The organism is Pseudomonas sp. NPDC089530 (assembly GCF_050280705.1).
In the GTDB taxonomy this organism is placed as follows: domain Bacteria; phylum Pseudomonadota; class Gammaproteobacteria; order Pseudomonadales; family Pseudomonadaceae; genus Aquipseudomonas.
The window spans coordinates 1-56,794 of record NZ_JBNNVU010000003.1; the positions used below are offsets into that span (position 1 = coordinate 1).

Annotated in this window: 49 protein-coding genes and 1 pseudogene (1 of these 50 cut by a window edge); 13 read left to right on the forward strand and 37 right to left on the reverse strand. The window is 63.4% G+C overall.

The window, feature by feature from the left end; genetic code table 11:
- A partial coding sequence (locus ACQKQA_RS01905) for a TonB-dependent siderophore receptor (RefSeq protein ID WP_427552917.1) occupies positions 1-1,671 on the reverse strand: 1,671 nt, incomplete at its 3' end.
- A 209-nt stretch (positions 1,672-1,880) separates the two neighbouring features.
- Between ACQKQA_RS01905 and ACQKQA_RS01910 the strand changes: the two genes are divergently transcribed.
- Positions 1,881-4,121: a DNA/RNA non-specific endonuclease gene (locus tag ACQKQA_RS01910; protein ID WP_427552919.1), complete on the forward strand. Its 2,241-nt coding sequence runs from the start codon at positions 1,881-1,883 to the stop codon at positions 4,119-4,121.
- Between the two features lie 12 nt (positions 4,122-4,133).
- Here the strand turns inward: ACQKQA_RS01910 and ACQKQA_RS01915 are convergent, their stop codons facing one another.
- Together ACQKQA_RS01915 and ACQKQA_RS01920 are read right to left on the reverse strand one after the other, a co-directional pair.
- Entirely contained in the window at positions 4,134-4,820 is a 687-nt protein-coding gene (locus tag ACQKQA_RS01915; protein WP_427552921.1) for a GNAT family N-acetyltransferase, read from the reverse strand.
- A 205-nt stretch (positions 4,821-5,025) separates the two neighbouring features.
- Complete coding sequence (locus ACQKQA_RS01920; RefSeq protein ID WP_427552923.1) at positions 5,026-5,637, reverse strand: cell wall hydrolase; 612 nt, start codon at positions 5,635-5,637, stop codon at positions 5,026-5,028.
- A gap of 194 nt (positions 5,638-5,831) precedes the next feature.
- Here ACQKQA_RS01920 and ACQKQA_RS01925 point away from each other — a divergent pair, with 194 nt between their 5' ends.
- Both ACQKQA_RS01925 and ACQKQA_RS01930 read left to right on the forward strand, forming a co-directional pair.
- Positions 5,832-6,689, forward strand: coding sequence for a CAP domain-containing protein (locus tag ACQKQA_RS01925; RefSeq protein WP_427552925.1), 858 nt, complete (start codon positions 5,832-5,834; stop codon positions 6,687-6,689).
- A gap of 347 nt (positions 6,690-7,036) precedes the next feature.
- Entirely contained in the window at positions 7,037-8,083 is a 1,047-nt protein-coding gene (locus ACQKQA_RS01930) for a class I SAM-dependent methyltransferase (RefSeq protein ID WP_427552927.1), read from the forward strand.
- 86 nt (positions 8,084-8,169) lie between these two features.
- On the opposite strand, the gene ACQKQA_RS01935 is transcribed toward ACQKQA_RS01930, so the two are convergent.
- Together ACQKQA_RS01935 and ACQKQA_RS01940 are read right to left on the reverse strand one after the other, a co-directional pair.
- Complete coding sequence (locus tag ACQKQA_RS01935; RefSeq protein ID WP_427552929.1) at positions 8,170-8,619, reverse strand: hypothetical protein; 450 nt, start codon at positions 8,617-8,619, stop codon at positions 8,170-8,172.
- A 229-nt stretch (positions 8,620-8,848) separates the two neighbouring features.
- Positions 8,849-9,769 (reverse strand): LysR family transcriptional regulator, encoded by a 921-nt coding sequence (locus tag ACQKQA_RS01940; RefSeq protein WP_427552930.1) that lies wholly within the window; start codon positions 9,767-9,769, stop codon positions 8,849-8,851.
- A 117-nt stretch (positions 9,770-9,886) separates the two neighbouring features.
- On the opposite strand from ACQKQA_RS01940, the gene ACQKQA_RS01945 reads away from it, so the two are divergent.
- A complete protein-coding gene (locus ACQKQA_RS01945) occupies positions 9,887-10,621 on the forward strand; it encodes an SDR family NAD(P)-dependent oxidoreductase (protein WP_427552933.1) in 735 nt (244 codons plus the stop codon).
- Between the two features lie 67 nt (positions 10,622-10,688).
- Entirely contained in the window at positions 10,689-10,895 is a 207-nt protein-coding gene (locus ACQKQA_RS01950) for a tautomerase family protein (RefSeq protein ID WP_427552935.1), read from the forward strand.
- 181 nt (positions 10,896-11,076) lie between these two features.
- Here ACQKQA_RS01950 and ACQKQA_RS01955 read toward each other — a convergent pair whose 3' ends face one another.
- The 12 genes from ACQKQA_RS01955 to ACQKQA_RS02010 all read right to left on the reverse strand — a co-directional run bounded on the left by ACQKQA_RS01955 (position 11,077) and on the right by ACQKQA_RS02010 (position 23,448).
- Positions 11,077-11,430, reverse strand: a complete 354-nt coding sequence (locus tag ACQKQA_RS01955) for a DUF1428 domain-containing protein (protein ID WP_427552936.1) — start codon at positions 11,428-11,430, stop codon at positions 11,077-11,079.
- A 223-nt stretch (positions 11,431-11,653) separates the two neighbouring features.
- Entirely contained in the window at positions 11,654-12,748 is a 1,095-nt protein-coding gene (locus ACQKQA_RS01960; protein WP_427552938.1) for a hypothetical protein, read from the reverse strand.
- Between the two features lie 277 nt (positions 12,749-13,025).
- A complete protein-coding gene (locus ACQKQA_RS01965; RefSeq protein WP_427552940.1) occupies positions 13,026-14,231 on the reverse strand; it encodes a benzoate/H(+) symporter BenE family transporter in 1,206 nt (401 codons plus the stop codon).
- A 95-nt stretch (positions 14,232-14,326) separates the two neighbouring features.
- On the reverse strand, positions 14,327-15,664 hold the full coding sequence (locus ACQKQA_RS01970; RefSeq protein WP_427552942.1) for an MFS transporter: 1,338 nt from the start codon (positions 15,662-15,664) through the stop codon (positions 14,327-14,329).
- Positions 15,665-15,872: 208 nt separating this feature from the next.
- Positions 15,873-16,646: a 1,6-dihydroxycyclohexa-2,4-diene-1-carboxylate dehydrogenase gene (locus ACQKQA_RS01975; RefSeq protein ID WP_427552944.1), complete on the reverse strand. Its 774-nt coding sequence runs from the start codon at positions 16,644-16,646 to the stop codon at positions 15,873-15,875.
- A 49-nt stretch (positions 16,647-16,695) separates the two neighbouring features.
- On the reverse strand, positions 16,696-17,709 hold the full coding sequence (gene benC / locus ACQKQA_RS01980) for a benzoate 1,2-dioxygenase electron transfer component BenC (protein WP_427552946.1): 1,014 nt from the start codon (positions 17,707-17,709) through the stop codon (positions 16,696-16,698).
- 10 nt (positions 17,710-17,719) lie between these two features.
- A complete protein-coding gene (gene benB, locus ACQKQA_RS01985; protein ID WP_427552948.1) occupies positions 17,720-18,208 on the reverse strand; it encodes a benzoate 1,2-dioxygenase small subunit in 489 nt (162 codons plus the stop codon).
- Positions 18,208-19,569 (reverse strand): benzoate 1,2-dioxygenase large subunit, encoded by a 1,362-nt coding sequence (benA, locus tag ACQKQA_RS01990; protein ID WP_427552950.1) that lies wholly within the window; start codon positions 19,567-19,569, stop codon positions 18,208-18,210. The genes benB and benA overlap by 1 nt, the downstream gene beginning before the upstream one ends.
- A gap of 330 nt (positions 19,570-19,899) precedes the next feature.
- Complete coding sequence (locus ACQKQA_RS01995) at positions 19,900-20,856, reverse strand: AraC family transcriptional regulator (protein WP_427552952.1); 957 nt, start codon at positions 20,854-20,856, stop codon at positions 19,900-19,902.
- A gap of 161 nt (positions 20,857-21,017) precedes the next feature.
- On the reverse strand, positions 21,018-21,947 hold the full coding sequence (catA, locus tag ACQKQA_RS02000; protein ID WP_427552954.1) for a catechol 1,2-dioxygenase: 930 nt from the start codon (positions 21,945-21,947) through the stop codon (positions 21,018-21,020).
- Between the two features lie 51 nt (positions 21,948-21,998).
- Entirely contained in the window at positions 21,999-22,289 is a 291-nt protein-coding gene (gene catC / locus ACQKQA_RS02005) for a muconolactone Delta-isomerase (RefSeq protein WP_427552956.1), read from the reverse strand.
- Between the two features lie 31 nt (positions 22,290-22,320).
- Complete coding sequence (locus ACQKQA_RS02010; RefSeq protein ID WP_427553176.1) at positions 22,321-23,448, reverse strand: muconate cycloisomerase family protein; 1,128 nt, start codon at positions 23,446-23,448, stop codon at positions 22,321-22,323.
- Positions 23,449-23,573: 125 nt separating this feature from the next.
- On the opposite strand from ACQKQA_RS02010, the gene ACQKQA_RS02015 reads away from it, so the two are divergent.
- The gene (locus ACQKQA_RS02015) at positions 23,574-24,467 is read left to right on the forward strand and encodes a LysR family transcriptional regulator (protein ID WP_427552958.1); all 894 of its coding nucleotides are present in this window, start codon (positions 23,574-23,576) and stop codon (positions 24,465-24,467) included.
- Between the two features lie 174 nt (positions 24,468-24,641).
- Complete coding sequence (locus tag ACQKQA_RS02020; protein WP_427552960.1) at positions 24,642-25,904, forward strand: OprD family porin; 1,263 nt, start codon at positions 24,642-24,644, stop codon at positions 25,902-25,904.
- Between the two features lie 71 nt (positions 25,905-25,975).
- Here the strand turns inward: ACQKQA_RS02020 and ACQKQA_RS02025 are convergent, their stop codons facing one another.
- The 3 genes from ACQKQA_RS02025 to ACQKQA_RS02035 form a co-directional block, all read right to left on the reverse strand.
- The gene (locus ACQKQA_RS02025) at positions 25,976-26,392 is read right to left on the reverse strand and encodes a hypothetical protein (RefSeq protein WP_427552962.1); all 417 of its coding nucleotides are present in this window, start codon (positions 26,390-26,392) and stop codon (positions 25,976-25,978) included.
- 101 nt (positions 26,393-26,493) lie between these two features.
- Positions 26,494-26,850 (reverse strand): DUF6572 domain-containing protein, encoded by a 357-nt coding sequence (locus ACQKQA_RS02030; protein WP_427552964.1) that lies wholly within the window; start codon positions 26,848-26,850, stop codon positions 26,494-26,496.
- 10 nt (positions 26,851-26,860) lie between these two features.
- Complete coding sequence (locus ACQKQA_RS02035) at positions 26,861-28,051, reverse strand: S-type pyocin domain-containing protein (protein ID WP_427552966.1); 1,191 nt, start codon at positions 28,049-28,051, stop codon at positions 26,861-26,863.
- Between the two features lie 512 nt (positions 28,052-28,563).
- Between ACQKQA_RS02035 and ACQKQA_RS02040 the strand changes: the two genes are divergently transcribed.
- Complete coding sequence (locus tag ACQKQA_RS02040) at positions 28,564-29,403, forward strand: DUF6602 domain-containing protein (RefSeq protein WP_427552968.1); 840 nt, start codon at positions 28,564-28,566, stop codon at positions 29,401-29,403.
- 117 nt (positions 29,404-29,520) lie between these two features.
- On the opposite strand, the gene ACQKQA_RS02045 is transcribed toward ACQKQA_RS02040, so the two are convergent.
- Together ACQKQA_RS02045 and ACQKQA_RS02050 are read right to left on the reverse strand one after the other, a co-directional pair.
- On the reverse strand, positions 29,521-29,799 hold the full coding sequence (locus ACQKQA_RS02045) for a DUF3077 domain-containing protein (protein WP_427552970.1): 279 nt from the start codon (positions 29,797-29,799) through the stop codon (positions 29,521-29,523).
- A gap of 413 nt (positions 29,800-30,212) precedes the next feature.
- Positions 30,213-30,422, reverse strand: a pseudogene (locus tag ACQKQA_RS02050) (BON domain-containing protein); the annotation flags it as partial.
- 262 nt (positions 30,423-30,684) lie between these two features.
- On the opposite strand from ACQKQA_RS02050, the gene ACQKQA_RS02055 reads away from it, so the two are divergent.
- Entirely contained in the window at positions 30,685-31,683 is a 999-nt protein-coding gene (locus tag ACQKQA_RS02055) for an acyltransferase family protein (protein ID WP_427553178.1), read from the forward strand.
- A gap of 371 nt (positions 31,684-32,054) precedes the next feature.
- Here the strand turns inward: ACQKQA_RS02055 and ACQKQA_RS02060 are convergent, their stop codons facing one another.
- From ACQKQA_RS02060 to katG, 13 genes are all read right to left on the reverse strand, one after another.
- Positions 32,055-32,858, reverse strand: a complete 804-nt coding sequence (locus tag ACQKQA_RS02060) for an alpha/beta fold hydrolase (RefSeq protein ID WP_427552972.1) — start codon at positions 32,856-32,858, stop codon at positions 32,055-32,057.
- A gap of 118 nt (positions 32,859-32,976) precedes the next feature.
- The gene (locus tag ACQKQA_RS02065) at positions 32,977-33,900 is read right to left on the reverse strand and encodes a LysR family transcriptional regulator (RefSeq protein WP_427552975.1); all 924 of its coding nucleotides are present in this window, start codon (positions 33,898-33,900) and stop codon (positions 32,977-32,979) included.
- Positions 33,901-34,274: 374 nt separating this feature from the next.
- Complete coding sequence (locus ACQKQA_RS02070) at positions 34,275-34,625, reverse strand: BON domain-containing protein (RefSeq protein ID WP_427552977.1); 351 nt, start codon at positions 34,623-34,625, stop codon at positions 34,275-34,277.
- Between the two features lie 204 nt (positions 34,626-34,829).
- On the reverse strand, positions 34,830-36,554 hold the full coding sequence (gene ggt, locus ACQKQA_RS02075; protein ID WP_427552978.1) for a gamma-glutamyltransferase: 1,725 nt from the start codon (positions 36,552-36,554) through the stop codon (positions 34,830-34,832).
- A 154-nt stretch (positions 36,555-36,708) separates the two neighbouring features.
- On the reverse strand, positions 36,709-36,969 hold the full coding sequence (locus ACQKQA_RS02080; RefSeq protein WP_427552980.1) for a PAAR domain-containing protein: 261 nt from the start codon (positions 36,967-36,969) through the stop codon (positions 36,709-36,711).
- A 140-nt stretch (positions 36,970-37,109) separates the two neighbouring features.
- Positions 37,110-37,421 (reverse strand): DUF2388 domain-containing protein, encoded by a 312-nt coding sequence (locus ACQKQA_RS02085; protein WP_427552982.1) that lies wholly within the window; start codon positions 37,419-37,421, stop codon positions 37,110-37,112.
- A gap of 116 nt (positions 37,422-37,537) precedes the next feature.
- The gene (locus tag ACQKQA_RS02090; protein ID WP_427552984.1) at positions 37,538-38,614 is read right to left on the reverse strand and encodes a T6SS immunity protein Tli4 family protein; all 1,077 of its coding nucleotides are present in this window, start codon (positions 38,612-38,614) and stop codon (positions 37,538-37,540) included.
- Positions 38,615-38,811: 197 nt separating this feature from the next.
- A complete protein-coding gene (locus ACQKQA_RS02095) occupies positions 38,812-39,135 on the reverse strand; it encodes a hypothetical protein (protein WP_427552986.1) in 324 nt (107 codons plus the stop codon).
- A gap of 59 nt (positions 39,136-39,194) precedes the next feature.
- Positions 39,195-40,337, reverse strand: a complete 1,143-nt coding sequence (locus tag ACQKQA_RS02100; RefSeq protein ID WP_427552988.1) for a T6SS immunity protein Tli4 family protein — start codon at positions 40,335-40,337, stop codon at positions 39,195-39,197.
- Positions 40,338-40,375: 38 nt separating this feature from the next.
- The gene (locus ACQKQA_RS02105) at positions 40,376-41,980 is read right to left on the reverse strand and encodes a type VI lipase adapter Tla3 domain-containing protein (RefSeq protein WP_427552990.1); all 1,605 of its coding nucleotides are present in this window, start codon (positions 41,978-41,980) and stop codon (positions 40,376-40,378) included.
- The gene (locus tag ACQKQA_RS02110) at positions 41,980-44,151 is read right to left on the reverse strand and encodes a T6SS effector phospholipase Tle3 domain-containing protein (RefSeq protein WP_427552992.1); all 2,172 of its coding nucleotides are present in this window, start codon (positions 44,149-44,151) and stop codon (positions 41,980-41,982) included. The genes ACQKQA_RS02105 and ACQKQA_RS02110 overlap by 1 nt, the downstream gene beginning before the upstream one ends.
- A gap of 102 nt (positions 44,152-44,253) precedes the next feature.
- Complete coding sequence (locus ACQKQA_RS02115) at positions 44,254-46,761, reverse strand: type VI secretion system Vgr family protein (RefSeq protein ID WP_427552994.1); 2,508 nt, start codon at positions 46,759-46,761, stop codon at positions 44,254-44,256.
- Between the two features lie 507 nt (positions 46,762-47,268).
- The gene (gene katG, locus ACQKQA_RS02120; protein ID WP_427552996.1) at positions 47,269-49,461 is read right to left on the reverse strand and encodes a catalase/peroxidase HPI; all 2,193 of its coding nucleotides are present in this window, start codon (positions 49,459-49,461) and stop codon (positions 47,269-47,271) included.
- A gap of 381 nt (positions 49,462-49,842) precedes the next feature.
- On the opposite strand from katG, the gene ACQKQA_RS02125 reads away from it, so the two are divergent.
- The 3 genes from ACQKQA_RS02125 (at position 49,843) to ACQKQA_RS02135 (ending at position 52,981) form a co-directional block, all read left to right on the forward strand.
- The gene (locus ACQKQA_RS02125) at positions 49,843-50,433 is read left to right on the forward strand and encodes a hypothetical protein (RefSeq protein WP_427552999.1); all 591 of its coding nucleotides are present in this window, start codon (positions 49,843-49,845) and stop codon (positions 50,431-50,433) included.
- 94 nt (positions 50,434-50,527) lie between these two features.
- A complete protein-coding gene (locus ACQKQA_RS02130) occupies positions 50,528-51,304 on the forward strand; it encodes a nucleotidyltransferase domain-containing protein (RefSeq protein WP_427553002.1) in 777 nt (258 codons plus the stop codon).
- A 156-nt stretch (positions 51,305-51,460) separates the two neighbouring features.
- Positions 51,461-52,981 carry a DUF2235 domain-containing protein gene (locus ACQKQA_RS02135; protein WP_427553004.1) on the forward strand — a complete coding sequence of 507 codons (1,521 nt, stop codon included), beginning with the start codon at positions 51,461-51,463 and terminating at the stop codon, positions 52,979-52,981.
- A gap of 262 nt (positions 52,982-53,243) precedes the next feature.
- Here ACQKQA_RS02135 and ACQKQA_RS02140 read toward each other — a convergent pair whose 3' ends face one another.
- Positions 53,244-54,671 (reverse strand): MFS transporter, encoded by a 1,428-nt coding sequence (locus ACQKQA_RS02140; RefSeq protein ID WP_427553006.1) that lies wholly within the window; start codon positions 54,669-54,671, stop codon positions 53,244-53,246.
- Positions 54,672-54,810: 139 nt separating this feature from the next.
- Here ACQKQA_RS02140 and ACQKQA_RS02145 point away from each other — a divergent pair, with 139 nt between their 5' ends.
- Positions 54,811-55,701 (forward strand): LysR family transcriptional regulator, encoded by an 891-nt coding sequence (locus ACQKQA_RS02145; RefSeq protein ID WP_427553008.1) that lies wholly within the window; start codon positions 54,811-54,813, stop codon positions 55,699-55,701.
- A 9-nt stretch (positions 55,702-55,710) separates the two neighbouring features.
- On the opposite strand, the gene ACQKQA_RS02150 is transcribed toward ACQKQA_RS02145, so the two are convergent.
- Positions 55,711-56,794, reverse strand: the 3' portion of a protein-coding gene (locus tag ACQKQA_RS02150) for an ATP-binding response regulator (RefSeq protein ID WP_427553010.1). It continues 569 nt past the right edge of the window; the window shows 1,084 of its 1,653 coding nt (coding positions 570-1,653); its start codon lies beyond the right edge, outside the window — the gene reads right to left on this strand; it ends in the stop codon at positions 55,711-55,713.

Here is a 56,794-nt window from a genome sequence, read left to right on the forward strand (position 1 = left end):
CTTGCCGGCGGCTTCCGAGAGGCTCACGCCGTTGACCGTGGTCGTGGTCACCACGTTCTTCTTCTCGATGTCGTACAGCGCCAGGTTGATGTTCAAGCCCGGCAGCGGGTCGTACTTGGCGCCGATCTCGTAGCTGCGGCCCTCCTCCGGATCGAAGGTCTTGCCGCTGTCGTCGACGTCGGTGTTGGGCTTGAACGAGCGGCTGTAGTTGCCGTACAGCGACAGGCTGTCGGTAGCCTTGAACACCAGGCCGAGGAACGGCACGAAGGCATCGCCGTTGCTGTCGCGGTTGAGCTTGTAGCTCTTGCCCAGGCCCTGGTCGCTGTACTGGTCGTAGTGCTGCTGGCGGCCGCCGAAGACCAGGATCCACTGGTCGTCCAAGTGCCAGTTGTCCTTGAAGTACACCGAGCTCGAGGTCAGCTGGTTGCGCAGGTTGCTCTGCGTGGCGCTGACCAGGCTCGGCTCGTCCAGCCGGCCGTAGACCGGCGCGGTGATGTTGAAGCCGCCCTGGGCGGTGTTGCGGTAGGTCTTGCCGCGGTACTGGTCGGAATGCTCGCTGTCCACGCCCAGCAGCAGGTCGTGGCGCTGGCCGAACAGTTCCTGCTGGCCGATGAAGTCCCAGCTGGCATAGCGGGTTTCATCGTCGTAGTGGGCGCCGTTGGCGGCGCGGCGCAGGATATTGCCGGTCAGGCTGTTGGGCTGGGCGATCGACAGGCTGTAGCGGTCGTTGTTCCAGCCGTAGGTGACGCGGGTCTTCCAGGCATCGCTCAACTGATACTCGAAGCGCGCGCTGGCCACTTCGCGGATGCCCGTGCTTTTCGCCCAGCGTTCGTCCAGGCGCTTGTCGTAGTCGATGTCCGCCGGATGGCCGTTGGTGAATACGGTGCCGCGGTCGAAGGGGTTGGAATAGTCGTTGTATTCGTAGTTCAGGGTCAGGCTGGCGCGCTCGCCGGTCCAGGTCAGCGACGGCGCCACCAGGGTGTGTTCGTTGACCCCATAGTTGCGCCAGTAGTCTTCATGGCCGCGCTCGGCGATCAGCCGGTAGGCCAGGCCGGTATCACCCAGCGGGCCGGTGGTGTCCAGGGCCATGCTGCCGCCGCCTTCGCTGTAGGCCGAGCCGCTGAGCGTGGTGCTCTGGGTGTATTCGGGTTGCTTGCTGATGATGTTGATCAGCCCGCCCGGCTCCAGGGCGCCGTAGAGCATCGAGGCCGGGCCCTTGAGCACCTCGACCCGCTCGGTGGTGGCGCTGAAGTTGCGCCCCAAGTTGGAACGCACGCCGTCGCGCAGGATCGAGCCGTCGTCGTTGGTGCCGAAACCGCGCTTGATCAGCGAGTCCCGGGAACCGCCCAGGGTGTTGCCCTGGGTGACGCCGCTGACGAACTTCATGGCGTCCTCCAGCGACTGCACCTGGTAATCGGCCAGGGTCTGCGGGGTCACCACATTGATCGACTGCGCCTCCTCCTTGATCGGCACAGCGCTTTTGCTCGCGGTACTGGCTTGGGAGGTGGTGTAGCCCGTGTCCTGGGTGAGGCGGTCGGCCTGGATATCGGTGGCCGGCAGTTCGACCGCGTCCTGGGCCCATAGCGGGCTGGCCACCAGGCAGCAGGACAAGGGTGGCAACAGGCGTTTGATCAGGGTTTTACGGCGGGCACGCGAACAGGATGGCTTCAAGATGAGCACTCGAGGGAGGGTTTAAATAGCAATGATTATCATTGTAATCAGCGTCTCATTCGCGGTAAATCCCCCCGGCGCTCCCGCCATGGATTTTTTCTGATCCAGGCAGCTTCCGACGAGCTGGCAGCACGCCAGCCGTCGCCCCCGACCCGGGTTGTCTACGCTCACATCACCTGCCCGAATGGATTCCCCGCCGTCGCCAGGAGGTGCCCTTGAGCAACACACCCGACGCCGTTGCCACTGCCCGCAGAAGCAACATGGCCAAAGCCCTCGAACGCTGGAACCGGCAAGCCGCCGACCGCACCGAATCGCTGTCGCGCATCCGCGAGCTGGGCCCTGGCGCCGGTGACTCGCCGCAACAGCTGGCCAAGTGGATGGCCCGCGAGAACACCCGCTCGATGCTGGCCCGGGCCGGGCTGGAACGGCGGATCGGCACCTGGGACCCGACCTTCTATGCCCCCAGCGAAGCCGCGCGCCTGGCGGCACGGCCCGTGGCCCGCCTGGTCAATGCCCCAAGCCCGGGGACGGTGGTCGAGGGTTTCGCCACCGGGTTCCTGGTCTCGCCCAACCTGCTGCTGACCAACCAGCATGTGTTTCCCCGCTACGTGGACGCGGTGGACTGTGCCGCCAACTTTCTCTACGAGCGCCAGGAACGCGGCATCAACGAAGGCACCTACTTCAACCTGCAGCCGGACCAGTTCTACCTCGTCGACGAGACGCTGGACTTCTGCCTGGTGGCCATCTCGCCACTGGGCACCCGCGGCGAGGCGCTATCGGACTATGGCTGCATCCGCCTGATTGAGGCCACCGGCAAGACCCTGCGCGGCCGCCCGATGAACATCATCCAGCACCCCGACGGCGGACCGCGGCAGTACGCCACCACCCATAACCGCCTGCTGGACATTCTCGACCAGGGCTTTTTGCACTACGAGACCGACACCGCCGAAGGCGCCTCCGGCTCCCCGGTGTTCAGCGACAACTGGGAGCTGATCGCCCTGCATCACTGCGGCATTCCCAGGACCGACGAGGCCGGGAACATCCTCAAGACCGACCACAGCATCTGGAACCCCGAAGGGGACGAGGAAAGCACCATCGACTGGGTGGCCAACGAAGGCACCCGGGTCAGCAGCATCATCAGCGCGCTCAAGGCCCGGCAACTGAGTGGCCGGCCCGCCGAACTGCTGGCCCGGCTCATGGAGCTGACCGCCGATCCGTTGGCCGCTGCCGCGCCGCTGGTGGCCGCGCTCAGCGTCAATGAAACCCTGCCCGTTGCGCCGCGACGCCAAGGAATGGCCGACATGTCCCAGAACATCTTCCATATCTGCGGCCCCACCACCATCAACCTTGCCGGCCAGGCCACGGACAGCGCCGCGCCCCTGATCTCGATCCTCGGCGCGACGCCTGGGGAGCCGCTGCCGGCCACGCCGACGCCGGAAAAGGCCGTGGAAAAGGCCCTGAGCTTCGACCTCGACTATGAAGCCCGCACAGGCTACGACCCGGATTTTCTCGGGGTGAACGTCCCGCCGCCCTACCTCGAGGGGCCGTTGCTGGCCCAGCTCTACCGGGTCGGCGACTACCGCGAACACCTGGCCTCGGCGCGCAACGTACCGCCGATGAAACTCGCCGGCCTGGATGACACTGCGCCGCTGGCCCTGCCCTACCATCACTACTCCCTGGTGATGAACAAGGACTACCGGCTGCCGATGTGGACCGCCGCCAATGCCGACTACCGGCCGGAGGTCCGTGGCGATACCCGCGCGCGCCGGGCGTTCGGCGGCGAAAGCTGGCGCCTCGACCGCCGGGTGCCGAGCCGCTACCAGCTCACCAACGGCGATATCTACGGGCCGGCCGGCAACTTCGACCGCGGCCATATCGTGCGCCGCGAAGACAGTTGCTGGGGGCAGCCGGGGCTCGACACCGAGTACGCCAACGCCGACACCTACCACTGGACCAACTGCACGCCGCAGCACGAACTGTTCAACCAGGAGTCCCCCGACGGCGCCGAATACCGCGGTCGCAAAGGGGTCTGGGGTTACTTCGAAAACCAACTGGCCGAACAGATCGAAGCCGGCGGCGGCCAGGCGATCATCTTCGCCGGCCCGGTACTGGACCAGAGCTCCTGCATGGAGCAGGACTTCGGCAAGGGGCCGGTGCGCTACCCGACCCGCTTCTGGAAAATCGTCATAGTGCCCAAGGACGAATCACGCACCCCGGAACTGTTGGCCTACGGTTTCCTGTTCGATCAGAGCGACGTCATCCAGGAGTTCGGCCTCGACGTCAAGGAAGCCGCCCTGGACCTGGCCAAGGCCTTCCAGAAGCAGAAGGTGCCGCTCACGGCCATCTGCCTGCTCACGGGGATTTCCCTGGCACCGTCGATCATGGCCGCCGACCAGTACCCGTCCGAACGCCCGGCGGCCGGGGTCTGGCGACTGAAACCCGACCGGTGACACCGCGCCGCCTCAGTGCAGCCTCAGGCGCTCGCTGACCAGGGCCTGGGCCTGACGGGTCAGCTGGTCCAGATGGCGGTCGCGCTGTTTTTCCGCGTCGAGCATCGCCCGCTTGCCATGCTTTTGCAGCAGGTAGCTGTGAATCTGCCGCACCTCCAGCGAGCGGTAGATCGGTGCCGTATCCAGTACGCCCATCAAGCCGTCGGAGGCCTGATCGTGGGTGCTCATCAGCACCTGCGGGCCGCGCACGCCCAGCACCTGGAAGCCCAGCGCCTCGAACCAGGCCACCTTGCCCACCGCGCACGCCAGTTCGACCTGGGGGTAACGCTCGCGTACCCGGGCCAGCAGCGCCCGGGCGATTCCGCGCCGCCGGTGGCTGGCGCGCACCGCCATATAGGCCACGCCGCAGGCCTGGGGGTCGTCCTTGACCGGCAGGTAGAGCGCGAAACCCAGCACCTGCTCCGGGTCGTCATCGTCGGTGGCCACCAGCAACTCCACGGCGATGCCCTTGGAGCCGTCCAGTGCCGCCAGGTACAGGTGCACTTCGTAGCCGATGGCGTATTGGTAGACGTTGTACAGCAGGTTGCTCGGCGGCAGCGCCACCGCGCTGATATCGCTCAGGTAGTCGACCACCATCTGCAGGATCTGGCTGTTGACGGCCTCCGGGCACGGGGTCTGGAAGTGACTGAAGGTGGGCATTGCGCGTGGGGCTCCGAAGGTTGAGGCACGCCGGTGACGGCTGGGCGCGCATGATACCTGTTGACGCGCCCTGGCCGTATACCGCGATCTGCTTCTGTAGGAGCCAGGCTTGCCGGCGATGCGGGCGCCGCGGTGTATCAGGCCGGACACCATCGCGGGCAAGCCGGATCAGCAGCCGCTCGCGCCGACAACGGTATGCGCCGGGCTAACGGGCGCTATCACCACGGGGTTTGTAGAACAGGAACTTCCCGGTCTCGGCGGTCTTGCGGTATTCCCGGGCCCACTCGGGGTGCACATGCCGGTCGTGGAAATACAGGGCGCCGCCGGTGCGGTCCTTGAGTTGCTGGTTGAGGGCCTTACGCGCGATTTCCTTGGCGCTCGCATAGGGTTCGTCCTCCTGCACCTGGTCCGCCCGCCCGTCGCACCACCAGGAAAACTGGCAGGCATGCTGCTCCGAGCCCTGCTTGACCACCCCGCACACCGTATCGGGAAAGCCCTCATGGCCGAGCCGGTTGAGCACTACGCTGGCCACGCCCTCCATGTCGGCGGCAGCCCCGCCCTTGGCTTCCCAGTAGATACTGCGCGCCAGGCAGGTAATGGCATCGTCCAGCGGCGCAACGCCGGCCGGGTCCACCGCCTGGACTTCGCTGGGGGTGATGGTTTCGCTGCGGGGCGCCGGTTGCTGGTCCGCGGCCTTGCGCTCCAGGACCTGGGCCTTGTCCTCCGCCGTCTCGGGGTCGGTGATTTTGCCCGCAATCAGCACCAGCCCCCCGCCAAGGAGGATCGCAAGAACGCTGGCAATCGCTTTCGGGCGCATGGTCGCACCTTGGCAACATGGGCACAGGCAAGCCGCCCCGACCGGCAGCACCGGCGGCGGGCGTAGTTGAGTGTAGTTCGCCGCCAGCCTGCCGGTCATGGCCGGACAGAGCTGCCCGCCGGCAGAAAAAAGACCTTGCGCCGGGCCGGGCGAAATCGCGCATCATGGGCGCAATTCGCCCAAGGGAGACCTCCATGCGCTGCCTATCATCCGCCCTGCCACCGACCCTGTTGGCCTTGACCTTGAACTTGGCATTCGCCAGCGCCGCCGTGGCCAGCGACGAGACGCAACTGGTGGCGTCGATCAACAGCTACCGCAGCCAGGCCCAGCGCTGCGCCGGCCAGGCGTCCCAGGAACTGCCACCCCTGGCTGCCGACCCGCGCCTGGTGCTGCCCGCCACCAGCGCCGGCAACCTGCAGCAGGCCCTGGCGAACAACGCCTACCCGATGGTCAATGTGCAGGCCATCAGCCTGTCCGGGCCGCGGAATGCGCAGGCGGCCATGAAGGCGGTGCAGGAAAGTTTCTGCCAGGTGGTGCTGGACCCGCAGTTCGTCGATATCGGCGTCAGCCGTACCGGCCAGGAATGGCGCATCGTCCTGGCGCGGCCGCTGTTGACCGCGCGCCTCGGCGACTGGCAGGCCGAGGGCCAGAAGCTGCTGGCCGCCCTCAACAGTGCCCGCGCGCAGCCGCGCCAGTGCGGCAACCAGATCTTCGCCGCCACCACCCCGCTGGCCTGGAACGCCACCCTGGCCAGCGCGGCCCAGGAGCATACCCGGGACATGGCCAACCACAACTTCTTCGACCACAAGGACCGCGACGGCCGCACCCCCGGCGACCGCGCCGAACTGGCCGGTTACGCCGGCCAGCAGATCGGCGAGAACATCGCCGCCGGCCAGGACAGCGTGCCCAAGGTGCTCGACGGCTGGCTGGCCAGCCCCGGGCATTGCGCCAACCTGATGAACCCGCGGTATCGCGAGCTGGGCGCGGCCTATGCGGTCGACCCGAAAAGCGATGCCGGCATCTACTGGACGGCCATGTTCGGCACGCCCTGAATCACCGGTCGGCGTCCCGTCCGGGCCCCCTATCGGACCACCCGGCGGCCCGGCGCCGCCGTACTAGACTCAAGCCTACCTGCCAGGGCCACACCCGCGAGCGTCCCCAGGCCAGCGTGCGGCTCCCTGCCGCCCTGCGCCGAACCGATGGCCACCCTCATCCGCCCTGCAAGGTACCCGGCACCGCGCCCGTACCGGAGGCGCCCGTGCATCGACGTCCGGCCTGCCCTGCCAGGCCCACCCGTTCGGCCCAGCCGGGACCTGGCCTCCCGGCGGGTGCCTTGTGCATTCATCCGGCCACTGCCGGGCCGTGCGCGGCAGCGACCTTCTCTGCAAAGGAGCAGGCTATGGACGAAGCCAGACTCAACGATTTCATGGGCAAGCTGGTGTCCGACATGGGCGGCGCGGCGATGCTCGCCAATATGATCGTCGGCGAAGAACTGGGACTGTACCGGGCCATGGCCGACAGCCTGTTCGTCAGCCCCGAAACCCTGGCCGCCAGGACCGGCTGCAACGCGCGCCTGTTGCGCGAATGGCTGAGCGCCCATGCGGCGTCCGGCTACATGGAGCACCAGGACGGCCAGTTCCGCCTGCCGGAAGAACAGGCCCTGGCCCTGGCCATCGAGGACTCGCCGGTGTACGTGGCCGGGGGCGCCGTGGTGGTCGCGGCGCTGTTCCACGACAAGGACAAACTGCTGACCGCGATGCGCGGCGACGGCGCCCTGGCCTGGGGCGACCATCACCCCTGCATGTTCAGCGGCACCGAGCGCTTCTTCCGTCCGGGCTATCGGGCGCACCTGGTGGCCGAGTGGCTGCCGGCCCTGGACGGCGTGGTGGACAAACTGCAGGCCGGGGCCAAGGTGGCGGACATCGGCTGCGGGCACGGCGCCTCGACGGTGATCATGGCCCAGGCCTTTCCCGCTTCGCAGTTTTACGCTTTCGATTACCACGAGCCCTCCGTAGTCACCGCCCGGCAACGGGCCGAGGACGCCGGGGTGACGGGCAACGTGCACATCGAACAGGCCAGCGCCAAGACCTTTCCCGGCAACGACTATGACCTGATCTGCTACTTCGACTGCCTGCACGACATGGGCGACCCGGTAGGCGCCGCGCAACAGGCGTTCCAGGCGCTGAAGGACGACGGCAGCGTGCTCTTGGTGGAGCCCTTCGCCAACGACCACCTGGACCAGAACCTCAACCCGGTCGGCCGGCTGTACTATGCCGCCTCGACCTTTATCTGCACGCCCAACTCGCTGTCCCAGGAAGTCGGCCTGGGGCTGGGTGCCCAAGCCGGCGAAGCGCGCCTGCGCCAGGTCTTCGGCGCAGCCGGGTTCAGCCAGTTCCGCCGGGCGGCGCAGACCCCGTTCAACCTGATACTCGAAGCCCGCAAATAGAAACGCAGTGCTGTGTGTTGTTGATCCAGGTGTCGCGTCCCCATGAAAAAGCGGCACCCGGGGAGATCCCGGGTGCCGCGCTTGCCTTAGGCCGCCGGCAGGTCCACCAGGACCACCGCCTGTTGCCCTACGCTCAGCAGCCGCCCGCCGTGGCTGGCCACGTATTCCCGGGCTTCGGTCGCTGACGAGAACCAGCAGTTGAGGTGCCCCGCCTGGCGGTAGACCAGCTCGAAGTGCTGCAACTGCTCGGGCGCCAGTTCGTCGAGGGCCTGGCGATAGGCTTCCCAACTGGCAAACCCGGCCTCGCTGGCCAGGGTGCGCAACAGGTGTTTGCGCTGCACCCGGTCCCGCTGTCGATACAGCTCGGGCAACGTCAGGCCCGGCAGGCTGTTGCTCGCCAACAGGCGCCGCAGGATCGGCAAGGCGCAGGCCAGGGCACCACAGGTGGCACCGCGGTGCAGGCGCTTGGCTTCGCGCAGGACCAGGCCGGCGGCCTGACTGGCGGGTGAACGACGAATGGATTTCTTGATAGGCATACCAACTCCAGAAGAATCGGCCTGCTCGCTATGGGCCAGGAGGGGTATGCAAGCCTTGTGCTTGCGGGATATGAAAGGTGCTTGCGCTTTCGCGAGGCGGGCGCCCAGGAAGCCCGGCCGCCATACTAACCAATCCCTGGCGGGCTGCACATCCCCGCACTTGTCCCCGCACTTGTCCCCGCACTTGTCCCCGCGCTTGTCCCCTTCTCCGGCCCCGCTCCAGCCGACTTCAGCTTGACCAGCCTTGCCGTTGTTCCAGCAAGAAGTCGATAAAGGCCCGCAAGCGCAACGGCACATGCCGACCGTGGGGATACAGCAGGCTGAAGGGCCGGGAGCGCCCGGCATAAGGCTGGAGCACTTCCACCAGGGAGCCCTCGGCCAGTTCGCGCTCGCCCATGAAGCGATAGGTCTGGAACAGGCCGGCCCCATGTTTGGCCAGGGTCACGCCGCCGAGCAGGTCCTCGGAGCAGACGTAGGCACTCTCGGCCAGCACTTCGCAGGGGCCGTCGGGGCCGTTGAACAGCCAGGGGATCCGCCGGCCGCTGCTGGGCAGCTCGAACTGGATGCACTCGTGTTGCGCCAGGTCGTCGAGATGCCGCGGGGTACCGGCCCGCGCCAGGTAATCCGGGGCGGCGAACACCACCAGCGCGGCGTCCTCCAGCAAGCGCGCGGTCAGCCCGGAATCCGGTTGCGCACGTACCCGGATCGCCAGGTCGTAGCCGCCTTCGACAAAATCGATATTGCGGTTGCTCAGGTTCACCTCCACCCGCACCTGCGGGTAGCGCCGACGAAACGCCGGCAGCAGCGGCAAGATCCGCAGATGGCCGTAGGTGGTCGGCAAGCTGATGCGCAAGGTGCCGGAAGGTTCCAGTTGCTGCCCGGTCAGTTGGCGCTCGGCCTCGAGCATCTGGTTCAGCGCGCTGCGGCATTGCTGGTGGTAATCGCGCCCGCCGTCGGTCAGGCGGATGCTGCGGGTGGTGCGCACGAACAAACGCACACCGAGCCGCTCCTCCAGGCGCGACACCGAGCGGCTGACCGCCGCCGGCGTGACCCCGGCCGCCAGCGCTGCGCCGGTAAAACTGCCGACCTCCGCCGCCAGGCAGAACAGCTCGATGCTGCCCAGCAGCACATCGTCGAATTGTCGCGACATTGATTACACCGTGTATCAAGTGAAGTGCCAGAAGCGCTATTTATCAGTATCCCACGCACAAATATAGTCCTGCCCAACAGCGCTGAAACCCCTCTTCACCCGCACAGGATTATCGTCATGAACAGCACTCGAACCGTCATCATCACCGGCGCCTCCAGCGGCATCGGCCTCGGCCTGGCCCAGGCCTTTCTGGCCCGCGGCTATAACGTGGTGGGCAATGCCCGCTCCGAGGCCAGGCTGGCCGCGGCCGCCGAAACCCTGGGCAATAGCGAGCGCTTTCTCGGCATCAAAGGCGACATCGCCGACCCGGCCACTGCCACGCGGCTGGTCGAGCATGCCGTCGCCCGCTTCGGCCAGGTGGATGTGCTGGTCAACAACGCCGGCTTCTTCCTGCCCAAGCCGTTTGTCGACTACAGCGCCGCGGAGCTGGAAAGCCTGCTGGAGACCAATCTCAAGGGCGTGGTCTACGCGTCCCAGGCCGCCGCGCGGCACATGATCGAGCGGCGCCAGGGGCACATCGTCAACATCAGCGCCAGCGTCGCGCTGCAACCGAACCTGGCGGTGCCGGCAGCGTTGCCGGTGCTGGTCAAGGGCGGGGTCAACCAGATGACCCGCGCCCTGGCCCTGGAGCTGTCGCCGTTCAATATCCAGGTCAACGCCGTGGCCCCGGGGATCATCGACACGCCGATGCACGACCCGGCGCACCGCGCCTTCCTCGACGGCCTGCAACCGGCCGGCCGGGTCGGACGCATCGAGGAAATCGCCGACGCCGTGCTCTACCTGTCCAGCGCCGACTTCACCACTGGCGTGGTGCTGCCGGTGGATGGCGGCATGAGCAGCGGCAAATGGTAAAACCGCTGGGAGGCGCGAGCTGCCTCCCGCCCCTTGCAAGCCCAACCTTGTCTTCAGGAGAACGACCATGCCTTTCGTCAACGTACGCATCACCCGCGACGGCGTGACCCGGGAACAGAAAGCCCAGGTGATCCGCGAAATCACCGAAACCCTGCAACGGGCGCTGAACAAGGCACCGGAACTGACCCATATCGTCATCGAGGAAGTCGACACCGATAACTGGGGTTACGCCGGCATGACCACCACCGAATACCGCCAGCGAACGGCGGAGTGAAAAAAGGGCGGGCCGTCGTACGGCCCGCCCTTTTGCCTGCCTGACATACCGCATCGCCGGCAAGCCTGGCTCCTACAGGTTCGGCGCCCGGCACAAAACCGCGGTAGGGTCACGCCTTTGTAGGAGCGAGCGGGCGGCGCTCCGACTTGCCCGCGATAGCGTCCAGCCTGATGCGCCTTGCTCAGGCGTTCACCAGCATCTTGAAGCCGCCGTAAATCATGCGCCGGCCGTCGAACGGCATCGGGTTGACCTCGGGCTTGAACCGCGGGTCTTCCATGGCCTTTTGCATACCCACGTCGCGGATCTCCCGAGACGGCCAGATGATCCAGCAGAACACCACGGTTTCGCCCGGTTCGAGCTTGACCGCCATGGGGAACGACGTCAGCTTGCCCTCGGGCACGTCGTCGCCCCAGCAATCGACCACGCTCAGGGCGCCGTAATGCCGGAACACCACCGCCGCGATTTCCGCATGGCGCTTGAACGCTTCCTGGTTGGCGGTGGGGACCGCCATCACACAACCATCGACATAAGACATGATCCTGCTCCTGTCTGAAAAACGTTGCTTGAAAGGAACGAAAGATTCGACCGCCGCCCTGGCCGGTCGATCTATGAACTGGTCGTTCGGGAAGCCGGGTAATCGACAGCCGGAGGAGAAAAACGACCAATGGCTGTTCGACGGCCTGCTACAGCGTTCTTCCCGATACGCCGCCATCGCGGGCAAGTCGGAGCGCCGCCCGCTCCTGCAAAACGGCGACTCATCACGGTGGCGTCCAGTACTGGCCCGGGGCTGGCTGCGGCACGCCGATGGACGGGCTCGCCGCTTCCGGCAGGGTTTGCGGGCCGATGTCGGCCGGGGCTTCCTGGGCGATGCGCTTGTCCAGCTCACCCTCGATCTGCCCGGCCAGGTAATAGGTGCCGGCCATCACGCCGTTGCCGGTGTTGTTCAGCAGCTTGAGCCAGGCCAGGTCGAACGCCTTGCCCAGGCTCTGGCGCATCTGCGCTTCGGTTTCGGCCCGGTCGCTCTCATGGGCGATCGCGCGGAACCCCGCCGCCCCCAGGGAGATCACCGCCCCAGCGATCTTGCCGGCCACGGCCGACGCCGCGCCGGCAATGCCGCGGCCGGCCATCTGCGCTTCGAGCTTTTCGCTGGCCTGCCGGGCCACCGAGACGATCCCCGCCTGGGACGACACCTCGCCGGTGCCCGCGGGGGCGCTATGGATCTGCTGGTACAGCGCCGAATAGGCCGGCAGCGTGGTCAGGGGCCGGGTGTGCAGGACCTGATACAACGAGGCATCCCGGGCCGGCGGAGGCCCCAGGCGGATCGCCTTGATGCCGTTGAGCCGTTGATTCAGCTGCGCGGCTGGCAGCCGATAGCGCTGGGCAATTTGCTGCACCTGCTGCTCCAGCAGATCGACATAGAACTGCGTGGCCTGGCCGAGGATCGCGTCCGGGTCGATCTCCGTCGCCACCGGCGCCAGCACCTGCTCCTGGTACTGCTCCTGCAGATAGGCCGCCAGATGGGTGGCCGGCGCGTCCTTTTCGTCGCCGGCGCTGAGGCTGTACCAGCTGACTTTCATCGCCATCCATTCCTGGGTCCAGTAACTGCTGAACCAGGGGATGAAGGTTTCTTCCGTGACCGCGTAGACCCGCACCCGCCAGTGCTCCATGGAGCCGCGGGCAAAGACCTTGACCTGCAGCACCGCCTGTCGCGACGCCTGGGCGATGTCCTGGTCCACCTGGCGCCAGGTGGCGGCCGGCACCACCACCGGCGCCACCGCCTCGCGCACACGCTGGGGCACGGCGCATCCGGCCAGCACCAGCAGCATCACCACCAGCAGCGCACGCAGGAACACGATGGCAACCCTCGCACAGCGTCGACCCCTGCCACCCACCCACGACCGGGCAGGCTTGAACCGGGTACCGCACGCCCATGCCTGGATTGAGTATAGGACTCGGGGTCTGCACCCCCACCTGTAGGAGCGAGGCTTGCCCGCGATGGCGTCCGACCAGACACACCGCGGCCCGTCGGAGCGCCGCCCGCTCGCGTCTACCGGATCGGGTCAGTCGCGGTCAGCCTGGGCCGCCGGGACGATGCTCAGCCGGGCAAGGATTTCGCGACAGGGCCGCCGCTCAATTCCGCGCCTGGGTCGGAACCGCGACCGGCGCTGGCGGGCGCTTCCAACTCAGCACGCCATGGGCCACCAGGCCGAACAGCAGCCCCCAGAAGGCCGCCGACAAGCCGAACAGCGACATGCCCGAGGCCGTCACCAGGAAGGTGATCAACGCCGCCTCGCGATCCCGCGGCACCGCCATGGCGCTGCTCAGGGCGCCGCCGATGGCGGCGAACAGCGCCAGCCCCGCCAGGGCCGCGATCAGCGCCCGGGGAAAGGCGCTGAACAGCGAGACCAGGGTCGCGCCGAAGATCCCCAGCAGCAGGTAGAACACCCCGCCCATGACCCCGGCCACATAACGCTTGCCCGGGTCTTCGTGGGCTTCGCGGCCGGTGCAGATGGCTGCGGTGATCGCCGCCAGGTTCAGGCCGTGGCAGCCGAACGGCGCCAGCAGCAAGCTGGCCAGGCCACTGCTGGCGATGATCGGGCTGGCCGGCGTGGGGTAGCCGTCGTTGCGCAGCACGGCGATGCCGGTCACGAACTGCCCGGTCAGGGCCACCACCACCAGCGGCAACGCCACGTTGAGCACGCCGTTCCAGCTGAACGCCGGGCTGATCCAGCGCGGCGTGGCCAGGCCGATCACCAGCGCCGAACGGTCGATGTCCCCCGCCCCCAGGGACAGGGCACAGCCCACCAGCAGCACCGCCAAGACCGCATAACGCGGCGCCAGGCGCTTGCCCAGCAGGTAGGTGACGAACATCGCCCCCACCAGCAGCGGCCGGTCCTGGATCGAGCGGAACAGCCCGGTGCCGAAATTGAACAGGATGCCCGCCAGCATCGCCGCGCAAATCGCCGAGGGCAGCCGCCCGATCAGTTTGTCGAAGATGCCGCACAGCCCCACCAGCAGGATCAGCGCGCTGGCCACCAGGTAGGCGCCCACCGCCTGGTCCAGGCCGATGCCCGGTAACAGCACCACCAGCAAGGCCGAGCCCGGCGCCGACCAGGCGATCACCAGCGGCACCCGGTAGCGCAGGCTGAGGACGATCCCCAGCACCCCGCTGCCGACGGAAATCGCCCAGACCCAGGACGACAGCACGTCCTGGGGCAAACCCGCGGCCTTGGCCGCCTGGAAGATGATCACCAGCGGCCCGGCATAGGAAATCAGCGTGGCGATGAATCCGGCCACCAGTGCCGACAACGAAAAATCCTTGATCAACTGCCGCATGCAAGCTCCGCAGCCCTTAAGGCATGGCATGACTGAACGGCCGGCGCAGGCCCTCGAACGAACCGCTCAAGCGCCTGCGCCGGCCATGGACACCGCTACAGCGACGGTGCGCTGGCCTGGCTCAGTGGCAGCGCCTTGACCGGCCGCTGGTAGACGAAACACATCGCCAGCGCCGCCACCGCCCCCGGAAGCGCAAAGGCCATGAAGTTGTAATGCAACGGTAGCTCGATACCCACCAGCGCGCCGCCCAGCAACGGCCCGACGATGGCCCCGCTGCGGCCGACACCCGAGGCCCAGCCCAGGCCGGTGGAACGGATCGCCATCGGGTAGAACTGAGCGACGCAGGCATAGGCCAGGATCTGCGTGCCGATGGTGGTCGCCCCGGCCACCGCGATCAGCCCGTACAGCAGGCTGGTGGGGCTCTTGAAGCCGAGCAGGCTGATGGACAGCGCGGCCACGGCGAAGAACACCACCAACACCTTTTGCAGCTTCAACCGATCGCCGATCCAGCCACCGCCCACCGCGCCGAAGATCGCCCCGAAGTTCAGCACCAGCAGGAACATCAGGCTCGACCCCAGGCCGTAACCGGCGCTGGCCATCAGCTTGGGCAACCAGGAGTTGAGGGCGTAGACCATCAGCAGGCAGCAGAAAAACGCCACCCACAGCATCAGCGTGCTCAGCGCCCGGCCTTCGCGGAACAGCTGCACCACCGGCGCGCCGGCGGCCTTGAGGGTACCGGTGACGAACTGGTCGCCGGGCTGCGGCACGAACCCTGGCTCGACGCGTTGCAACACCTGGCGCGCTTCCTCTTCCCGGCCCTGGCGCAGCATGAAGCCCACCGACTCGGGGAGGAACTTGAGAATCAGCGGCAGCAGCAACAGCGGAATCGCCGCCACGTAGAACACCGACTGCCAGCCGAAAGCCGGCAGCAGCACTATCCCTAAGCCGGCGGACAGCATGCCGCCCACCGAATAGCCGCTGAACATGATCGCCACCAGGGTGCTGCGGATTTTCTTCGGCGCGTATTCGTTCATCAGCGCCACCACGTTGGGCATCACCCCACCGATGCCGAGGCCGGCGATAAAGCGGCAGATGCCGAACTGCGCAGGGGTGCTGGCAAAACCGTTGAGCACGGTGAAGCCGCTGAACAGCACCACGCAGATGGCGATGACTTTCTTGCGCCCGATGCGGTCCGACAGCGAGCCGAAAAACAGCGCGCCGAACATCATGCCGAACAGCGCGTAACTGCCCAGCGCCCCGGCCTGCAGCGGGCTCAGGCCCCACTCGCGCATCAGCACCGGCAGCACCACGCCGTAGATCACCAGGTCGTAGCCGTCGAAGATGATGATCAGCGCGCACCAGAACAGCACGCGCCAGTGAAAGGCGTTGAACCGCGCCTCGTCGATCAATTGATTGCTGTCTATGTTTCGCATGGCATCTGACTCTTGTTGTTGTTTTTTTAAGATTGCGCAGCTGGTGTTGCATTTGCCTTTGCTTCTGTAGGAGCGAGCGGGCGGCGATCCGACTTGCCCGCGATGGACGCGCCGCGGTGTGTCAGACAGGACGCCATCGCGAGCAAGCTTCGCTCCTACACAGTCCGGCGATTCATCGGTCCATCGAGTCGTCGGTTCGTGGAGGGCTTCAGCCCTGGTCGCCACCGCCTACCGGCATGACCAGGCCGGTGATGTAGGAGGCTTCGTCGGAGGCCAGGAACAGGATCGCCGCCGCCTGTTCGTCGATGGTGCCGTAGCGTTTCATCAGGGTGCTGTCGACGGTTTGGTCGACGATCTGCTGGTACCAGACCTTTTCCTCGGCGCTCTGCTCGGCGCTGTTGCGCGGAATCCGCCGAGGCGGCGCCTCGGTGCCGCCAGGGGCCGTGGCGTTGACCCGCACCCCGCGCCCGGCGGTCTCGAAGGCCAGGCAGGCGGTCAGGGCATTCACCCCGCCCTTGGCCGCGCCGTAGGGCACGCGGTTGATGCTGCGGGTGGCGATGGACGACACGTTGACGATGGCGCCGCGGCCCTGCTCCAGCATGTAGGGCAGCGCCGCATGGCAGCACCACAGGGTGGGGAACAGCGAGCGGCGCACTTCGGCTTCGATCTGCTGCTCTTCGTAGTGCTCGAAGGGCTTGGCCCAGATGGTGCCGCCGACGTTGTTGACCAGCACGTCGATCCGCCCGAAGTGCTCGACGGCGGCGGCCATCACCCGGCTGCATTCGGCGTACTGCTCGAGGTCGGCGGTCAAGGCTAGCACCTCAAACCGTGGCGCCAGTTCGGCCTGCAACTCGAACACCAGCTCGGAGCGGTCCACCAGCACCAGCCGCGCGCCCTCCTCGGCCAACCGCTCGGCCACCCGCCGGCCGATACCCTGCGCCGCCCCGGTGACCAGGGCGACTTTTTCCTGGAATCTGTTCATCTGAAAACCTCTATGCCACACCGCGCTCCTACAGAAAAAGCGCAGCGGGTCAGGCCGCGCTGGCGGCGAATTTTTCGTAGTAGAAATTGGCCGGGGCGATGCCCTGCTCGCGAATGAACTGGCTGACCGCCTCGACCATCGGCGGCGGGCCGCACAGGTACACATCCACGTCGCCGTCGTTCAGGTGCCTGGGCTCGATATGCTGGGTCACGTAGCCCTTGAGCGGGTGCGCGCTCTCGGGGTTGGCCACGCAGGCGCTGAAGCTGAAGTTGGGGATGCGCGCAGCGAAGGCGTGCAGGCGATCCATCTCCACCAGATCGAAATCGTTGGTCACCCCGTAGATCAAGTGCAACGGATGTTCGCTGCCCTGCTCGGCGATCTTCTCCAGCATCGCGGTGAACGGCGCCAGTCCGGTGCCACCGGCCAGCAGCAACAGCGGCCGGCGGATGTCCCGCAGGTAGAAGCTGCCCAGGGGCCCGGCCAGGCGCATGGGGTCACCGGCCTTGGCCAGGCCGGTGAGGAAGCTGCTCATCAGGCCGCCCGGCACGTTGCGGATCAGGAAGCTGACCTCGCCGTCGCGCTGCAGCGAACTGAAGGAATAGGCGCGGGTCTGCTCGCTGCCGGGCACGCCGAGGTTGACGTACTGCCCCGGCAAAAATGCCAGCTTGCTCAGGGCCTCGCCCTTGATCGACAGGGCGATGGTGCTGTCGGACAGCTGGCGCACCGCGCTGATGGTGGCGTCGAAGGTGGCCTGGGCAGTGCGGCAGACATCGGACGAGGCTGGCACCCGCACCACGCAGTCGCTCAGGGCGCGCATCTGGCAGGTCAGGACGAAGCCCTGCTCGGCCTCGTCGGCGGTCAGCGCGTCGTCGATGTACTCCTCGCCCAGGTCGTAGCGCCCGGCTTCGGCGAAGCACTTGCAGGTGCCGCAAGCGCCGTCGCGGCAGTCCAGGGGGATGTTGATGCCCTGGCGGTAGGCCGCGTCGGCCACGGTTTCCCCGGCATTGGCGGCAACGAAGCGGGTTACCCCGTCTTCGAAATTGAGTGCGATTTGATGAGTCATGGCAGTCGCCTCAGAGGTGGTAGACATCGACGACCTGACGAACGTAATCGTTCTTCAGGATGACTTTCTTGGCCAGGATCAGCGGGTTCTCGCCACGCACATCCAGGGTGTAGAAACTGGTGCCGAAGTAGCTGTCGACGGTCTTGTAGCGAAAGCTCAGGGTGTGCCAGTTGAAGCGCACCCGGCACAGGCCGTCGGCCTGCTCCAGCACCTCGATATTGCTCAGGTTGTGGGAGGTGCGGGTGTCGGGAATGCTGGCGCTGGAGCGCTCGGTCTTGATCCGGAACACCCGGTCTTCCAGGCCGCAACGGCTGCCGTACCAGATCAGCGAGATTTCCCGCTGCGGGTCTTCGGTGAGGGTGTCGTTGTCGTCCCAGGACGGCATCCAGAAGGTGGCGTCGGGGGCGTAGAGCTCCAGCCAGCTGTCCCAGTCCTTGTCGTCCAGGTAGCGCGCTTCGCGGTACAGGAAGTCGCGCACGGCGTCGTAGGCAATGTTCATCACAGGGTCTCCACGGGAATGCTGCGCGCGGTTTCGGCGGCCACCGCCTTGAGCATGGTTTCCTGCCAGTACTTGTGCTGCATCACGAACAGGCCTTCGTCTTCGGTGCGCACGCCGCTGAGGATCGGTTGCAGGTCGATTTCCTTCGCTGCCTCGTCCGCGCCCTCGACCCAGTGCTCGGCGCCCCGGGACATGTCGTTCCAGGCGCTGCCGCTGCCCTGGTAGCCCATCTGGCAGGAACGGAATTCCTCCAGGTCGTCCGGGGTGGCCATGCCGCTGACGTTGAAGAAGTCTTCGTACTGGCGGATGCGCCGGGCCCGGGCTTCGTCGCTCTCGCCCCTGGGCGCGATGCAGTAGATGGTGATCTCGGTGCGGTCCACCGAAATCGGCCGGGCGATGCGGATCTGCGAGCTGAACTGGTCCATCAGGTAGACGTTGGGGTACAGGCACAGGTTGCGCGAGTTCTCGATCATCCAGTCGGCGCGGGCCTGGCCGAAGTCCCGGGCGAGTTCGTCGCGGCGCTCGTAGAGCGGGCGGTCCTCGGGGTTGGCCCAGCGGGTCCAGAGCAGCATGTGGCCCTTGTCGAAGGAGTAGAAACCGCCGCCCTGCTTGGCCCAGCTGCCGGCGCTCATGGTCTTGATCTCTTCGCCGGCTTCGCGCTGCTTGCGCTGGCTCTGGGTGGCGGCGTAGTTCCAGTGCACGGAGCTGACGTGGTAGCCGTCGGCGCCGTTCTCGGCGGTGAGCTTCCAGTTGCCTTCGTAGATGTAGCTCGACGAACCGCGCAGCACTTCCAGGCCGTCGGCGGACTGGTCGACGATCATGTCGATGATCTTCGCCGACTCGCCCAGGTGCTCCACCAGGGGCAGCACGTCGGGGTTGAGGCTGCCGAACAGGAAGCCGCGATAGGACTCGAAGCGCGCGACGCGGGTCAGGTCGTGGGAGCCTTCGCAGTTGAAGCTCGACGGATAACCCGCGGCGGCCGGGTCCTTGACCTTGAGCAGCTTGCCGGAGTTGTTGAAGGTCCAGCCGTGGAACGGGCAGGTGTAGGACGCCTTGTTACCGGTCTTGTGCCGGCAGAGCATGGCGCCCCGGTGGCTGCAGGCGTTGAGGAAGGCGTTGAGCTGGCCGTCCTTGTTGCGCGCGATGAAGACCGACTGCCGGCCCATGGTGGTGGTGTAGTAGTCGTTCTTGTTGGGGATCTGGCTCTCGTGGGCGAGGTACAACCAGTTGCCCTCGAAGATGTGCTGCATTTCCAGGTCGAACAGTCGTGGGTCGGTGAACATCTCCCGCTTGCAGCGGTAGACGCCCCGGTCACGGTCTTCTTCGAGCAGTGAGTGAAGGTATTCGGGTCGCAGGGACATGGCCGCCGCCTCCATTGTTTTTATCAGGCAAGGCCATGCTAGGACGGGGGGTATCGCGGCAATATCCAGTGCGTGCAGACCCCTATCCGTTTTCTGCAGGGGCCTGTGGCGCGGTGGACCTGCCGCCCTGCAACCCTGTAGCCGCTGCCGAGCCCTGGCGAGGCTGCGATCGGCTGCACAGCAGCCGTAAACCGACTAACGCGGTCGACCAGGCAAAACGAGGTGTCTGGTTTTACGGCCGCTACGCGCCCGATCGCAGCCTCGCTGGGGCTCGGCAGCGGCTACAAGAGCGGGGGCCATCCGGGCGGTGGCGCCCGCAGGCAGCGCGGGTCAGTGCCGGCGCTTGAGGGTGTCGGAGGGCAATTCGCCGAACTGTTTGCGGTAGCTTTCCGAGAAGCGCCCCAGGTGCAGGAAGCCGAAATCCATGGCCAGTTCGGTGACGTTGCGCACGTGGCTGCTGGGGTCGCTGAGGCAGGCGTTGACCCGCTCCAGTTTCTTCTGCCGGATGTAGTGCTTGGGCGTGGTGCGGGCGTTGCGCTCGAACAGCGCGTACAGCGAACGCAGGCTCATCCGCGCCTGTTGCGCCAGTTCTTCGCAGCCGATGTCCTGCTTGAGGTTGCGCTCGATGTAGTCGGCGATGGCCTCGAAGGTGGCCGACGACGACCCCAGCCCGGCGCGGCGCACGTTGGTCTTCATCAGGCTGAGCATCTTGCTCACCACGATCTGCGCGTAATGCTCCTGCACCCGCGGCATGCGCTCGGCGGCCTCGGCCTCGCGGCAGACCATGCTCAGCAGGTGGATAAAGCCTTCCAGCTCGTCCAGCTGGTAGCGGTTTTCCAGAAAGCGCACGCCCTGCCCCGGATACAGCCAGCGCTGCTCCTGGCACACCGACTCCAGCAGGCCGGTGGGCATCTTGATGATGAATTTCTCGCAGTCGTCGGAATAGGTCAGGTCCACCGGATCGTCGGGGTTGATCAGCAGCAGCTCGCCGGGGGCGAAGTAATGTTCCTGGCCATGGCCGCGCCACAGGCAATGGCCGCGCAGCAGCACTTGCAGGTGGTAAATGGTTTCCAGCGCCGGCGAGGTGACGCGCACGCTGCCGCCGTAGCTGATCGAGCACAGGTCGAGGCTGGCGAACGAGCGGTGATTGAGGCTGGCCTGGGGGTTGCCGGCCTTGGGCAGGCGGATGCAGTGGCTGCCCACGTGCTGGTTGACGTAACCGGACACAGCGTAGGGATCGGCCTGGGCGAATACCCTGCTGCGCTCACTCAACAGAAGCGTTTCCATAAGCGGGTCACTCCCAGTTCTAATTATTGGGATTGTTATTATCGGGCGGTGATCGTTCGCCACCGCTGGCACATCACGCAACGCATCCTGCAGCACAACGGCGAAAGCCACGGGACACCCGCAAGGGTATCCCGTGGCCCGGCCTGCGGGTCCGCCGGCGGTCAGACCTCCAGCGCCCGCACCCGCTCGTGGCGCTGTTGCTCCTCGGGCTGGGCGGACGGCTGCAGGGTGAAGTCGAACTCGATCTCGGCGAAGCGCCCGCTGACGCCGTACTGCGCGGCGCGCTGCTGATCCTCGCTGAAGGTGATCTTGGCGATCAGCTCGTCGCGGGTGGCGTAGGCGAAATCGTCGTGCAGGTACTGGTCGCCGTCCAGGTTGATCTGGGTGGTCAGGTGGCGGTGGTCGTCCGCCGAGATAAAGAAGTGAATGTGCGCCGGACGCTGGCCGTGGCGGCCCAACTGGTCGAGCAGCTGCTGGGTCGGACCGTCCGGCGGGCAGCCGTAGCCCGACGGCACGATGCTACGGAAACGGTAGCGGCCTTCGGCATCGGTGACGATGCGGCGGCGCAGGTTGAACTCCGATTGCGCGGTATCGAAGTAGGAATAGGTACCGCCAGTGTTGGCGTGCCAGACGTCGACAACGGCCCCGGCCAGCGGCTGGCCGGCGGTGTCGCGTACCTGGCCCTGCATGAACAGGGTCACGCCCGGATCGCGGCCGTCGTCCAGGCGCGCTTCGCCCTGGCTCAGCGGCGCACCGGCCACGTACAGCGGGCCTTCGATGGTCCGTGGGGTGCCGCCGGTCTTGCCGGCCTGTTCGTCGGCGGCGTCCATCAGCAGGTCCAGGTAGTGCTCCAGGCCCAGGCCGGCCACCAGCAACCCGGCTTCCTGGCGGGCGCCGAGCACGTTGAGGTAGTTGACCGCCTTCCAGAATTCTTCCGGGGTCACGTCGAGGTCTTCGATGATGTTCACCGAGTCACGCAGGATGCGATAGATCAGCGCCTTGGCCCGCGGGTTGCCGTGTTCGTTGAACTGGCCGCTGGCCTCCTCGAGAAACTTCTGGACACTGGCAGTGTGGGAAATTCGGACGTTCATGGTTATTCCTCATCTTGTATTTATTAGGGGGTGGCGCGGGCTGCCAGAGGCTCAGCGGTCATCCGCGCGAATGGACGAAGGATGCCTGCACAGCGCATTCACTTCGATAGCCATGTAGGGATACAGCGGCAGTTGCATCAGCAGGTCGTGCAGTTCCTGCGCGCTGTCGACGTCGAACACGCTGTAGTTGGCATACAGGCCGGCGATGCGCCACAGGTGCCGCCACTTGCCCTGCTCCTGCAGGCGCTGGGCCAGGGCTTTTTCGTCGGCCTTGAGCTGGGCGGCGCGCTCGGGGTTCATGTCGACCGGCAGGTTCACGGTCATTTTGACGTGGAACAGCATGGTGCTCTCCTCATGCGGGATGAATGGCGGTTCAGGCTTTGTCGCGGCGGAAGAACGCCAGGCGTTCCTCGTCCAGGCTCAGGCCGAGGCCCGGCGTCCGCGGTACGTGCAGCTGGAAATCGCGATAGACCGGCGGCTCGGCGAGGATGTCCTCGGTCAGCAGCAGTGGGCCGAACAGCTCGGTGTCCCAGCTCAAGGTGCCCAGGGTCAGGAAGGCATGGGCCGAGGCCAGGGTGCCGATGCCACCTTCGAGCATGGTGCCGCCGTACAGGCCGATGCCCGCCGCCTCGGCGATCGCCGCCGTGCGCAGCACCGCCCGCGGGCCGCCGTTCTTGGCGATCTTCAGGGCGAACACCGAGGCCGCGCCTTCGCGGGCCAGGTTGAAGGCGTCCTCCACGCACTCGATGGACTCGTCGGCCATGATCGGCGCCGGACTGACAGCGTTCAGGCGCACCATGCCGGCGCGGTTGTTGCGCGAGATCGGTTGCTCGATCAGGTCAATGCCGTTGCTGCCCAGCACCCGGCAGGCGCGCAGCGCCACCGCTTCGTCCCAGGCCTGGTTGACGTCGACCCGCACGCTGGCGCGGTCGCCCAGGGCCTTCTTGATCGCGATCACGTGGGCCAGGTCGCGGTCCACCTCGCCGGCGCCGATCTTCAGCTTGAAGATGCGGTGGCGGCGCAGGTCGAGCATCTTCTCGGCTTCGGCGATGTCCTTGGCGGTGTCGCCGCTGGCCAGGGTCCAGGCCACCGGCAAGGCGTCGCGCACCCGGCCGCCCAGCAGCTCGCTGACCGGCAGCCCCAGGCGTTTGCCCTGGGCGTCGAGCAAGGCGCTTTCGATCCCGGATTTGGCGAAGGTGTTGCCACGGATGCTGCGCTCCAGGCGCTGCATGGCGGCGTTGATATTGGCGCCGTCCTGGCCGAGCAGCAGCGGCGCGAAGAAGCGGTCGATATTGGTCTTGATGCTGTCCGGGCTTTCGTTGCCATAGGCCAGGCCGCCAATGGTGGTGGCTTCGCCCAGGCCTTCGATGCCGTCGGCACAGCGCAGGCGGATCAGCACCAGGGTCTGGTTCTGCATGGTGTGCATCGCCAGCTTGTGCGGGCGGATGGTCGGCAGATCGACGATGACCGTTTCGATCGATTCAATGGCACTTGAAAGCATTTCCATACCCATCAGGTTCTTGACGTTATGGACCCGATTCTCGTACGGCTTTTTCCGGGGTTCCAATATAGAATTGGTCTGGTTCGATACCTTGAAGGTATTCAACCTTTGCCTGCGGAGGCCTTATGGAACTGCGTCATCTGCGTTACTTCCAGGTGCTGGGCCAGACCCTCAACTTCACCAAGGCCGCCGAGCGCCTGCACATCGCCCAGCCGCCGTTGAGCCGGCAGATCCAGCAACTGGAAGACGAACTCGGGGTGTTGCTACTAGAGCGCGGCCGGCCGTTGCGCCTGACCGAGGCCGGGCGGTTTTTCTTCGAGCATTCCAGCGCGCTGCTGGAGCAGCTGGGCAAGGTCTGCGACAACACCCGGCGCATCGGCCACGGCGAAAAGACCTGGCTCGGCATCGGCTTCGCCCCCTCGACCCTGTACGGCCTGCTGCCGGAACTGATCCGCCGCCTGCGCAGCCACGAGACCCTGGCCCTGGAACTGGGGCTGTCGGAAATGACCACCCTGCAACAGGTGGAAGCGCTCAAGGCCGGACGCATCGACATCGGCTTCGGGCGCATTCGCATCGACGACCCGGCCATCGTGCAGAAAGTGCAGACCGAGGACCGCCTGGTGGCCGCCCTGCCCGCCGGCCATCCGCTGCTCGGCCAGCCGGTGAGCCTGGCGCAGCTGGCCGACGAACCCTTCGTGCTCTACCCCGGCAACCCGCGGCCGAGCTATGCCGACCACGTGATCGCGCTGTTCAACACCCATGGCCTGAACATCCGCGTCGTGCAGTGGACCAACGAATTGCAGACCGCCATCGGCCTGGTGGGCGCCGGCATCGGCATCACCCTGGTGCCGGCCTCGGTGCAATTGCTGCACCGCGACGACATCGGCTTCAGCCCGCTGCTGGAAGCCAACGCCACCTCGCCGATCATCGTCAGCCGCCGGGTCGGCGATGTGTCCGCGGGGCTCAGCCACTGCCTGCGGATGATCGACCAGTTGCGCGCGGAATATCCCGAGGCCTGACGTCCATCCCTCCCCCTGAGGCGCAGCCGGCCCTCGGTGCGCCGCCCCACACGTGCATAAGCGCGCCTGCAGAAAAGGGATACAGCTCTGCAGGCAACGGATAGTGCCCGCACTCCCCCCGCCCCTAGCCTGCGCGACAGTGAACTGCTTTCCATAACAATAAGAGTAAAAGCAATGAAACCTGCAAAGACCCTCGCCGTGCTGGCCAGCAGCGCGGTGTGCCTGAGTGCGCCCCTTCCCCTGTTGGCCGAAGAAGGCGGTTTTATCAAGGACGCCACCGCCACCCTCCAGGCCCGCAACTACTTCTTCAGCCGCGACTACTCGGATATCCGCGGCACCGAGCAATCCATGGCCCAGGAATGGGCCCAGGGCTTCATCCTCAACTTCAAGTCCGGCTACACCCCCGGCACCGTCGGCGTGGGCGTGGATGCCATCGGCACCCTGGGGCTCAAGCTCGACAGCGGCAAGGGCCGGGTCAACACCGGCCTGCTGCCGGTGCAGAGCGACGGCGAGGCCGCCGACGACTACAGCCGCCTGGGCGCCGCCTTGAAACTGCGCCTGGGGAAAAGCGAACTGCGCCTGGGCGAGCTGCAACCCAACCTGCCGGTGCTGAGCTTCAGTGATATCCGCCTGCTGCCGCCGTCCTATCAGGGCGCGAGCCTGGTCTCCAACGACATCGACGGCCTGACCCTGCAAGGCGGCCACCTGCGCTCCACCAGCCTGCGCAACGAGGCCGGCGAGAGCAAACTGCAAGCCATGCTCGGCCACGTGCCGAAACGCGCGGTCAGCAGCGACGCCTTCAACTACTTGGGTGCCGACTACGCCTTCAACGACAAACGCACCACGGTCAGCGCCTGGTACGGCCAGCTGGAAGACATCTACCACCAGCGCTTCCTCGGCCTGAAACACAGCCAGCCCATGGGCAACTGGGTACTGGGCGCCAACCTCGGCTACTACAACAGCGAAGAAGACGGCAAACGGCTGCTCGGTGCCATCGACAACCAGGCCTTCTTCTCCCTGCTCTCGGCCAAGCGCGGCGGCCACACCTTCTACGTCGGCTACCAGGGCATGTTCGGCGACAGCGCCTTCCCCCGGGTCTTCGCCAACATCACCCCGCTGGGCAACGAAGTCCCCACCTACGAATTCGCCTACACCGACGAACGCTCCTGGCAACTGCGCTACGACTACGACTTCGCCGCCAGCGGCCTCCCCGGCCTGACCAGCACCGTGCGCTACATCCGCGGCGACAATGTCGACACGGGCAAGGGTTATGAGGGCAAGGACTGGGAGCGCGACCTGGACCTGGGTTATGTGATCCAGTCCGGGCCGCTGGGCGGGTTGGGGATCAAGGTGCGGAATGTGATGGCGCGGTCTAACTATCGGACCGATATCAATGAGAACCGGTTGTTGCTGAGTTATAGCTGGAAGTTGTTTTAGGGAGTTGCTGCGAGCGCGATAGGGGATATCGCGCTCGCGCCTGAGAGAACCGGATTAGTAACTGTCCCCCTTCATTTGGAAATGTACTTGTCCTGCGTCTTGATGAAATCGTCGAACGCCTTGGAGTTATAGATAGCGAGACAGGCATAAAACACGACTTTCTTGTCCGTATGCTTGCTGGCGGCTTGGGTTTTCTCATACCTGGAAAACACAAAATCCGTCGTTGCGTCATAAGGGTTATGCAGCGTTTCCAGGGTGTCTTCATTCTGAAGAATGCTGTGCATACCACTGCCCATGAAGGAATAGGCGCCAATAGCCGACTCGATATCGCGCTTCACATCGGACGCATCTTTAAACTGATTGACGATGCAATAACCAAGACCGTAGTTCTTCAACGACTGCCGGGCTGCTGCGATATCGACCTCAGCATAAGCAACGCTTCCCAGATTGCCCGCCATCAAAAGCCCTACCGCTAAAATCCGTTTCATCCTTTCAGTTCCCAATGGGTCTTCACCCGTGATGCCATGGAGGCGCGTTGCCTCTGCCGTGAACAGAGCCGAGGGGCCGGACACCGATCAAGGCTGCCCGGTCACCTGTTGCGTATTACTGAGTCCGCTTTAAGCACGAACTCCAGCCCGATCCCCACTTCCTCCAGCACTTCCGTAACGCGGTCGATGAAGAACTCGGCTTGCTCTGGCAACTCGTACAGGCCGTGAATACGGATAACGGGCGATTTGCCCTTGGAGGGTGGGTAGCTTTCTAGAATCTCGCCACTTTCAATGAAGGCAACGTAAGTGTTGATTTTCTCTTGCAGCAATAACAGGTGTCCGCCCTGCTCGGCTTTGTCGCCCCATTCGAGATGATCGGTAATGACCAGAATCACGTTTTCGGGCTCCCACTCTGGTACTGCAATGATATCGACGACTTTTGTCTCAGTGATGGACATGTCTACTCTCTCAGAGGGTCGGATCAGGCCGAAGAATTTCGACTCGGGTGGGTGGAATGATGGTGCCTGCGGGAAAACTGGGTTTACCTTTGCCGACAACAGTTGCCCCGGTTTTCTCTATCTCTGGAAAGCCAAGCTTCTGATTGCGAGTCAGCGGGGCAGTCTGTGAAGACTTGCACTCGACACAAGAAATTTTGCCGTCAGCATCACGCCCCATCATATCAATACGTGTGCGAACGCCACCGTTGGTTTTAACCGTAACTTCCCGAACGCTTTCAGGCTTGGAGTTGCTGAATTCTTCATAAGACAGGTCCTCAAAATCCCTGCCCTTTTTCTTGTTCTTCTCCAACTGCGTGCTGAGTACAACGTAGATTGGCTCAAGCCCAGCCTCCGCAGGGAACCAGATAATTGCATCCTGGAATTCAGGAGGATGTTCAGGATTCTCCAGCACAGTGTCGGATTGTGCTGTGGGTGGATATACCCACACCGGTGGCAACGGACGGACGCCTTCCAGTGCGGGAATACCCATTACACCGTCGGGGTTTGCTGCCGGAGTCCAAATAAGATCAATACCGTTACCGATGCCCGCAACGTACCGCTCACCCTCCTTCGCTGCCTTGATAACTGGGACAGTTTCCCAGTCCTTTTTACCGCCGGTGTAGAACCCGTAAGCGTTAACGGAGCCGTCCGGCAAGGTCTTCACGTTGATACGGACACGTGTACGGCCCCTATCAAGCTGCGTGTACTGGTCAGCTGTGTAGAAGGCGCTATCAGGTGCAAGACGGGTGTTCGGCATCAGTAGTACAAGAGTGCCCAGGGCAGCAGCAGTGCCTACCCCCGCTGACAGACTCAGTGCCAGAGATCCGCCAAGCCGTTTGGCAATGGTTCCCCCGACTACCGAGCCGCCCACCAATTGCAGTGGGGTGCCTTCGGCTGCAATCGCGGCTCCAGTACCAAGCACCGCCCACAAACCGTAGTCGGCCAATCTCTCAACGGGGACAAAACCAGCAGGTTGTCGGTGATTGATTTCACCGTCAGGCAGGTTGCAGCTCTTGGCAAACACATAACCCCGTGGGGTGGGAGGTACGTCTGGTTTCGGCGGGAGGTCTCTGTACTCTGCCCAGCGTTGAGCGCCGATATCTACCGGTTCAACACCCTTATTGCGATAGCCTTTCGGTGGGTTGGGTACATAACCGCTCATGCAACGTCCTTGTCCGCCTATGGGGAATTCCGACTGAAATCAGCCGGAATGACGTTACCGAGATGCCCAAGCCCTGGCTTTAGGACATGTCTTGATTGCCCTGCTCCGATTTCCTATCCACATCGCATCAAGTCGCAATCGACTTCCAATACACTCGGGCCCATGCAACGAATTTTCGAGTTGCCTGATCAGTCCGCCCGGCAAGCCTTTGCCGCTGACTACCCAGCTGAAAACACCAGAAGCAACCCGCCAAAATCCTAAAAGTTTTTTAAAAATGTCCCGGTGCGGCACTCAAACGATCACCTTGGTCACTTATTGTCCATCTTCCTCGACGACTGTGAAGGGGTGAACGGCCATTTCCAAGCCATAGGAGTAGTGCTGGAGGGAATGAAGTTTCATAGTGGGTTCCTCTCGCTAAATCAGTTAGGCACTGTCGGTTCAATTGACCATCAGCGGGCTCAAGCCTCAGCATAGTACGCTCAAGATCAACTCTGAAGAAAAAGGGAACTTAGATGGCAAGTGAAGTATTTAACGCTCTCCTAAAAGAAAGGATTGATATCTTTAAATCTGCTTTCTCGAGCGTCTCGACAGAGGTATTTTATGACCAAATCACCAAACGGCTTCGCCACACTAGTGAGTACGGCACCTTTCGCGAAGCGATTGTGCGCGACTTTCTAAAATTTGTAGTACCGAGAAGTTTGGACTTATCTACTGGTTTTGTCATTACGAGCATGAATGATGTGAGCACCCAGTGTGACATCATAATCTTCGACTCGAGCATGACCCCATTATATGTAGAGGGTGACCGCCAAAGATTTTTCCCAGTTGAATCCATTTTCTGTATAGGTGAGGTTAAATCGACGCTTGGCAAGTCACAGTTTGCTGACGCACTGAATAAGCTAGCGAAAATCAAGATGCTCAGTGAGCGAATTTCTCATCCAACGATCATTCGTAAAGGTACACCGGGGCCATTCGACCCTCTCAACAACCCTAACGATCTCGTCCCCTCGATTCTTATATGTCAGAAGCTCGATTTTGACATCTCAAACCTTGAGGCTGATATTGATGAAATGTATGACTTTTCAATTGAGCATAGGCATAAACACAATCTCATATTGAGTATTGAGGACGGTGTTTTAGCGTATGCCTCCGAAGGTGGATTTCTTCCTTATCCTAGTCTGGCGGGCGTTAATCTAAAGAATCAACTCTTTCGACCAACTGAGGGCGGCGTTTGTCATATCAGAGCATTCGCAATGCTTGTATTCATGATCACGGCCAGCAAGACGCTTTTTTATCCAGAGATTTCAGACTACTTGGGCCGCCTAGGCGGAAGCTCTCTCATCCAAAGCTAGTGCAGCAAATCTGCATCTGGCCGAAAGCGGCATTCCACAGAATAAAAAACGCCACTCATCCCCTCAACGATAAGCGGCGTTCTTACATAGTTCACACCATAAAGCCTTAAATCAAAATCAACTCACCGTCCCTTCCCCCAACCCCAAACACACATCATCAATCACCGCCTTCCCCATCTCCGCCAGAAAATGCGAGGCCCAGGCATAACGCTCGCCCTGCTCTTCCATGGCTGCGTCCAGCGCGAGTTTCTTGGCGTAGTACAGCAAGGTCGAGGCCTGTTCCAGCGCTTGCTGCAAGGGTACGTCGGCGTTGACGCGGAACAGAGGTTGTTCGGGATCGGCGCAGTGACCGAAGGTGACGAAGCCCAGGGTTTTGACGGAGGCTTGGGCGCTCATAGGGCACCTCCTACAACTTTCAGGCAGCAGGCGTTTTTGAGTAGAGGTAGGCGAGACAAAAAGCAGCAAAATCCAGACGGATTATGGGCGTACATGGTTGAAGCTCCCATATTGTGCGCCTGCATCGAATCGGGTAATCAGGCCCGGTCGCTGCTTTTGCAGCGACGGATAGAGACTAGGTTTGCAGCCGCAAAGGAACAACCGCCAAACCGTCGCCGTTTATGTCCATCCCCTTCCCCGCAAACACCCTCGCTCTTCCCCTGCCAACATCGGTACGCCCTCTAAGCCCGCATCCGCTGCGCCGCGCCCTTTCACCCGGGCAAAAAACGCCTCCCCGCAGGAAGGCGTTGCAGAAACATCGAGTGGCAACTTGCTGGTTATTGGTCGTCCTTTTTCGTCGACGACTGCGCCCCGCGGGTCAGGCCGACGGCCTGCTCACATTGCTTGTGGGTGGCGAGCCGACCGCTCAAGGTGACCAGGCCGGCATGGGTTTTGACATGGATAGGCAGACCACGGGTCGACTCGGCGAAGGTCAGGGCCGACCTCACCTTGGTGGTGAGCCAGGCATCGTGAACGACCGTTTCCAGGCCATGGGAGTAATGCTGGAAGGAATGCAGTTTCATGGCGGGCCCCTCTCGCTTAATCAACTGGGCGTCCCGTCCCATTGGTTGGACGGCCCTCTGCCTGGCGGGCGAGCGCGGTGGGTAACGGACGGGCACAGCGGTGCTCGCCGGGCGCATGGGGGCACTTGTTAATTATAGTTCGGGGGGTGGGGGGGCTTAGACCGCCTCGCGTACCCAGTACGGCCGGGGCTGAAAAGCTGTTCTCTCGACGCAAAGCACCGTAATTTACGCGCCATAACTACAAGGATGCTTGGGGGTGTCAGTGGGAGCTTATCGTCTGCTGTTGGCCGTTCTGGTGGCTGTTTCTCATATGGGCAAAACGTTCATGGGGCTAAACCCCGGCGTGGTTGCCGTGATTTCTTTCCTGATCATCAGCGGTTTCGTCATGACCTCGCTGATCGAGCGCAACTACAAGGTGTCCGAAAAAGTCGGCCTGTTCTATGTGGACAGGGTCTTGCGCCTTTACCCTCAGTTCCTTTTCTACTTCATCGTTTCCTGCGTGGTGATCTATTTCCTGTTGCCCGGTACGCCTCAAGCGGCCGAGTTGACACTGCGGAATATCGCCGCAAGCCTGCCTATGGTGCCGCTCGGGTTCTACATGTTTGGGGCCGCCGGGCAGGAGATCCTGCCGCCGGCCTGGTCGCTTGGACTGGAGATGTGCTTCTACCTGGTGATCCCTTTCCTGATCATCTACCGGGCGCGTGGCGTTGCTTTTGCCTTGTCTGTTGCCGTGTTCATGACGGCATGTCTTGGCTTCATCAATACCGATCTGTACGGCTACCGCTTGCTGCCGGGCGTCCTCTTCATGTTCCTGTGCGGCAGCTACCTGTACAAACCTCGGGCGAAGGGTTTAGCGATCGCTGCGGGCACCGCCGTGGTGGCGGCATTGGTTTTTGTGGCGATCATGACGGGGTTGATCGAGCGCCGGCCGTTCAATGCCGAGGTGACTGCTGGCATTGCGTTGGGCATACCCGCCGTGTACTGGCTGACGAAACTCAAGTTTCACCGGGTCGACGAGTTCCTCGGGAACATCAGCTACGGCGTTTTCCTGAATCACTTTGTGGTGATGTACTTCCTGCGCGCTTTCTGGCCGGTTGCCTACGATGGGTACATCGTTGCAACGGTGCTGGTTCTGTCGTGCTTCCTGAGCGGCGTTTCGTACTACTGCGTCGAACGGCCGGCCTTGAAGCTTCGGCATGCGCTTCGGGCCAGTGCGAAGTTTGGAATGCGACAAGTGCAGGGAGGCGAAAGAGCGGCTTAGTGGGGGTGGTGGTTCGAGTGGCCGCCTATGTCGATGATGTTTGGGAGCATCAGACCCGATCGCTGATTTTGCAGCGACAGGGTCAGACCAGGTGTGTGGCCGCCCAGGAACAACCGCTAAACCGTCGCCGTTTATGTCCATGCCCTGCCCCTCAAACGCCTGACCACTCGCCTGCCCCTATCGGTATGCCCTCCCGGCCCGCATCCACTGCGCCATCCCCTTTCGACCCAGCAAAAAAAACGCCTCCCCACAGGAAGGCGTTTCAGTTTTATCGAAATATCGAGTGGTATTTTTGCAGCTCTTTGCCCTGTTTATTCGACGGTCGAAGGCGCGCACAACTTGCCCGCGCCAACACGTTCCACGCCCCACCGTTACAACGCCTCTCGATCACCCGCCGCAATGGAAAGACTGGCTGAGTAGAACCTGAACCGGTGCCCAGGATGACTTGCCCCGTTCAATGCCCGCTCCAGGAACTTGCGGATCTCGAGGGAGTAGGCGCCAGGATGCGAGAACCTGAACATGTGGCCGGTGCGCGGCAGGATGACTTCCTGCGAACCCTTTATGCCCTTCAGGAGGATCCCCGCGGCGTCTGCGCCGATCAGTTTGTCTTCCTGGGGCGTCAGGATCAGCGTGGGGACGTCGATCTGCTTCAGCAGGGCTGCATAGTCCGCCTGCTCGATCGAGCGCATGCGGTTGACGTAGGCTTTGTGGGGCGTTTCCTTGACGAAAAAGGCTCGGCTCTTTGCGCTTGACCAGGGGATCTCCCCCTCCTGGTCGAACGACGAAGCCAATTGCGCGGCGTGGATACGCAGGGTTGTCTGTCGGTAAAAGGGCCCGGGAAAAAAGGGGGCAAGTGCCGCCAGCGTCTTGAGCAAGGGCGAGGTGATCGGGCTTTTGGCGAAACCGCCCGAGAGCACCAGGCCCTCGAGGCCTTTGGGTTGCCGTGTCGCCACCGCGAGCGAGGCCACCGCGCCGTACGAATCGCCCACCAGCACATAGTGCGCAAGGTCCTTCACCTGATCGACGATGAAGTCGGCCAGGGTTTCCAGCTCGCTGACGTCGTCCGGCAGGCGCAGGGAGCGCATGGGGCAGTTCTGCAGGTGCGTCAATTGGTTCAACTGCCACGGGGCCCCGGCGAAGCAAGGGATCATGACCAAGGTGGGCGCTGTTTGCATGGGGTACTCCTGGCGGGCGGCACAGATGACGACCCGACTCTAGGAGGACTGCGGCAGACGATCCAATGGCCTTTACGCAGCCTGTCGATGCACGGGATCGATGATCCCGCGCCGCTCTTCAGTCGGCGATCAGCAGGTGGGTGATCCACTCGACGGCGGGCTCGTTGGCGCGCCCGCGGGCCCGGATAACGAGGACCTCCCAGGTGGGCAGTGCCAGGGGCAGTTCGAACAGGCTCAATTGCGCGGCGTCCCGCAGCTGCAATGCGACCCGCTCGGCCACCACGGCAATCGACTGCGAAGTGCCGACCATGAACGGCACCGCCAGGAAGCTCGGGCAGGTGACGCTCACGGTGCGGCTACGCCCGAGGCTTTCCAGCGCCTCGTCGACAACGCCCCGCGTATCGCCGCGCGGCGAGACCAGGATGTGCGGGACGCGGGCGAAGTCATCCAGTTCCATATGCAGTTGTTTGCCACGCTTGACCAGGGCCGGGTGGCCCTTGCGCGCGATGCCGACGAAACGTTCCTGATGCACCCGCCGGCAATCGAAGCGCTGCGGAATCTGGGCAAAGGAGCCCGAGCCGAGCACGATGTCGAGCTCGCCGGCGTCCAGCAGGCGCAGGGCGGACTCGCTATCGGCCGGCCTGAGCTTCAGCACCACGCCCGGCGCGGCGGCCTGGATCCGCTCCAGGGCCGGGGCGATAACGGTCAGCACGGCATGATCGGTAGCCGCCACCGACAGCGTCGCTTGCAGACGAGCCGGATCGAACGGCCCCCGTGGACTGGCGACGAGCCGGACCGATTCGAGCACCGCTGCCACGCGCGGCATCAGTTCCACGGTCAGCGGCGTCGGCATGATCCCGCGGGGGTTGCGGATGAACAGTTGATCGGCGAAGGCGGTACGCAGCCTCGATAAGGCATGGCTGGTCGCCGACTGGGACAGATGCAAGCGCTCGGCCGCCCGGCCAACGTGCCTTTCGACCCAAAGCGCCTCAAGTACAACCAGAAGGTTGAGATCGAAACGTGTCAGATCCAGGGGCTTCATGCGGTATTGGCCTCTTCGTTGATCATTCGGAACACGGCGCCTGCCTACAGCCCTCGGGACCGCTGACGCACACGACAAAGACCAGGGTGCCGGCGTGTGGACAGGAGCGTTTCGTGAAGCCTTGGGGTCGCAGCAAATGCTGGGGATTTTACTGCAGCGGCGTCTCTTCACCGCGCCCCGCGCGGCCTGCGCCACGATAGCGTGAGCGCCGCGCCACTCGCAATCCCAAGCCCCGCCGGATCCAGAACGACGGACAAGGAGCAGCCCCGAGCCCAGAAGCTGCAAGGCGCCGCGCCCTTTCCCCCGGACAAAAAAACGCCTCCCCGCAGGAAGGCGTTGCAGCGTTGCAGAAACATCGAGTGGCAACTTGCTGGTTATTGATCGTCCTTCTTCGTCGACGACTGCGCCCCGTATTCCGTGTCCTCTTCGGCGCTGGGCGCTTCGGGCAGGCTGCCCGGGGTGAACATATGGGTCTGCAGGTCGCTGGCATCGATGTCGACCACGCCATGCACCCCACGGGTCAGGCTGACGGCCTGTTCGCATTGTTTGTGGGTGGCGAGCCGGCCGCTCAGGGCGACCAGGCCGGCATGGGTCTTGACGTGGATAGGCAGGCCGCGGGTCGACTCGGCGAAGGTCAGGGCCGACCTCACCTTGGTGGTGATCCACGCGTCGTGCATGACCGTTTCCAGACCATGGGAGTAATGCTGGAAGGAATGAAGTTTCATGGCGGGACCCTCTCGCGTAATCAGCTGGGCATTGCGTCCCCTGGGCTGCCGCCCTCTGCCTGGCCGGCGGATGTGCTGGGTAGCTGACGGGTTCGGCGGTACTCGCCAGGCAAACAGGGACACAGGGTAATTATAGTTCGGCCACTGCCCGGCCTCGTTGCGCCCAGGCCCCGGCCGCCCGATGGCGACCGGGGCATGCCGGCCTTAATAACCCAATGCCAGCCCGGTGTTGCGCCGTGGGTCGTTGGCGCCATAGAAGCGGTTCTTGCCCACCGGCTTGCCGCCCAGCGCCGGCGCCCCGACCAGGATCGCCGCCAGGTGGTTGGGGTCCTGCGGGCCGATGAACTTGTGGCCCCAGCCTTCGAGGATTTTCCGGGTGTCCGGGCTGACGGCGAAGGCTTCGAGGTTGGTCTCCTCGGGCAGCCACTGTTGATGGAAGCGCGGCGCGTCCACCGCTTCCTGGATGTTCATGCCGTAGTCGATCACATTGAGCATGGTCAGCAGGGTCGCGGTGATGATCCGGCTGCCGCCCGGCGTGCCGAGCACCATCACGGTCTTGCCGTCCTTGGTGACGATGGTCGGGCTCATCGAGGACAGCGGCGCCTTGCCGGGAGCGATGGCGTTGGCCTCGCCCTGCACCAGGCCGTACATGTTGGGTACGCCGACCTTGGCGGTGAAGTCGTCCATTTCGTCGTTGAGGATGATCCCGGTCTTGCTGGCCATGACCCCGGCGCCGAACCAGTCGTTCAGGGTGTAGGTCACCGACACCGCGTTACCCCACTGGTCGACGATCGAGTAATGGGTGGTGTTGCTGCCCTCGTGGGGCGCCACCCCGGGCTTGAGATCCCGGGAAACCCCGGCCTTCTGCGGGTCGATGGCGGCCCGCAGTTTGGTCGCGTAAGCCTTGTCCAGCAGGTGGCTGACCGGGTTCTTGACGAAATCCGGGTCGCCCAGGTAGCTGTTGCGGTCGACATAGGCGTGGCGCATGGCCTCGATCTGGTAATGCAGGCCCTGGGCCGAGTGATAGCCCAGCTCCGGCATCGGGTAGCCTTCGAGGATGTTCATGATCTCGCAGATGATCACCCCGCCCGAGCTGGGCGGCGGCGCAGAGACCACGTGGTAGCCGCGGTAGTCGCACTCGATCGGCGCCAGTTCGCGGGTCCGGTATTTGTCCAGGTCGGCCTGGGTGATGATGCCCTTGCCGGCCTTGCTCGAATCGACGATGGCCTGGGCCACCCAGCCCTTATAGAAGCCGTCGGCGCCCTTGCCGGAGATTTCCCGCAGGGTCTTGGCCAGGTCCTTCTGCACCAGTTTCTGGCCCACCTGTAGCGGCTGGCCGTTGTGCAGGAAGATCGTGCTCGCATCATGGTCCTGCTTGAACTGCTCGGTGGCGGTCTCGAGCAGGTCGACATCGCCCTGCTCCAGGGCGAAGCCATCCTCGGCGTACTTGATGGCAGGGGCGATCAGGTCGGCGCGCTTCATGGTGCCGTATTTAGTCAGCGCCAGTTCCATCCCCGACACCGTCCCCGGGACGCCGACGGCCAGATGCCCCTTGGTGCTCAGGTCCGGCACCACATTGCCGTCCTTGTCCAGGTACATGTTCGCGGTGGCCGCCAGCGGCGCCTTCTCGCGAAAGTCGAGGAAGGTTTTGCGGCCATCGGCCAGCTGGATGGTCATGAAACCGCCACCGCCGATATTGCCGGCCGCGGGGTAGACCACCGCTAGGGCATAACCGACCGCGACCGCGGCATCGACGGCATTGCCGCCGTCCTTCAGTACATCGACGCCGATACGGGTGGCCAGATGCTGGGCGGTGACCACCATGCCGTTCTCGGCGGCGACCGGGGCTTGCGAAGCGGCTTGGGCACAGGCGTAACCAACGGCGAAGACGGTCGCGATAAGCGACGTGACCAGGGGCTTGACTGTCATGGGGCGGCTCTCTTGTGGTTAGGGAGGGAGGCGTCGTGCCGACTGGCGACACCCCAGAAACTGTAGGACAGTTTCGGCGCCCATGAGCCGCTGAGTGGTAGAAGGTGCTAGTAGCCAACCGATCCCGGGGCAGGCCTGACACCTTCCACGCAAGCTAACTCCCGGCGCTTCCCTGAGGACCGCTGGCGATCAGGCTGGCCCCGCAGGCGGTTTTCATTCCATGCAACGCCACGGGAACACCGCCGACGTCCAGCAAGGCGCTGCCCTCGGCAATCGGAAACACGCCTTTGCATAAAGGGCATGTGACCTTGTGCCCGACGCCGGCCATGGGTTTGCCGTTCAAATCGGTCTGGTTGAACGCTTCGATGACAGTACCGCCGTGACTGGTGGAATCGCCAAGTCGGATGATGTCCATATCTGCTCCTTTTCCGTTGTACTACCAAATACATCTTCCTCGGCGGGCATTGTGCCCACCGACGGATAAGTGCTCAGGCGTGAAGGGCATGGGGAGGCAAACCACCTCCTGTAATAAAAAACACTCGGAAGTACCGTCTGCTAGTTCAGTACCAGTACCCCTTCGGCGAAAGCACTCAGCTGGAGCTTAGGCTCATGATCGCTGACCAGATAACGACGCCAAGCACGCTCCAACTGGACCCCGTGAATATTTCCTTCAGAGGCAATAAACGCTGCCGCGTCCTCTTTGGCATAGCCGTACTTGCTGAATAGCGCAGGGAGGTCATCGCTGGTGAACACGCTACTGCCAATGGTCCCGAGCACCGAAAGATAGGTAGCGCAAGCCGGTATTCTTATCAGGTCTGCTGAAAACTCATCCCAGTCGGCTCGACACGTTTCGGCAAAAAACGCCATGATCAAACATCCAATGGAGTGCAAGCTCTTGTGTGCTTTCCGCCCCTTGAAGGGGAGCGTTCCAGGCGATGGCGATGTACCGACGATCATAGAGAAGTTCACATTCCTTAAGTTATTCAACTCCCAGCCTCTCCATGGATCCGATACCCCACTGGGACAGTCGGAGAAGGTCCTCCTGCATGACCACCACGCGAAGACACTGGGTGCAAGCGCACGGAGTCGATGATGGTGTCCCACAACTCCAACGCCTCTTTGTCTGATTTGAAAGGCGGTGCCGGCAGCTTGCCGCTGCTGTCGGGGCTACGTTCGAGTACGCCGAGCGCGGCAGAGATATTGGGCTCGGTGACCGAGTCGTCCTTGCCCTGGGCTTCCCAGGCGAAGGTATAGAGGCGTTGTCCCTTGTCGGTACTGGCCAACAGGTATTCGTCGGCAGGAACCGCGCCACCGCGTTCCCTTTTGCGCAGGGTCTCGATTCCTAACACCATCCTGGCGGCACCGGCGAGGAAGCCACCCATCCGATCCAACAGGCGATCCTCTTCGGCGCCGGTGCTGGAAGTGAATTCGAAATGGGCGCCGGGATACTCGGGAAAGGTCACTCCGAGATCGAACCGCTCGCTCTGGAAATAACTGCCTACGATATGGCCTCGATCGATGCAAAACCCGGGTTCGGTGGGAATTTCATTGGGTTCGCGAGAGCGAAGATCGCGGGCTAACGTAGTAGAAATTTCTATGGCGCGAAGCTCTCTATCTGCCGAAACCTTTCCCGTCCATTTATAAGCACGCCATGCTGGCTGAGACACAAGGTAGGTATCTAGAAGATATATTTCGGAAGAGACTTCCGAAGACCAAGATAACAATCCAGATGCTCCCGCGCCAAAATCCAACTGGCGAAGAAACATACTGCCCTTCGAATCATGTTGCTGGTCTTTTAGTTCCAATTCACGCTGGCTGATTCTGGTAGCCAAGGCCGTAGGCGTATCGTCGAGAGCCTCGATATTGTCACCCCATAGGTAGTAACCCGCTCTGATTTCCGCTTGGGGCGGTAAATCGATCAGGAATCTGCCAAAGCAATGAGTGACCCACCCGGTCTTGTCCATGACGGGATTCCGAGAAGAAGGAAGTAATGAGCAGCTGGTGATAGCGGTCAGGGCGACGATGCCCAAAACAGTGAAAAGCTGGTGCACGCGCATCATGAGCCTTCTAACTGCTGGAGGGCTTCGACAACCGACGGCAAGTCTGGGTGGAACCGGCCGTTGCCACTGCGGCTCTCATCGTCTCGGATGATGTCCATATCTGCTCCTTTGGATTGTTCCGCTTCTGCTGCAATGTTCAGACGTTTAGCGACTCCCAGGCGGGGAATCCGGGATGAATTGACCGCCGCATCGGAGCCCTACCAAAAACGAAGCTCTCCACCGAACATGAAGAAGATCAGTAGCAGCCCGCCCCCTCCGAACCACAGCGGCGCGATTGTAAGCACGCCCTGGATCACGACAGCGACCTTGCAGCCTTTGGACAATCCATAACGTCGCCAATACAGCGCATGCAGTACCATCGTCAGACCGTTCGCGGCCCAGACCGCACCAATAGCCATCATGTAATTTTGCTGCGCAATCCGCAGCAACATGATCAACAAGCCAAAGAAAGCGATGAGTGCTGACCACACAAGCAGCAGAGAATGATCCGGCTTTATCAGGCCAGAAGCGGGTTTGGGCATTGCAAGTCCATCCATGTAAACGTTAAAGCCTCTTGTTCAACTCAAGGCATCACGCTGCCTTACAATTTATCCATCCAGTTGCCGTTCGGCTTCATGTCAGCCAGGAATGTCTCGATGGCGTAATCGTCATCCATCGCTTTCGTAGTCCCCAGATGCCCCGTTGGTGCACTCGGAGATGGACTCCCAGCGTTACTGCCACGCGGAGCAGAAGACACTGGTCGCAAGCGGACGGAGTCAATGATGGTGTCCCATAATTCCAGCGCCTCTCTGTCTGACTTGAATGGAGGCGCTGGCAGCTTGCCGCTGTTGTCGGGACTACGTTCGAGTACGCCAAGTGCGGCGGAGATATTGGGCTCGGTGATAGAGCCGTCTTTGCCCTGGGCTTCCCAGGCGAAGGTATAGATGCGCTGCCCCTTGTCGGTGCCAGCCAACAGGTATTCGTCAGCGGGAACTGGACCGCCACGCTCTCTTTTGCGCAGGGTCTCGATACCCGTAACAGCCCTGGCAGCACCTGCCAGGAAACCACCCACCCGATCCAACAGACGATCCTCTTCGGCGCCGGTGCTGGAAGTGAATTCGAAATGAGCCCCGGGATGATCCGGGAAGGTCACTCCGATATCGAATCGCTCGCTCTGGAAGTGACTGCCTGCGATATAGCCTCGATCAATGCAAAACCCGGATTCGCTGGGAATTTCATTGGGTTCGCGGGAGCGAAGATCGCGTACCAGATTCTTCGCGACCTCAACGCCACGAGGCTCGCGGTCTGGCTCCATCTCAATCCTCCAGTAATAGGGCTGCCATACCGGTCCCGAAACAGCATAGGCGTACAGGTAATACGACTCGATGCTGGCATCGGAAGCCCAAGACAGTATCCCGGCTGAACCTCTGCCCAGATCATACCGGCGCACAAACATGCTCCCCTTCGTATCATGCTGCTGCCGTTTAAGCGCCTGCTCGTGCTGATCGATCCTGGACGCGAGTGCCGCGGGATCATCTCTTAGTGGCTCAATAACCTGTCCACGCAGGTAATAGCCTGCGCTGATTTTCGCTTGAGGCGGCAAATCGATCAGCAATCTGCCAAAGCAATGAGTGATCCATCCGGTCTTGTCCAAGGCAGGGTTCCGAGAAGAAGGCAATGATGTGCAACTGGTGATACCGGTCAGGGCGACTATGCCCAGAACAGTGCGGAGCTGGCGCATCATGAACCTCCTAACGCCATACCCGTTTCTCCGGAGGCTCTTTACAGCTCATCCATCCAGTTGTCGTTCGGCTTCATATCGGCCAGGAACTCCTCCAAGGCGTAGTCCCTTTGTACAAGTGGCGGCTTAGCATCAGATGACTCGGCAGGTTGACCCTTCGGTTGCATTTTGGGAGCCGGCTCATCGCTGCTGGCGGTCTGCGGCATCAGGGTGACCCCGAAAGGATTACTGACAGGTTTCTTGCCCGGCGTGGCCGAGGTAATCGAGATGATCGTCGCCTGGTCCTGACGGCGCATCGGCATGACCACACTGGTGTCGGCATTCAGGTAGCTGGCCATCGTGGCCAATGCGATACCCACAAAAGGTGAAGCTGCACCGGTATCACCCAAGCGCTGAGTAAGGTCGTAGCTCTCCCGCGAGTCGAGCAGGTCCAAAGAGCTGTGGGCAATGCTGAGTGCCGGAGAAAGTTCGGCCAGTGACAGGCTGTTCAAACCGCCGTCATAGAACAGTCGAGTGGGTTTGGGTGTGAGCGTATCGGTGGCCTTTTTCCAGCCACTGGCCAGTTGCGAGGTCAATGCATCGCGCTTCAGACGCTCACCGGTATCCGGGCGTTGCAGCGATACGGTGACCGGGCGATGAATCTTGGCCAATACAGGTAAGGCATCCCACTGCTCGAAAGCACGTTGGGTCCAGGGCTGAGGAATGAATTCCGAGGGCTGGAACTCCACGGCAGGTTTACGCCAGCCCCAGCCTCTGAACTCGGGATCGATTTTGTTTTCATTGACCTTGGCGAATTGGGCGTAATAGCGAAGCCATTCGACCCGTTCTGGACGGCCGATAACCATGGCGACCATAGCATCGGTAAGTGTCCCAGGTACTCTGGGACCTGACATCGCTCCCAGAGATCTGAGGGATACGTCTTTGCTAGATAGAGCACCAGCCATGCTAATGCCCTCATTTACATATACCAACAGCGCCGGTAGATCGGGATTATGCTCGAACACTTGGAATATGGACTCCAGCACACCCTCGGGAGTGTCATTGCAGACAATGCCATCCTGCAAATTACGAATGCGGTGCCAATGTAGCCCTGCAGGCGTTCGCATATTGTTGACCATGACCGACAAACTGCGTTGCGTTCTTTCAGGAGTAAAACGCAGATTCGGTGTGTTGGGACTCCAGCCACGCACCACAGTGATAGTAGGGATCGGCCACTTTTCCATAAAGTCTCGCAATCCCAGCTCTAAAGCATCGGTCTCCCGCTTTTCATAGGCCATGTCCTTGTCATCGGCAGTCACTGGATACGTTTTCGGATCCATGGGCAGGATGCTGCCAACATGCAGGGCTTCTGGTTGTTTCGTGCTCTGCTCTTGCAAAGTCTGCCAGGCCTGTCCCTGACGAAACACATCCAGGCTCATGCCGACACTGAGGACATCCAGGGTTTCCAGGCGAGGTGAGGTAGTTGGGGCGCGGTAACGAGTATCAGTGGACACAGAGGTAGCCTCCTTGGCCGAGGTATAGGCAGTCACGGCCGTGGCCGGGCTAGCAAAACAGCGGGTAGACGTCAGAGAGGACTCAGCCGCCAAAACCAGATGGCTGGTGAGCAGTAAGCCGGGAATAGATAAATACGGGAGTATGCGACGCATCAAACTGTCCCCCCGAAACGGATGGGGTTACCGAGCTTTTTCCCGCCCCAGGTCTGTGTTGCTACCAAAGAGGGCATAGTGCTCTTACTTACGTTATCGGGGAGAGCACCAGTTTTACGATACGTCACCGTGCCATTGATCAAGTTGAGATTTTCCCCCTCCTCCTCACTGTAGAACTTCTCTACATCTTCATCTGGAAGGTCAGCACCAACATCCCCCTGGCTGTAAATTCCCCCTCGGGTACTTTCCCAATCCAACCGCCAATCCGCCACACGGCAGAGATACGCATAGAACGTCATATCATCAACACTCTCTCCCGCCCCGATGGCCACGTCATAGGCCAATACCTGCCGACTGTGCTCCGGGTTATTGGGGATGCCCGAGTGAAAAGACTGAGCCTCCTGATACTCCTCACTTTGCAGGCGCAATCGGGCTTCGTAAGGTGTCTCTCCACGGGTGACCAAGACCTGGCCATTACCCAATGACCGAGAGGAAAAAATATGCGCACGTTGGGCTGGCTCATTGATGTCGTCACGAGCCTTCTGCACGCTGGCAGTATCACGGCCATGTTTAAACGCTACTGATTCATCTAGCGTCTCCTGGCGTGCGTATTTCGGATCCTTGGGACGCCAGGCAGACTTGATGAGGAGAGACTTGTCGTTACTCAGCCCGATCGCCGCGTCAATTGGGTCCAGCTTGTCCATGATCTGGTACACACCACTGTTTGAGTCCTCCCCTGGCGCGGTCATGGTACCGTCAGTCGCAAAATCCGCCTTCGCCGGGACAGGCAATAGAGGGGCAGTCAACATCACGCTGGTGCCCGGCTTGAAACTGGCACGCCCACCCCGGTCCAAGCCCCCTAAACCGGTGTCTTCCCAGGTCTTCTCCCCTTCAAGCAGCAGAGGATAGGAATAGGGAGGCACATGTTTACCAATTTCTTCCTTCTGACCGTTGCGCTTACGCAAGGTAAAAATGCGTTGATAGAAGCGCAGCGGCAACACAGTCCGTGCAGGCTGGCCATCAACAGTATCTCCGATGCCCTGCCAACCGATGCCCTGTACGTTGCCAAGGCCCACGGTCTGATCCTGCGGAGTGAAGTAAAGAAAGGTGCTGCCACGGTTATCCCGTTCATCAAACGAAACGGGTTCTCCACGGATATTGGCTTGAGATGCTGCGCTGCCGGTCCAGCCAGGCCCACCAATGGCGCCGTAACCCTGGCAATTTTTCAGAGCCACACTCGACAGCGCTGGAACAGGGTTCGGGGTACCAGAAATAAACTGAAGGATGCCGTTGAGGGTAGCAATACGCGCACCTGTCGTTTGCTGCCCTAGCCATTTCTGAGTCTTATCGTTGTTCGGTTGGAACAGGCTATAGGGTGAGTTGAGCATGATCACGCCATCGGCCGGTTTTACTGCTTCATCTTTGAGAAAAGCATGGGCCAACAGGGTGAGCAACGTGCCCTGACTGTGGCCAACCACGTTGATGGTGTCATTTGGATAACGCTTGCGGATGATCTTGATCAACATGGCCAGGCGCATGGAAGCCAGCACCATGTAACGACGGCCTGCGGCTGAAAACAGCGGGTGGGTCAGGGTGCCCCCAATCAAATTGAGGGGAATGATACCGAACGGATAACCGTTGAAACCCTCACCCCACATATCGGGTAAATTGGTGGTGGCATTGGCGAATTGTCCGCCCTCCTTGGTGCCGGTCTTATCCAGACGGTTGCCGTTGCGGTCCAACCACTCACCATGAAGCTCTGTTTTGTTGATGTGTTTTTCTTCCTCGCGAAAGCCCCAATAGAATGGGATGACCACACTGCGGATGGCCCCACCATCGCTAGACGCGCTGAACTTGCGCCGGTAGTACACGGCATCGGGATTGCTCGCCTTACCATCATCATCAGACGGCAGGCTGTACCCTGCCGACATCAGATAACCAGGGTTAGTGGCGCCGTTGGACAGGGTCTGCGGCATATCCAGACGTTCGTTAAGCCCCTGGCACAGCCCACGCTCAATACGCTCGTAACAACCGGCAAGATCGTTGACCCCATGCACGACGATGGTCACACAGGGTTTGGGAGGCGGCGCGATCAAATGTACGTCGCCACCGCCGGGCATGGTGATCGACTTGGCTGAACAGATCGTCCTCATCTGAACCGCGTCATTCATTGACTCTCTCCTTGCTGCTGCCCGGCAATCCATCGGCCAGGCAGGTGTCCTTGATCTGGATGTGCGACATACACCGGTTATCAACCATCAGGAAACGCATGCTCATGACCCGGCCTTTGAAAGCATCATGCGCACACTGGCGATGTTCATCGCATCTTTCTGCAGTAACTGAGTAGCCCCCGTTGCGTCAGTGATGCCTTCGACGACCTCACCATTTGCCATGGTGATTTTGTAGGGCACATTGGGCATCGCCGATTGGCCATCGATCTGCTTGAGCATGAAACGACGCTGGGTGTCCCCCACCTTGAATTTCGGTAACTCGGTATCGAGACTCGCACCACCCAGCAGGCTGTGTTTGGCCGCCTTGACGGTAAAGTTGCCCGGCATCCCCAACTCGATGTTGCCGCCCTTGAGGGTGAGGTAAGCGCCACCACACATCAGGGTGATGTGTTCCTTGGCAGAGACCAGTACATGGTTGTTGCTCGCGCTGACCTCCACGCTCTGATCCGCCTCCAGGCGGATGTTGTTCTTCTGCGCCTGCAGCAGCATCAACCCCTGGTGAGTGATATGGCGCATCTCCCCACTTTGCGCGAACAACCCCAGGTCGGTGCCGGCATTGACCACGAACTTCTGCCCTGAAGTCAGTTGCTGGTTCTGCTGGGCCACGCTGTCGATATGCTCGCCGGCTGCCAGAGTGACGCTGTTAGGAGATGCCACAGCGATACCGGCCTGACCGCTCAGGGCGATGGCAGGTTTACCACCGTTGGTTTTGCCCGACTCGTCGTTGGCGCCATGCCCCAGATCGCGCACCGCTTCACTGAGGGTTTTCTGAGGATCAGTGTCGTGATCGATGCCCTGATTATCGGCGGCATAGTCACCCAGGCCCTTTGCCAGTTGCAGAGCTGCCTCCAGCACTTGAATGACAGTGCCACGATCCAAGTGACCACCGCTGGCATTCAGCTGCTCTTCGGTACTCAGCAACAGCCCCTTGGCCGCGCGCAACGCGCCATGCTCGTCGGTACGCAGCTCGAAACCTTCGCCCCGCGGCGCGCCGCCGTCGGGACGCGGGTGAGTCAGGTAGCCCAGGTGCAGCGCGGTGCTGCCGTGATCGCTCATCAGCGCGGCACTGATCTCTTTGGTGGTGTCGTCGATGCGCAGTTCGTTGGCCCGACTGCCTTTGTATTCCTTGCTCTTGATGGTGCTGAGGATCTTGTGATTCGGCAGTTGGTAGGGCGGCATGTTGCTCGCCCGGTAGGTACGGCCGGTGATGATCGGCTGGTCGCAGTCGCCGTCGAGGTAGTCGACTATGACTTCCTGGCCAATGCGCGGAATCGCCATATGGCCCCAGTCGGCGCCGGCCCAGTTCTGCGAGACGCGGACCCAGCAGGAACTGAACTCGTTGTCCTTGCCTTCGCGGTCCCAGGGGAACTGGACCTTGACCCGGCCGAACTCGTCGGTGTGGATCTCTTCGCCTGCCGGGCCCACCACGCTGGCGATCTGCGGCCCGTCGATACGGGGCCTGGGCAGCGGTGCCGGGCGCCACTCCATCTGCTCGGGAATGATCTCGGCGGTGAAATCGTAGCTCACGCCGATATCAGCGTCGGCGGACTCTTCCTGCTGGCTGGCGTGCTGCACGCCTCTGTGGGTGATGCGCACCGATCGCCACCAGCGGTTGAAGTCTTCCCGGGGGTGGCCCGTCAGTTGAAAGGACAGGCCCGGGATCAGGCGCGGATCGTCGCCTTCGACCCTGGCGACCTGGGCATCTTGCCGGTGGCCGCGCAGGCGGTTTTCGGTGAAGGGTTTGCCGGCTGCGCTGGCCTTGTAGCGGCCTGGATAGTCGTAGCGTTCATAGTGCGCGGCTTGGTGCTCCAGGTCCTCGCCCAGCAGGCGCTGTTGCTGGTTGAACGCGGGACGCTTGAAGGTGTAGTCACGCTGGGTCTGTTCGGCGGTGCGGACGTTTTCCGTGTAGCTGAACGCATACAGCACCGGCTGCGTGGCATCGCCGGCCGGCTGTGGGCTGTAGAGCACCGGGGCACCCTGGATGCGTTCCTGGACGTAGAGCTTGTCGCTCTGGATCAGCGTGTGAGAGGTCGCGTCGGACTTGAAGTAATAGAACAGGCCTTCTTCAGTGGAAAGCCGATCGAACAGGTAGAGGTCGGTATCCCCCGCCTGGGTACAGTATTCCCGCGGCAGGTGCTCGGTATGGGTGTTCTGCTGATAGTCCAGGATGCCGTGCTCGGCCAATACCGACTTGAGGATTTCGGGCACGCTTTTCTGCTGGAAGATGCGCCAGTCGGAGCTCAGGCCAAGCCGGGCCAGCTGCGGCTCGACCACCACGCGGTAACGGGTGCGACGAAAGCCGGTCTTGCCCTGGGTGAAGCTTGCGACCAGGCCGTGGACATGGCGCACCGCCGTGGAGCCTTGCCAGATCGTCAGCAACGCCGGCTGATCGAGGACCTGGGCGAAATCGATGGAGGGGTTGTTGCTGGCCAGTTCGAGGGTCAGCCGATAAGGCTCGGAAATGGCCTCTTGCAGCGTGAACTCGACGACCTCGAACTCCATCCGGCCGGACAGCACGGAGAAGGTAAATCTCAAATCCCTTTGCCGCATATGACGCATCCTTGGTCAACGTATTGAAATTTCAAGTACGGAGTTGGCGTCCAATGCCAGGCGTCAACCGCACCTTGTAATACCCAGGCCGATTCCCGGGCTTGCTCTGGAGATGGCTGAGTGATCCTCCCCTGTTCGACTGTCCGGAGACCGCGTCCGAGCAAAAAGAGGTTGAAAAAAGCACAGACCGGCAAGCTCCAGCAATAGTGGCACAACAGCATCCCTGCAATTCTTGACACGCCTCAAGCAAGCGATGAGCGTCCAGGACGAGCCCAAATACGAGGTTCGCCACCATAACCAAACGGACCAAGGAACGGGTGTAGGAATTTTCCAAGATTGCAGTGAGACAACCTCACCCAAGTCGTCTCGAGCGAAGGCTCACTGTGCTCAGGCACATAAAACAACGCCTCCACAGTGGGAGGCGTTGTCAGCCGGCAGAAACACTAAATGGCCCCTGGAACTGCAACCTGAACGATCAGGCCGAGCGCTTCCGGCAAGGCCCTCCCCTCACCGCAGATCGAACCGATCCAGGTTCATCACCTTGACCCAGGCCGCGACGAAGTCCTGCACGAATTGCTCCTGCGCATCGGTGCTGGCATAGACCTCGGCCAGGGCCCGCAGCTGGGCGTTGGAGCCGAAGACCAGGTCGACCCGGGTGCCGCTCCATTTGACCTGGCCGGTCCTGCGGTCGCGGGCTTCGAACTCTTGCTGGGCGTCGGAGACGGGTTTCCATTCCACGCCCATGTCCAGCAGGTTGACGAAGAAGTCGTTGCTCAGCACTCCCGGGCGCAGGGTGAAGACGCCGTGGGGGGTGTGGCCGACGTTGATGTCGAGCACCCGCAGGCCGCCGATCAGCACGGTCATTTCCGGGGCGGTGAGGGTCAGCAGTTGCGCCTTGTCCACCAACAGTGCCTCGGCGGGTACGCGGTAGTGGCCCTTGAGGTAGTTGCGGAAGCCGTCGGCGATGGGTTCGAGGAAGCCGAAGGATTCGACGTCCGTCTGTTCCTGACTGGCGTCCGTGCGCCCTGGGGAGAACGGCACGCTGATCGTGAGCCCGGCGTTTTTCGCCGCCAGTTCGATGCCGGCGCTGCCGCCAAGCACGATCAGGTCGGCCAGGGAGATTTTCTTGCCGCCGGACTGCGCGCCGTTGAAATCGCGCTGGATGTCTTCCAGGGTTTGCAGCACCGTCGCCAGTTGCGCCGGCTGGTTGGCCAGCCAGTCCTTTTGCGGGGCCAGGCGCAGGCGCCCGCCGTTGGCGCCGCCGCGTTTGTCGGAGCCGCGGAAGCAAGAAGCCGCCGCCCAGGCGGTGGACACCAGTTGCGACACCGACAGGCCCGAGCCCAACAGCTTGGTCTTGAGGGCAGCGATATCGCCGTGGTTGACCAGCGAGTGATCGACCGCGGGGACCGGGTCTTGCCACAACAGCTCTTCACCGGGCATTTCCGGGCCCAGATAGCGCGAGAGCGGGCCCATGTCGCGGTGGATCAGCTTGTACCAGGCGCGGGCGAAGGCGTCGGCCAGTTGTTCGGGGTGGGCCAGGAAGCGCCGTGAGATCGGCTCGTAGGCCGGGTCGAAGCGCAGCGACAGGTCGGTGGTCAGCATGGTTGGGCTGTGCCGTTTGGACGGGTCGTGTGCATCGGGAATAGTGCCGGCGCCGGCGCCGTTTTTCGGTACCCACTGGTGCGCCCCGGCCGGGCTCTTGGTCAGCTCCCACTCGAAGCCGAACAGGTTCTCCAGGTAGTTGTTGCTCCAGCGGGTGGGCGTGGTGGTCCAGGTCACTTCCAGGCCGCTGGTGATGGCGTCGCCACCCTTGCCGCTGCCGAAGCTGCTCTTCCAGCCCAGGCCCTGCAGCTCCAGGCCAGCGGCTTCGGGCTCGGGGCCGACATGGCTGGCGGGCCCGGCGCCGTGGGTCTTGCCGAAGGCGTGGCCGCCGGCGATCAGGGCCACGGTTTCTTCGTCGTTCATGGCCATGCGGGCAAAGGTTTCGCGGATATCCACCCCTGCCGCCACCGGGTCCGGGTTGCCTTCGGGACCTTCCGGGTTGACGTAGATCAGGCCCATCTGCACCGCGGCCAGCGGGTTTTCCAGGCTGCGTTCCGGCGCGCCTTTCACATAGCGTGTATCGCCCCCCAGCCAGGTGCTTTCGGCCCCCCAGTAGACGTCTTCATCCGGCTCCCAGGCATCCGGGCGCCCGCCGGAAAAACCGAAGGTCTTGAAGCCCATGGACTCCAGGGCGACGTTACCGGCCAGGACGATCAGGTCGGCCCAGGAAATGCTCTGGCCGTACTTCTGCTTGATTGGCCACAACAGCCGGCGCGCCTTGTCCAGGCTGACGTTGTCCGGCCAGCTGTTGAGCGGTGCGAAGCGTTGCTGGCCGGAACCGGCGCCGCCGCGCCCGTCGCCGGTGCGGTAGGTGCCGGCGCTGTGCCAGGCCATGCGGATAAACAGCGGCCCATAGTGGCCGAAGTCGGCGGGCCACCAGTCCTGGGAGTCGGTCATCAGCGCCCGCAGGTCTTGTTTCAGGGCTTGAAAATCCAGGCGCTTGAAGGCTTCGGCGTAGTTGAAGCCCGCGCCCAGGGGATCGGACAGGGACGAGTGCTGGTGCAGTATCTTCAGGTTCAGTTGGTTCGGCCACCAGTCGCGGTTGGTGATGCCACCGCCAGCGGCGTGGTTGAACGGGCATTTCGATTCGTTTGCCATGAGGAGCTACCTTCGGTCGTGTTCATCCAGCTATCCGGCCCGGGCGAGCGCGGGATAGCGACAGGCGAAATCAATGACATAGGTTGCGGGGCTCACAGTTCGTTCAACCGATAGTGGTCGCCACAGGGTCATGCTGGAGCGTGGCAAGCGAGTTGCCAGGACCCTGGCCCACGGTAAGCCCGGTATGCGTCTGACTCGTTGTTCGTCTCTCTCGATCAGGTCTCAACCGGCCGGTTCACGCCGGCGCAGAATTAAGGCTAGCCCCTCTGTGGCGGATCGCTAATAGCCGGACTATTGGTTGTTGATAGGAACAGACTTTTACCCGCCCCCGGCCCTGAAGCGGATGATCTGAACAGCGCCCGACAGCCACGGGAGAACCCCATGAACCCGCGCCCGCGTTGCACGGCCATCCACGAAGCCGGCCACGCCCTGGCCTTCTGGTGGAACGGCCAGCCGATCGCCCGCGTCACCGTGCGGACCCGGGCCGAAGCCCGCGCCGGCCCGTTGCTCGACCTGCAGGGCAATCCACGGCCGGTGGAAGGCCTGATCGAGGCCGATTACCGGGTCCCCCGCCCCGCCTTCGAGGCACCGGGCATCGCCGAATACCTGCCGTCGCTGGTGGAGGCCATCGAGCGCGACCTACTGCATTGTTTTGCCGGGCCGGTGGCCGAAGCGATCTACCGCCACGGTCGCTCCGACGCGCTGATCAAGGGCAGCGGCCATGCCGACCTGCAGCGGGGCCATGAGTTGATCTGCCTGCTGCCGCCACGCCTGCTGCTGGAGGCCGAAGCCCGGGCCATGGCCCGCGCCAGCTGCCTGCTGCATCGTTACTGGCCGGCGGTGGAGGCCCTGGCGGATCTGCTGCAAGAGCGCGGCATGCTTGAGGGGGATGCCATCAACACGCTGCTGTGCAGGATCAGCGGCGAGACACCGCCACCGCTCGGCAACGATCTGGCGAGCCTCGACTCATGACCGCATGACGGGCTTGCACGATCCCCGAAGTCGGCCAGACTTGGGCACGCGTTCATCCGTCCCCTTTCATCCGCCTTGCCCCATCGAGATCGCCATGCCGCACTACCCAGGCGTCGACGCCGAAGGTTTTATCCAGTCCCTGCCCGAGCAACCCTTGCAACCGGCGTTCAGCCACCTGGTGGATGAGCTGCGCGCCATGCTGTCGCGGCGTTTTCCGGCGCTGCTCGACGGCCTGTACCTGTACGGCAGCGTGGCCCGCGGCGATGCGCGGCCGGGTACTTCCGACCTGGATGTGACCCTGGTGCTGGCCCGGGCGCCGAGCGCCGCAGAGCAGCAACGGCTGGAAGCTACGCGACGGGAACTGGAAGCGCGACACCCGGAGGTGTCGAAGATCGACTTCGACATCGGCGTGCTCAGCGAGGTGCTGGCGCCCGACAATCGCTACCGCTGGGGCTTCTGGCTCAAGCATCAGTGCCGCTGCCTCTGGGGCAACGACCTGGGGTTGCGTTTCGAGCCCTTCCGCCCGAGCCGGGCCCTGGCCCTGGCGCTCAATGGCGACTTCCCCCAGGTGCTGGAAAGTTACGCGCAGCAGCTGGAACAGGCCCGCGAACCGCACCTGCAACAACGCCTGCAACGGGTCGCGGCACGCAAGGCGCTGCGCTCGGCCAACCTGCTGCGCGGCGAGCAGGAACAGGGCTGGCCGACGACCCTGGAGGAGCATGCGCAACTGCTGTCGGCGGCCGAACCGGGGATGAGCGAGTACGCCGTGTTTTTCCTGCGCCAGGCCTATGCGCCTCACGGCTCGGCGAGCGAGTTCGTGCAGCGGCTGCGGGCCTACAGCGCCTTGCTGGCGGGGCAAAGCGCGGGCTGAGCGCTCCTTGCTCATAGCCTTGTCGAATCCGCCCCAGCCGATGATGGCATTTTGAATACCTTCAACTAGTGTCACTCAGGTGGAAAGCGGAGCGCGCTTAGCGGCTCCGGCTGCCTGCCTCGCCATCGTTCGCATCTGGTCACGGAGACCTTCGCTATGCGCATCGCCCTTCTGTTGAGCCTTGCCCTCCTGTCAGCCTGTTCCACCCCCCCGCACAGCGCGCTCGATCTGCAAACCACGCAAACCCTGGACCACCAACTGCTGGCAAAAGCCCGAACGGCCCCGCCCCAGGCCACGGCGCAAAAATGCGCCAGTACGTTTGATATCGAGAACGTCAAAGACGGCTATTTCAAGGTCCGGGAGCGCTGGAAACTCCTCGACTGCCTGTACGGCGACAACCCGCCCAGAAAACTCGTGGTGCTGCTCGACGGCACGGAAAACACCAAGGAGGACAACACCAATATCTGGCGCCTGTACAACCTGGCGTTGCAGCAGGCCAAGGATGGGGCGCGGGTCATTCCCTATTACGACAAGGGCGTGTCCACCAGTGCCACCACCCCCTTCGGCGCCGTGTTCGGCAGCGGCGTGAGCCTGAATATCCGCCAGGCCTACCGCTTTCTGATCGAGGCCTACCGGCCCGGCGACGAGATCTATCTGTTCGGTTTCAGCCGCGGTGCCTTCACCGCCCGTTCGTTGAACGGCTTCATCGAGATCGCCGGCCTGCCCAGCAACCTGAAGCCCGATACCTGGGACGACAGTCGTCTGTGGGGCTGGACCGGCCATATGCACGATGTGGTCAAGGACATGTACGACCTCTACAAGTCGCGCAACGATGGCGTACCGGGCTTCGACGACGCGCTGCGCAGTCGCCTGGAACAGTACCGCCACGCCAACGGCATCCGGATCTATGGCGACGCCCCCGGCAAGGCCGACGAAAAAGTCGTGGTCAAGGTCATCGGCGTGTTCGACACCGTGCCGGCGGTGGGTGCCAACCTGACGGAGGAGCCGGACGAACACCGCCTGGAGCTGTATGCCCAGCGCGGTTACCACGCCATGTCCCTGGACGAACAACGGGCCTCGTTCCGCCTGCTGCGCTTCGGCCTGCCGCAGTCGAAGTCCCAGGTCCTGGAAGAGGTGTGGTTCGCCGGCGCCCATGCCGACGTGGGCGGCGGTTACCTCAACGAGCCGGACACTGCCCAGTGCGGGAAGAGCCCTTATGCCACCCAGGGCGGCCAGGGGCTGGAAACCATTCCCCTGAACTGGATGCTGAAGAACCTCGAGCCCGACGGTATCTTCGCCAACGGCGCGAGCTTGCCGGGGGAATGCATCGGCGGCCCGCTGCACGATGAGTTCCACGATGCCAAATACCTGGTCAGCTCCGCCTACAAGGAAACCGGGTTGATTCGCCGCAAGCCGGTGGAGCACGACAAGGTCCATGCCAGCGTGTTCCAGCGGATGGACATCCCGCGCCTGGCGGCGCCTCACCCTCAGCGCGAACCCGGGGCCCGCTACGACCCGATCAACCTCGGCTACGCCAGGCGCGACCGCTGCCAGCAGAACGATCTGGCGCGCAACTACAACATCGTCGGCCGCTACGAACCCCACTGCCCGAACACCAACGGCATCCGCACCAAGGCCGCCAACAACGACGCGGTGAACATCGAGCGCCTCCAGTAAACACCTCAGTCCGGGCCGGCCCTCGATTGCCCCGCGCAATCAGGGCCGGTCCGCACGGCTCCTCTTGCCGGGGGCGGACGGGTTATAAAGACCGCCCCCCTCTTTAGCGAAACGGAGCTCGCCATGCCCTTGACCCTGCTGTTGCGCTGCCAGGGCCGGGCCGACATCGCCTGACCGTTGCAGGACATGCCCTATGGTTCGCGGGAATTCGCCGTGCGCGACTGCAACGGCTATTACCTGGCGTTCAGCCAACACATCTCTCCTACAGGTTGAGATTCACGTTTCGGGCCAGGGCGTTGAGCCCGCTGACCTGCGCCACCAGCAGCGCCATGACCATCAGCCCCGCCGCCAGGGCAAAGGTGAAATGCATGCCGCTGGCGACGGCCTCGGCGCTGGCCGTGCCCGGGTCGCCGGCGACCGCGGCGAATACCGCGCCCATCAGCGCAGCACCAGTGATCAGCCCAAGGTTGCGCGACAGGTTGAGCACGCCCGAGACCAGCCCGCGCTGCTGCGCCCCGACATCGCTCATCACCGCGGTATTGTTGGCCGCCTGGAACGTCGCATACCCCAAGGTGGTGACGACCAGCGCGGCCAGGTAACCGCCGAGGCCCAGGCCAGAGGGCAGCAACGCCAGCAGCAGGCAGCCCAGCGCCATGGCGCCGAGGCCGGCGAGGACCATCGGCCGCACGCCGAGACGATCGGCGAGGCGCCCGGCGGGCACCCCGGACAGCGCGGAAACACAGGGGCCGAGCGCCATCGCCAGGCCCACCTGCAGCGCGGGCAGCCCCAGCCCATGGACCAGGTAAAAAGGCCCGACCACGAACGTCGTCATGATGACCGTCGACACCAGCGCACTCATGACCAGGCTGCCGCTCAAGGCCGCATCGCGAAACAACTCCAGGCGCACCAGCGGCGCGGCCACCCGCCCTTCCACCCACACGAACAGGCCGCCCGCCAGCACCGCCGCCAATAGCAGGGCGCCGTTGAGCAGGCCGAAATGGCCGCGCCCCAGGGTCATGGCCAGCCCGTAGGCCAGCAGGGCGAGCGCCAGCAGCACAGTGCCCAGTGGATCGAAAGCGCCTCTCATCGAAGCCGGGGCCTGGCGCTCGGCAGGCAGGTAGCGATAACCCAGGGCCCAGGCCAGCCCGCCCACGGGCACGCAGACCAGAAACAGCGCCGGCCAGCCAAACCCGGCGAGCAACACCCCGCCCAGGGACGGGCCGAGGGCAGTGCCGACCGCCGACAGGGTGCCCAGCAACCCCATGGCACTGCCGGTGCGCGCCTTGCTCACGGTCTCGCTGACCAGGGCCAGGGCCAGCGCCATCATGATCGCCGCGCCAACGCCCTGCAGGGCCCGGGCGGCAATCAGCGCACCCAGCGTCGGCGCAGCGGCACACAGCGCCGAGGCCAGGGTGAACAACAGCAAACCGGCCAGCAGCAGACGCCGGCGCCCCAGCAGGTCGCCGAGCCGGCCGGCGCTGACGATCAGCGCGGTAATCGTCAACAGGTACGCCAGGACCACCCACTGCACTTGCTGGAAACTCGCCCCGAACGCCAGGACCAGGGTCGGCAAGCCCACATTGGCGATGCTGGTGCCCAGGGACGCGAGCAACATCGACAGCGCCAGGCTGGCCAGCGCTCCGCCGACCGATCCGCCTTTTGGTTCTGCTCCGGCACTGACTGGCTTCATGCTGCAACTCCTCTCTGACCCGCGCGAAACAGCGCTGTCGCCAATCTAAGGCGCAACCTAATATGGCGGAAGGCGCAGCATTTGCAGGTTATTCATGCATCAGACGCCATCTCACTCTTGCCCAGACGAGGCTGTCACCATGTCCGTACCCGATCTCAACCTGCTGATCACCCTCGACGTGCTGCTCGCCGAAGGCAGCGTGGCCCGCGCCGCCCAACGCCTGCGGTTGAGCCCGTCGGCCATGAGCCGGACCCTGGCGCGGCTGCGGGAAACCACCGGCGACCCGCTGCTGGTGCGCGCCGGACGCGGCCTGGTGCCGACGCCCCGCGCCCTGGAGTTGCGCGAGCGGGTCGGCCCGCTGGTGCGGGATGCCGAAACCCTGCTGCGCCCCGCCGAACGGCTCGACCTGCTGCGCCTGGCGCGTACCTTCACCCTGCGCGGCAGCGACGGTTTCGTGGAGAACTTCGGCCCGGCCCTGGTCGCCCGCCTGGGCGCCGAAGCCCCTGGGGTGCGCCTGCATTTCAAGCAGAAGACCCACCGGGACAGCACGCCCCTGCGCGACGGCACGGTGGACCTCGACACCGGCGTGGTGAACGCCGGCACCAGCCCGGAAATCCACACCCGCGCGCTGTTTCGCGATCGCTTTATCGGCGTGGTGCGCAGCGACCATCCGCTGGCCACAGGCCCGGTCAGCGCCGCCCGTTACGCCGCCGGCCGGCATGTGCTGGTCTCGCGCCAGGGCCTCGACCGTGGGCTGGTGGACGACGCGTTGCAGGCGGTCGGCCTGGAACGCGATATCGCCACCATCGTCGACGGCTTCAGCGCCGCCCTGGCCCTGGTCCGCGCGTCCGACCTGGTCACCGCCGTGCCGGAACGCTACACCCACAACCTGCGCAGCGGCCTGCACAGTTTCACGCTGCCGGTGGCGACGCCGGACATCACCGTGTCCATGCTCTGGCACCCACGGATGAACAGCGACCCGGCGCACCAGTGGCTGCGCGGCTGTGTGCGGGAGGTGTGTGGCGAGTGAGGCGCGCCTTCACGCCTCGGGCATCCCCCCGGGCAGCACCTCGGCCAGCGGCACCAACGCCGGCTGCTGGCGCAGTGCACGCAAGCTGGCGCGCAGCTCGGCCGGGCGCACCGGCTTGGCGAGGATCGCGATATCGCGGTCGTGCAGCGCGACCTGGATCTTCTCGATCTCATGCCCGGTGAGGATCAGCGCCGGCACCGCCCAGCCCCGCTGCTGGCGCAGGCGGTCGATACATTCGATGCCGGTGGCATGGTGGCCCAGGTCGTAGTCGGCGACTATGACGTCGCAATCGCTGACCAAGTCCCGGGCCGTCAGCTCGGCCTGGACCACGCAGCCCCAGCGCTCGAGCAAGGCCGAGGTGGCCAGCAGCACATTGCGGTCATCCTCCACCAGGCACACCTTCAGCCCCGTCAACAGGCCCGCCTGGCGCGCCTCGTCGCGCGGGGCCGGTTGCGGCTGCGGCGCGGCCCGCGACAACCCGTACAGGCTGACCGCGGTGCCATGGCCAAGGCGCGAGCGCAGCGCCACCTCCACCCCCATCAACCGCCCCAGGCGCTGGACGATGGACAGGCCCAGGCCCACCCCTTCGACGTCCTTGTCCCGGAGCTGACGTACCCGATAGAACTCCTCGAACAGCTTCGGCAGGTGTTCTTCGGCAATACCGCGGCCCCGGTCGTAGATGACGATGGCCAACCCGGCGCCACGGGGGCGCACGCCGATCAGCAGCGGCCGCTGCGCCGCGTATTTGAAGCAGTTGGACAGCACGTTCTGGACCATGGTGGCGAGCAGCGCCGGGTCCGCCCGTACCCAGTGCGCGCTGGGCCGCAGACGCAACTCCACCCCGGCCCAGCGCGCGGCCTCGGCGTTCTGCCGCACCTGCTCGGCGAGGAATTCGCCCAGGTGCACGGTCTGGAAACTGGGTTGCACCCGGCCGTTGTCCAGGGTGTAGAGGTCGAGAATCGAGCGGAACAGTTGCGAGACGTTGAGCAGCGAACGGTCGATGTTATCCACCAGGCGCCGCTCCTCGTCGCCCAGGCGCGCCTCGCGCAGGCAGGCGGTGAACAGGCCGATGGAGTGGATCGGCTGGCGCAGG

Excerpts from the sequence above, each read along its gene's own strand:
- ACQKQA_RS01915 (WP_427552921.1), bottom strand. The coding sequence starts at position 4,820 with ATGCCCACCTTCAGTCACTTCCAGACCCCGTGCCCGGAGGCCGTCAAC.
- ACQKQA_RS01920 (WP_427552923.1), bottom strand. The coding sequence starts at position 5,637 with ATGCGCCCGAAAGCGATTGCCAGCGTTCTTGCGATCCTCCTTGGCGGG.
- ACQKQA_RS01925 (WP_427552925.1), top strand. The coding sequence starts at position 5,832 with ATGCGCTGCCTATCATCCGCCCTGCCACCGACCCTGTTGGCCTTGACC.
- ACQKQA_RS01930 (WP_427552927.1), top strand. The coding sequence starts at position 7,037 with ATGGACGAAGCCAGACTCAACGATTTCATGGGCAAGCTGGTGTCCGAC.
- ACQKQA_RS01935 (WP_427552929.1), bottom strand. The coding sequence starts at position 8,619 with ATGCCTATCAAGAAATCCATTCGTCGTTCACCCGCCAGTCAGGCCGCC.
- ACQKQA_RS01940 (WP_427552930.1), bottom strand. The coding sequence starts at position 9,769 with ATGTCGCGACAATTCGACGATGTGCTGCTGGGCAGCATCGAGCTGTTC.
- ACQKQA_RS01945 (WP_427552933.1), top strand. The coding sequence starts at position 9,887 with ATGAACAGCACTCGAACCGTCATCATCACCGGCGCCTCCAGCGGCATC.
- ACQKQA_RS01950 (WP_427552935.1), top strand. The coding sequence starts at position 10,689 with ATGCCTTTCGTCAACGTACGCATCACCCGCGACGGCGTGACCCGGGAA.
- ACQKQA_RS01955 (WP_427552936.1), bottom strand. The coding sequence starts at position 11,430 with ATGTCTTATGTCGATGGTTGTGTGATGGCGGTCCCCACCGCCAACCAG.
- ACQKQA_RS01965 (WP_427552940.1), bottom strand. The coding sequence starts at position 14,231 with ATGCGGCAGTTGATCAAGGATTTTTCGTTGTCGGCACTGGTGGCCGGA.
- ACQKQA_RS01970 (WP_427552942.1), bottom strand. The coding sequence starts at position 15,664 with ATGCGAAACATAGACAGCAATCAATTGATCGACGAGGCGCGGTTCAAC.
- ACQKQA_RS01975 (WP_427552944.1), bottom strand. The coding sequence starts at position 16,646 with ATGAACAGATTCCAGGAAAAAGTCGCCCTGGTCACCGGGGCGGCGCAG.
- benC (WP_427552946.1), bottom strand. The coding sequence starts at position 17,709 with ATGACTCATCAAATCGCACTCAATTTCGAAGACGGGGTAACCCGCTTC.
- benB (WP_427552948.1), bottom strand. The coding sequence starts at position 18,208 with ATGAACATTGCCTACGACGCCGTGCGCGACTTCCTGTACCGCGAAGCG.
- benA (WP_427552950.1), bottom strand. The coding sequence starts at position 19,569 with ATGTCCCTGCGACCCGAATACCTTCACTCACTGCTCGAAGAAGACCGT.
- ACQKQA_RS01995 (WP_427552952.1), bottom strand. The coding sequence starts at position 20,856 with ATGGAAACGCTTCTGTTGAGTGAGCGCAGCAGGGTATTCGCCCAGGCC.
- catA (WP_427552954.1), bottom strand. The coding sequence starts at position 21,947 with ATGAACGTCCGAATTTCCCACACTGCCAGTGTCCAGAAGTTTCTCGAG.
- catC (WP_427552956.1), bottom strand. The coding sequence starts at position 22,289 with ATGCTGTTCCACGTCAAAATGACCGTGAACCTGCCGGTCGACATGAAC.
- ACQKQA_RS02010 (WP_427553176.1), bottom strand. The coding sequence starts at position 23,448 with ATGCTTTCAAGTGCCATTGAATCGATCGAAACGGTCATCGTCGATCTG.
- ACQKQA_RS02015 (WP_427552958.1), top strand. The coding sequence starts at position 23,574 with ATGGAACTGCGTCATCTGCGTTACTTCCAGGTGCTGGGCCAGACCCTC.
- ACQKQA_RS02020 (WP_427552960.1), top strand. The coding sequence starts at position 24,642 with ATGAAACCTGCAAAGACCCTCGCCGTGCTGGCCAGCAGCGCGGTGTGC.
- ACQKQA_RS02025 (WP_427552962.1), bottom strand. The coding sequence starts at position 26,392 with ATGAAACGGATTTTAGCGGTAGGGCTTTTGATGGCGGGCAATCTGGGA.
- ACQKQA_RS02030 (WP_427552964.1), bottom strand. The coding sequence starts at position 26,850 with ATGTCCATCACTGAGACAAAAGTCGTCGATATCATTGCAGTACCAGAG.
- ACQKQA_RS02035 (WP_427552966.1), bottom strand. The coding sequence starts at position 28,051 with ATGAGCGGTTATGTACCCAACCCACCGAAAGGCTATCGCAATAAGGGT.
- ACQKQA_RS02040 (WP_427552968.1), top strand. The coding sequence starts at position 28,564 with ATGGCAAGTGAAGTATTTAACGCTCTCCTAAAAGAAAGGATTGATATC.
- ACQKQA_RS02045 (WP_427552970.1), bottom strand. The coding sequence starts at position 29,799 with ATGAGCGCCCAAGCCTCCGTCAAAACCCTGGGCTTCGTCACCTTCGGT.
- ACQKQA_RS02060 (WP_427552972.1), bottom strand. The coding sequence starts at position 32,858 with ATGCAAACAGCGCCCACCTTGGTCATGATCCCTTGCTTCGCCGGGGCC.
- ACQKQA_RS02065 (WP_427552975.1), bottom strand. The coding sequence starts at position 33,900 with ATGAAGCCCCTGGATCTGACACGTTTCGATCTCAACCTTCTGGTTGTA.
- ACQKQA_RS02070 (WP_427552977.1), bottom strand. The coding sequence starts at position 34,625 with ATGAAACTTCATTCCTTCCAGCATTACTCCCATGGTCTGGAAACGGTC.
- ggt (WP_427552978.1), bottom strand. The coding sequence starts at position 36,554 with ATGACAGTCAAGCCCCTGGTCACGTCGCTTATCGCGACCGTCTTCGCC.
- ACQKQA_RS02080 (WP_427552980.1), bottom strand. The coding sequence starts at position 36,969 with ATGGACATCATCCGACTTGGCGATTCCACCAGTCACGGCGGTACTGTC.
- ACQKQA_RS02085 (WP_427552982.1), bottom strand. The coding sequence starts at position 37,421 with ATGGCGTTTTTTGCCGAAACGTGTCGAGCCGACTGGGATGAGTTTTCA.
- ACQKQA_RS02090 (WP_427552984.1), bottom strand. The coding sequence starts at position 38,614 with ATGATGCGCGTGCACCAGCTTTTCACTGTTTTGGGCATCGTCGCCCTG.
- ACQKQA_RS02095 (WP_427552986.1), bottom strand. The coding sequence starts at position 39,135 with ATGCCCAAACCCGCTTCTGGCCTGATAAAGCCGGATCATTCTCTGCTG.
- ACQKQA_RS02100 (WP_427552988.1), bottom strand. The coding sequence starts at position 40,337 with ATGATGCGCCAGCTCCGCACTGTTCTGGGCATAGTCGCCCTGACCGGT.
- ACQKQA_RS02105 (WP_427552990.1), bottom strand. The coding sequence starts at position 41,980 with ATGCGTCGCATACTCCCGTATTTATCTATTCCCGGCTTACTGCTCACC.
- ACQKQA_RS02110 (WP_427552992.1), bottom strand. The coding sequence starts at position 44,151 with ATGAATGACGCGGTTCAGATGAGGACGATCTGTTCAGCCAAGTCGATC.
- ACQKQA_RS02115 (WP_427552994.1), bottom strand. The coding sequence starts at position 46,761 with ATGCGGCAAAGGGATTTGAGATTTACCTTCTCCGTGCTGTCCGGCCGG.
- katG (WP_427552996.1), bottom strand. The coding sequence starts at position 49,461 with ATGGCAAACGAATCGAAATGCCCGTTCAACCACGCCGCTGGCGGTGGC.
- ACQKQA_RS02125 (WP_427552999.1), top strand. The coding sequence starts at position 49,843 with ATGAACCCGCGCCCGCGTTGCACGGCCATCCACGAAGCCGGCCACGCC.
- ACQKQA_RS02130 (WP_427553002.1), top strand. The coding sequence starts at position 50,528 with ATGCCGCACTACCCAGGCGTCGACGCCGAAGGTTTTATCCAGTCCCTG.
- ACQKQA_RS02135 (WP_427553004.1), top strand. The coding sequence starts at position 51,461 with ATGCGCATCGCCCTTCTGTTGAGCCTTGCCCTCCTGTCAGCCTGTTCC.
- ACQKQA_RS02140 (WP_427553006.1), bottom strand. The coding sequence starts at position 54,671 with ATGAAGCCAGTCAGTGCCGGAGCAGAACCAAAAGGCGGATCGGTCGGC.
- ACQKQA_RS02145 (WP_427553008.1), top strand. The coding sequence starts at position 54,811 with ATGTCCGTACCCGATCTCAACCTGCTGATCACCCTCGACGTGCTGCTC.